The organism is Bacteroides ovatus, assembly GCF_001314995.1.
GTDB classification, from domain to species: Bacteria; Bacteroidota; Bacteroidia; order Bacteroidales; family Bacteroidaceae; genus Bacteroides; species Bacteroides ovatus.
In genome coordinates this window covers 3,802,743-3,860,413 of the sequence record NZ_CP012938.1, presented here as the reverse complement: position 1 = coordinate 3,860,413, position 57,671 = coordinate 3,802,743, and the positions used below count along the sequence as shown (strand labels likewise).

Sequence of the window (57,671 nt, the reverse complement as noted above, 5' to 3'; positions counted from 1 at the left end):
TATAGGAACAATTGGAATAAAGGAATTAATTATGAAGCAATATAAGTTTTTATCTACCGCTTTGTTTTTGGCTGCAATGGCGGCATGGAGCGGTTGCTCGAATGAGGATGAAAGCCTGCCGGCAATGTCCGGCACGGAGGGGCTTGTTATAAATGTGTGTGATAAAGGTATGGAAAATGCGGAATCTTCCGCATCACGGGCTGTAACAGACTTGAATTATAATACGACTTTTGAAGTAGGAGACTGTATCGGACTTTTTGCCGTGAAGGATAATGCTATCTTGAGTGATGTAAATAATCTGAAAGTGCAACTTACGAGGGAAGGCTGGCAGCCGGCTACGGATCTGCAATATGACGGAGCATTGAGAGAGGCTACTTATTATGCCTATTTCCCGTATAGTGAAAACTTGAGTATCAATTCTGTGGAAACCGATTTCTTTGCTTCAACGGCAGCGGGATGGAATATCGGAAAAGATCAGTCGACTAGAAAAAACTTTGCGGATTCCGATCTGATGACTTCTTCGGGAAGTACTATATATAGAGGGGATAAAGGTGAATTTCTCATTCAGTTTAATATGGTTCACCGTATGTCATTGGCGGTAATTTCTTTACCCGGAACGGAGTACAAGTTTACTAACCCGGAATTGAAAGGAACAATTTATGCCATAAAGCCGGGCGGAGACGTTGCGTTCTATACGGAAGAAATTGCAAGTGGCAAGGAGATAAAGCCTTATCGTGCGGACGATGGTTCGTACCGTATGTTGGTGAAACCGGCTGTGGCTCCCGATATTGTAGGTGTGCTGGGTGACAGCAAGTATAATGTTAATTCTGCTATTGCTGCCGGAAAGTATAAAAGATTCATGGTTGACGGTGGAAATGTAGTGAAAGAGTATGAATTGAAAGTAGGTGATTACTATTGTGCGGATGGAAATCTTGTAAGCCGGGATTGCGCGCCGGAAGAAGTGCCGGATGACTGTATTGGTATTGTATATTATGTGGGAAATCCGCAACCGTCCGTATTATATAAAGAAACTCTTGAAGCAGTTGAAGAAAAGGATGCCTTGAAACGTGATTATCCTAACTGTGTGCATGGGTTGGTTTATGCAATAAACCAATCAAATGCCACTGCGACAAGTGTTGCCTCGAATTCAAAATTAGATTATGCTAAGTATTTTACGGATAATGGATTAGATAGCAGATATTTTTGGGGAAACGGGAACAAAGTTCCTGAATATGGTTGTATTTTAGGATATAATAATACGGAGGCATTGAAAGAAATGCATGTGATAAATGGCAATGCAGCAACGAATATGATTAGTAATATATCTACGTACTCGCAATTAATGCCTGCTCCGAGCCTTACTTCCGGATGGTATCTGCCTTCTGTGGAGGAATTGGATATTATCTTCGAGAATAAAGACGACATTAATTCATCATTAGCTAATGTCGGGGGAACGGCTTTGTGGATAGAAGCTTTTGCCGGTACAGGGTATCAGACATCTACGAATACCGGAAGAACAATGTACCGGGTTCTTTATACAAATGAAACTTTTGGTCTGAATTCAGCATCAAATGCCAAAGGAGACTCGGGCTTTTTCCGCTTCTCTTTAGCGTTTTAAAGGTAAAGGTATATGGTGAAAAAGATTGTAATAGGACTTTTGGGGATGGGAATGTTATTCTCCCAGCAGAGTTGTACAGGAAGCGCTCCCGATAAAACGACAAAAGAGCAGGCATGGAAAGAATTTGCCAATCCTCAAGACTCTACCCGCACGAAAGTGTGGTGGTTTCACGGTGAAACGGAAACCACCAGAGAGGGAATTACCGCCGATTTGGAAGCGTATAAACGTGGTGGAGTAGGCGGAGTGGTCTATTATGACCAGGCACACGGAAAGGGAGAAAATGCCATTCCCGCCATGTCGCAGGAATGGTGGGACATGCTCCGGTTTGCGGCTTCGGAAGCGAAGAGAGTCGGCTTGTCCTTTGAGGCCAACATAGCCAACGGCTATGTGGCAGGTGGCCCGTGGATCACTCCCGAATTGGGTATGCAGAGACTTACAGCTACTGAAACAATCATAAAAGGAAAGTCTTCGTTTAAAGGAGTATTACCTAAACCGGACAGCAAGTCCTTTTCGGACGTAGCGGTGCTGGCTTTCCCTATTCATAAAGGATTTTATGAAACAAACCAGACCCGCAACCCGAAGCTGTCGACCAACCTGGCAGGCCTGCCCGTTGAATCCCTGTTTGGCAAAAGCAGGAAATTGACGACAATCCCCCCACAGGAACCGGGGCATTCCGTGTTCGTGAATCTTGACTTCGGAGATGATTTCATAGCACGTAGTATTACCTATCGCGTAGGTACACGGGGTAAAAGCCGTGGCGGCGCCATGAATGTACCGGGAAAACCGACGGAGAAATTCGTTGCTCAAGGATTCATCGAACAACCGGATTTGGGACAACTGGAAGTTTCGGAAGATGGAATAAATTATCAGAAAGTATGTGACTTGAAGCCGGTTTATTCGGCTGCGTCCGGCAACTGGAATCAGAAAACCGTTTCTTTCCCAGCTGTGAAGGGCAGATATTTCCGTCTTAACCTGCATGACTGGTGTCATCCGAAAGATAAGAAACCGCAGATGTATCTGGGGGATGTGGTGCTTTCTTCGCGGGCGAAAGCCGATAAATGGGAAGAAAAGGCCGGACTTTACTCCGAGTATGTTTTGCCGGACGAGACACCCGAATATTCCGGTGAGGAAGTGATAAATCCGGAGCAGGTAATCGACTTGAGTGCCCGGATGAGTAAGGATGGAGAGTTGCAATGGGATGTGCCCGAGGGCGAATGGATGGTTTTGAGATTCGGACATGTGCCGACAGGAGGAGTCACTAAACATTCGCGTGCCAATATGAAAGGACTGGAATGTGACAAACTTTCTGCCGTGGCAGCCAAAGCACAGTTTGACAATTATTTCAAATTGATTCTGGATACTTTGAATGCGGCAGGATGTCCGCTGAAAGGCTTGACTATGGATAGCCAGGAAGCCGGTTCGCAGAACTGGACTGCCGGTTATGAGAAAGAATTCCTTCAGAGAAGAGGATATGACATACATCGCTATCTTCCGGCTCTGATGGGGTATATTGTCGGTTCTCCCGAAGAGACGGACGGTTTCTTCTATGATATGCGTCGCACGATAGCCGATCTGGTTTCAGAGAAATATTACGGTACGCTGGATAGCTTGTGCCGGCAGGCGGGAGTTGATTTTACAGCGCAGGCTTCCGGTAACGGATTGAATCTGGTGGCTGACAACTTTCAGGCTAAAGGACGGGTGCAGAAACCGCAGGGCGAGTTTTGGGGGCATCATGTACATGGAAGCTATGATATAAAGGAAGCTGCATCTGCTGCACATATCTATGGAAAGCGGATTGCTTCGGCAGAGGCTTTCACGGATGTGAGATATGACGAGTCATTTGCTGAAATGAAGAACCTGGCTGATTATGCCTATGCTTTCGGAGTGAATGAGTTTGTGGTGTGTGCATCCGCTTATCAGCCATGGCTTGATAAGATTCCGGGAAGTACGGGAGGTGGCAGACACTATTGCCTGAACCGTAATAATACGTTTTGGGAATATAGCCGCCCGTTCTGGGATTATCAGGCACGGTGCGCGGGATTGATGAGAAAGGGAATACCTGTTGTGGACTTGTGTATCTTTGCAGGTGATAACGCTCCGGTGAAACTGCTCACTTACCGTCTGCCGGAAATGCCGGAAGGATATGACTTTGATGTCTGTACGGCAGACGCGTTGATAAAACGCATGAAGGCCCGTGACGGACGTATTGTATTGCCGGACGGAATGAGTTATCAGATGCTTGTAGTACAGCGCAACGGAGATGTCACTCTGGAAGCGTTGCGACATATTGCTTCACTGGTGGAACAGGGAGTGCCGCTATATGGCCCGAAACCTCTTCGTTCCGGTTCGCTGAAAGATGCCGGAAATGCGGAAGAATATGCAAAACTGGCAGATAGCTTGTGGGGCGGGGAGATGGCTGCTTCCGGTTCTCATGCTTATGGTAAAGGAACGGTTTATTGGGGTATGTCCCTTGAAGAAGCTTTGGCGCAGGCGGGAATCCGTCCGGATATAGCGTTGAAGAGCGGCAATACTCCTAAGGACAAAGTGTATTTCGCTCACCGGCAGTTGGCTGACGCGGAAGTTTACTTCCTGAATAATCATAGTAAGAATGTATTTAACAGTACAGTGACTTTACGTACTGATGCCCGATATGCCGAATTCTGGGATCCTGCTACCGGAAAGCGTTTCAGCTTGCCTGCGACTCCGGGAAAAGATGGCTTGGCGGTAACGATTACTTTGCAAGCTAATGAATCCGGTTTCATCGTAGCGTCCGACCAGTTGACGGAAGGTATCTCCCGACGGATGATTGGAAGCCCTGAAGCGGTTGTTCCTGTCGAAGGAAGTTGGAATGTATATTTTGATCCCAAATGGGGAGGCCCGGGGGAAGTTGTGTTTGAGGAGCTGACGGATTGGGCGCGTAATGCGGACGACCGGATCCGCTATTATTCGGGAACGGCTGTCTATAAAAAGACAATCACACTAGACAAGTTGGATAAAGATGAAGAGCTCGTGCTTCGTATTCCCCAATTGGGAGCCATGGCACAAGTCTTTATCAACGGCAAGGAAGTTTCGACTATCTGGTGTTCGCCTTGGGAGGCTGATCTGACTCCTTACGTGCAGGAAGGTGATAATGCACTGGAATTGCGTGTCGTCAATTCGTTGACGAACCGTATGATCGGTGATGTTTCTCTGCCACAAGAGGAACGTTACACGTATGCTTATCCCGAAATAGTGAAAGCGGGAGACAGGCTGGTTCCTTCGGGCATCATAGGCGAAGTTTTATTGGTAAGGAGATAGTACACAGGAGTTTATACGTGGAATCATTCATTTATTCACGTTCATAGTCTTTCAGGACTTGACAAAGGCTTTTTTATGTTGTATATTTGTAGACGTGAAACATAAAACAACGAATAAAAAACTAAAAACGAATGAAACGATTCTTATCTTTTGCCGTACTCGCTGTGATGTACTTCCCCGGATGTGCAACCAGTAAAAATGCAGTGCGTTGTCTGAGCCGATGGATTAAAGACTGCAACCCGTTGGTCAAAGAACTTATACCAACAGGGTACTTGCCGTATAATCATCGGTATCTGACTGCAAAACAGTATAAGATCATAACAAAACATCTAGGTGATCCTTATGAGGATTAGGGTATAACTGACCCGCCAATGAGCTTGAGGCTGCAAACTTTTAAGAGGTTTGCAGCCTTTTTTGTTGCATATATTTGATTGTTTTCTACGAAAAGAGGAAGATAGAGTTTATAATAAACTTGGATACCGTTTATAATAAACGATGCAAGAATTTATTAGAAACGTTGACGGAGATTTAGAATAAAAGATAAGTTATTTTCGGTGTCACAGGATGTGCCGAATCGAAATTTCGTTATATTACACAGGTGGAGTAGTAAAACTATGCTACATAGATACTCTTCGTTTTATCATATATGCATATTTTCTCAGGAATTTTCTTGTGAAAGCGACCTTGACGCTGGTACAGATGCATGTCTGCCAGTTCAAGACAGCTATATTCTTGTGGGCTATGGCAGGATTTTTAGAATTAATCTTTTATATTTGTGGCATCTTTAAATCGAAAACACATGCGGCAGATATATCCAGTTTTATTTTTCTTATTGTTTTGTAGCAAAGCATTTGCTTTTGATATATTGAATATCAGTACGATAACCGATCGTAACGGTTTGTCACAGAATACCATCCGGTGTATGATGCAGGACAGCCGCGGATTTATGTGGATGGGAACTATCAACGGGCTGAACCGATATAACGGGAAAGAGTTTGTGGTGGTACATCCCGAGTTGCCGGGGTCATCGTTGTTGCCCGACAGCAGGATACGTTATATGGTTGAGGACAAGAACGGTTTTATCTGGATACGTACTTTCTCGAATACCTTGTTTTGCTATGATCCGGGAACTGAAAAGATGATTGACTATGACCCGCAGAATAAGGCGAAGATATTCACGCAGATTGAAGTCTTCTCCAATGGTGACGTGTGGATGTGGGGAAACAGGGGATGCTGCCGTGTCCGGTATGTCAACGGAAAAATGGAAGTATGGAAGCCGGAAGATGAAAAACTGCGCAGCCAGAAAATATCCTTTGTATTTGAGGATTCGGAGCATAAGGTATGGATAGGTGCTCATGAAGAACTGTTCAGGATTGCTGACGGTAAAGTGGACTCGATGCTGAAAGGGGTGACTTTTCTCAATGCGCAGGAGGGAAGTGACTTATACTTTATAGGTGGAGGAGGAATTGTAATATTCGACCGTGCCCGCCTTTCTTTCTCACCGGTTATTTATTACGATAAAGAAAATCCCACGGCTCATTCCCGCTCATATATGCTGAATGAAGGGATTCTGATGATTGCCACCAATGAGAAAACATATACTTTTGACACGAATAAGCGGGTCTGGATTCCGTCGGCAAAGTTCTTTCAAGGGAACGATTTGCGTAATGCTAATTTTAGTGTCGACAACAAAGGGGATGTATGGGTGTACAATATGTCCGGTACGTTATGGCGGCATCGTCCCGGCAATACTTTCGAACCGTTGCATTTGATACCTTCCGATATACTTTCCCTGATCAGTCAGGAACGTTATCAGATTTATCATGATTCGCGGAATATCATCTGGATTACTACTTTCGGTAACGGGCTGTTTGCCATTGACGAGAATAACGGAAAGACTTTTCATTATACGGCTGATAAAGACCTGACGACCAATTATCTGCTTTGTGTAACGGAAGACAGGTCGGGCGAAATATGGGTGGGAACCGAATTAGGGGGGATCAGTAAAATATCGCTGACTAATTATCCGTTTGATATCTTCTATCCCTCTCCGGGAGGAAATGCGGACAGGGACAATGCGGTGCGGCTTATTTATGAAGATGAAGACGGACGGTACTGGTTTGGGACGCGGGATGGAAACCTGCATGTATGCGATTCTACATTGCGTCAGATTTATGATCTCCGGATTGAGGGTGGTCTACCGTTTTCGATTGCGGAAGATACTCTTGGATATAAGTGGCTGGGAACGAAAGGGGGAGGATTGGTGCTTCTTTCTCCCAAAGGAGATGCCATAGTGGAAAAACACACCTTGGATGACTGGGTGTGGCAGTCTTCATCAAGCAACAATATATTTACTATTATGCGTGATAATAAAGATCGCATGTGGATAGCCACTTTTGGGGGAGGATTGCATTTGGGAGAAAGGCATCAGGGGAAGCTGACTTTCCGCCAGTTTGTGACGGAAAACAAGCATCAGTGTATGATGCGGGCGATGATTCAGGATCGGACAGGATTGATATGGGTGGGAACTAACGATGGAGTCATTGTTTTTCATCCGGATGAATTGATTCAGGATAAGAATAAATATATCTCCCTGCATCTTCACAAAGAGGATCAGCAATCGTTGAGCCATAATGAGGTAAAGGTTGTATTTGAGGATAGCAAGGGAAATATCTGGCTGGGCACCACCGGTGGCGGATTGAATCTGCTGGTCAGGGAGAAGCAACTGGAAAAATCATGGTTCAAGCACTATAATGCAGATAATGGTCTGGCTAACGAGACTGTACAGGCCATACTGGAGGATAATGAAGGATATATATGGGTAAGTACGGAGAGCGGTATCTCCAAATTCAACTTGCAGACGGAACGTTTTGAGAATTTTATTTTCTCGAATAACCGTCATGCCGCTATTTTCAACGAATTATCGTGCTGGAAGAAGAAAAACGGAGAGTTGATGTTCGGCAGTTACAATGGTGTCTATATTTTCAATCCTTCAGGGATTAAATTTGATACGTATGCTCCCCGCGTACTTGTAACGGGTTTGTGGATTAACGGAAATCCGATGCGTCCGCAAGGACAGGACTCTCCTTTGATGGAAAGTATTACGAATACGAAGAAGATTGTTTTGGAGCATAATCAGAACTCTTTTAACCTTGAATGTACGATGCTGAATTTTCATGCCGCGGAACTCAACCAATATGCGTATTATCTGGAAGGATTTGAAAAAGACTGGAATCTCGGTTCGCGCAATAACATGGCGACTTATCGGAATGTTCCCCCGGGAAGGTATATGTTCAAAGTAAAAGGTTGTAATAGCTTCGGTGTGTGGAGCAGTGAGGAGACTACTCTGGAAGTCATTATTCTTCCACCTTGGTGGAAATCGTGGATAGCGGTACTTTTATATATTTTGGTGGGAGGAATACTTATTTATTTTGCAGTCAGGCTTGCCTTGAAGATGCACCGGTTGAATATGGCTGTTGAGGTTGAGAAACAACTGACAGAATATAAGCTACGTTTCTTCACCAATATATCTCATGAGTTCCGTACTCCATTGACTATTATCCGTGGCGCGATAGAGGACTTGTCTAACCAGAAGGATTTGCCGCCTGCTGCCAATAAACAGTTGGGATTACTGACAAAAAGTTCTAACCGGCTGTTGCGTCTGATTGACCAGTTGCTGGAATTCCGCCGTTTGCAGAACAACAAGATGGAGTTGAAATTGGAAGAGACGGTGGCCGAACGTTTCTTTTATGACATTTATCTTACTTTCAAAGACATGGCGGCCAAGAAACGGATAGAATATCTTTTTGAATCGAACGATTCTACGGGAAGGATGCTGCTCGACCGGAGCAAGATGGATAAGATTGCATATAATCTTTTGTCCAATGCTTTCAAGAATACTCCGGCAGGCGGAAAGATTGTGATGAGACTTGACTCTTCTGCCGAAAATGATACGTTTACATTAAGTGTATCAGACAGTGGCCCCGGAGTTCCCGCAGAGAAGCGTAAGATGTTGTTTGTCAGATTCGAACAGATTAACTATGCTTCCGACGGCACGGGTGTCGGGTTGCACCTGACTGCCGAACTCGCCAAAGTTCATAAAGGTAATGTAGCTTATTCGGATTCTTCTTTGGGGGGAGCTTGTTTTTCACTGACTATACCATTGTCGGATAAGAATTATGATCCGGCAGATATCGTACAGTCTTCAGCATCCGAACCGGACGTTGCGGTTAAGGAAATAACAACCGGAGCGACTTTGCCTGATGAAAAGGCGGTGGAAATCCTGGGCACTTCTGTCAACAAACCATTCAAAGAATATAAGGTGATGGTGATTGATGACGATGATGATGTCCGCACGCTTATAGAAAGCCAGTTAGGGAAATATTTCACGGTTTCTACAGCTTCCAATGGAGCGGAAGGACTGGAAAAGTTGGCGGAAGACCAGCCGGATATTGTTGTCTGCGATGTGATGATGCCCGAAATGGATGGGTTCGAGTTTACGAAACGGTTGAAAAATGATTTCAATATCAGCCATATTCCTGTCATTCTGTTGACTGCTTATTCTTCGGAAGAACACCAGTTGAAGGGCATCCAGTTGGGGGCTGATTCTTATATCACCAAGCCTTTCAGTGTGCAATATCTCTTGGCTCGTGTAGTAAAGCTTATCGAGCAGCGGGAGAAGTTGCAACGGAAGTTTGCAACGGAACCGGGTAACTTGCAACCGTTGATTAGTACTACCGACAGGGATAAAATATTCCTGGATAAGATAAATGCCATTATTGAAAGAAATATGGGAGATGCGGAGTTCAAACTGGACACTTACGCTCCGGCATTGGGATTGGGACGTACTACTTTCTACAGTAAATTGAAGAGTATTGTCGGCTGCTCTCCCAATGAGTATGTGAGGCTGCTCCGTATGAAGAGGGCGGCGGAACTGTTGATTACTTCCGATATAAATATATCTGAAGCCGGTTATCAGGTCGGTATCAATGATCCTTTCTATTTTAGTAAATGCTTTAAGAATACATTCGGGAAATCGCCTTCGCAATACAGAAAGAGTGCGGGAAAATCCGATATGGAAGAAAGTGCGGGAGAAGAGTAAAAAAATCGGTATCGGTGACGCGGAAGAATTGAAGTTAATTTGCATTGGTGGGGCTTTATCACTTGATTTTGTATAGTTTTACAGTTATACGAACGGGGTTACATGTCTTTTTATCTGAAAGTGGATTCATTTGTAGCATGATTGACAAACTATTAATTATGTTAGATAATGAAAGATGTATATTGTTTTAAAAAAGTATTCGTAAATGGCTGTATAAGTCTGCTCTGTTTATTTGTATTTGTTGGAAATAGCAGTGCACAGAATCAGGTTCCGCCTCCGGTGGAAGATGTATTTCATACCGTTGATAATACGTTGGATAGTATGAAAATTGTTCGCATGGCACGTCCGGTTCCGGGGAAAAGCCGGAAGGGGGATAATCCCGTACTGTTTCTGGTAGGAAACTCTACGATGCGTACCGGAACCAAAGGAAATGGCGGCAATGGTCAGTGGGGATGGGGATATTTTGCCCCTGAATATTTTGATGAGAATAAAATTACAGTCGAGAATCATGCTTTAGGTGGTACGAGTAGCCGTACCTTTTATAATCGTTTTTGGCCGGATGTATTGAAAGGGATACGCAAAGGCGATTGGGTGATTGTTGAACTTGGGCATAATGATAACGGCCCTTATGACAGTATTCGTGCGCGTGCTTCCATACCCGGTATAGGGTATGACAGTTTGAAAGTCACTATCAAGGAAACAGGTGTAAAAGAAACAGTTTATACTTATGGTGAATATATGCGCCGTTTTATTCGTGAAACGAGAGCGAAAGGAGCTCATCCTATCCTTTGTTCTCTAACTCCCCGTAATTCATGGAAAGAAAACGGTACCAAAGTCGGACGTGTAAACAAAACTTTCGGTTTATGGGCGAAACAGGTGGCAGAAGCCGAGAAGGTTCCTTTTATAGACTTGAATGATATAACGGCAGGTAAATATGAGAAGTTCGGGAGGGATAAGGTGAATTATCTGTTCTATCCCCCGCTGAAGGAACGTACTCACACGGGAGCATTGGGAGCCCGCATTAATGCTGAATCTGCTGTGGAAGGCATCCGGAATTGTCCGGGTTTGGAGTTGGCGGAGTATTTGAAGCCTGTCCGGAAAGATGTGAAAACGGGTGCCACACGTAAGGAAGGAAGACCGGTAGTTTTTGTGGTAGGAGATAGTACGGTAAAGAATCAGGATAAAGATGAGGATGGTTTGTGGGGATGGGGAAGTGTTATTGCTAAGTTCTTTGACCCGAAGAAAGTATCAGTGGAGAATTGGGGGAAACCGGGAAGCAGTGCCCGGAGTTTTATGAATACCGGACGTTGGGATAGGATATATAATGCTTTGCAGCCGGGCGACTTTGTGTTGATTCAATTTGGACATAATGACGGCGGGGATATACAAAAAGGAAAGGCGCGTGGTGAACTGAAAGGAACGGGTGACGAAAGCAAAGTTGTCATGGTGGAAAAGACTGGGATTTATGAGGCTGTGTATACTTATGGCTGGTATTTGAAGAAATTTATTATGGATGTACAGGAGAAGGGGGCTGTTCCGGTTATTTTAAGTCCTACTCCACGTAATATCTGGAAGGAAGGGAAGATAGAAAGAAGAACTGATACTTATGCAGGATGGGCGCGTGAAGCGGCTGAAGCAAAGGGGGCCTGTTTTATCGACTTGAATAAATTATCAGCTGATAAAATGGAGAAGGAAGGTAGAAAGAAAGTGAACGGACTCTTCAAAAATGATCATACCCATACTTCTCTGAAAGGTGCGCGCCTGAATGCGGAAAGTATTATTGAGGGATTGAAAGATACGGATTGCCCGTTGAAGGATTGTTTGACGGGGATATAATATAGGTTGTGTATAAAGTTTCTAAAATGAATTGAGTTCTAATTGTTTCTACAAAAATTATATTATGAATCCGCGTATCATCATTTTATTTATTTTACTGTTATCAGGCTTCTGTGTAAATGCTCAAGAGTATATTAGCTTGAACGGTGAATGGCAATTTGCCTTGGCAAAGACTGAACAGGAGGCTAAACGTCTGGAGAATTTCAGCTCTCCGGGATTCAGTAGTCAGAAATTCACAAAGATCCCTGTACCGTCCAATTGGGCTGTTCTGGGATATGAGGAACCTGTATATAGAGGGTTCAAGGAAAACAAGGCTAGTGAGGGCTTTTATTTGCATAAATTCGAGACTCCTGAAGGCTGGGATGGGAAGCGTGTATTGCTTCATTTCGGCGGGGTGTGGTCATCGGCGGAAGTCTGGCTGAACGGGAAGTTTCTGGGCAGGCATGACAGCGGTTATACGTCGTTTGCGTTTGATGTCAGCGGCAAGCTGAAAACAGACGGGGCGAATCTGTTGGCAGTCCGTGTAAGGCAGATAACTAAAGAGTATAAATTTGATGTTTTTGATGACTGGACATTGGGGGGAATTTACAGGGATGTCACTTTGGAAGCTATGCCGCGTAAACGTTGGATAGACAATATGGTCGCACAGACCTTTTTCGATAATCGGTTTGAAGATGCGGATTTGAAACTGCGTGTTATGGTTGGTGACAAACAGAAAAGTACAGTGCCGGGTAATTATCCAAGTCCGGGTGCATCATACGATCTTAGATTTACCCTTACAGATAAAGAAGGGAAGGAAGTTGCCCGGCGGCAGCTGACAGTACCCGCTCATATTTCTACGGATCGGGAAATAGGTCTGACATTCCGTATTCAGTCACCTCATCATTGGAATGCGGAGAATCCTTATCTTTATAATCTGTGTGTTGAGCTTGTTGAAGAAGGGCAAGTGACACATACACGTACGCAACGAATCGGGTTCCGGCAGATTTCAACGGTAGGTGGTGTTTTTAGAATCAACGGGCAGGCCGTCAAATTGCGTGGCGTGAACCGTCATGATGAACATCCGGATGTCGGTCGTGCCACTACCCGTGAACATTGGTTGCAGGATCTGACTCTTATGAAAGCGGCGAATATCAATTATATCCGTCTTTCCCATTATACTCCGGCGAAAGGGTTTATTGAATTGTGTGATGAGATGGGGATGTATGTAGGTAATGAAGTTTCATTAGGAGGCGCCGGAAATTTGATGTATGACCCTTCCTGTTCCGGAGCTGCTCTGCAACGTTCGTATGAAACGGTTGTCCGGGACATTAATCATCCGTCGATTATTTATTGGTCAGTCGGCAATGAGGATCCGTTGACCTCATTACATCTGGCATCTGTGAAGCTGGTGAAAGCGCTTGATCCCACTCGTCCTGTCTTGTTACCTTGGAGAGCGGAGGAATGGTTGCCGGAAGAAATTGATATTCTTGCTCCTCATTATTGGAAGCCGCAGGAATATGACCGGTTGGCAGCTCATTCTGACCGTCCTATAATTTCCACGGAATATACTCATGCTTATGGTAATACAGGATTTGGCGGATTGGAAGCCCGTTGGAAAGCATTGACCAAACATCCGGCAGGAGCAGGGGCGGCAATCTGGATGTGGGCGGATCAGGGTATAAGGACTCCGGTGCGTAATCTTCAGAAAAAGAATGAAGATGTACATGCTGGAGATGATTATCTGCGGATTGATTATGCGGGATGGGACGGTATTGTGGATTCCTATCGTAATTTTACCCGTGATTATTGGGAAACGAAGGCTGTGTATGCACAGGTTTATCCTGCTGTAGAGAAGATTTCATTTACTCCCGGTCAGGATTCCTTGCGAATTCCTATTCAGAATGATTTTGATTTTACGGATCTTACTACTGTAAAGATCGACTGGTCTATCAGGGAAGATGAAAGGGTTTTGGCATCCGGTACTAACTCTATCACTGGGCAACCTCACGCCGAATCTACATTCAAACTGCCGGTGGAAGCTTTGAAAACAGTCCGTGCAGGAAAGACTTACTATGCTTGGTTTATCTTTACGAACGTCAATGGCGAAGAGATTACGCGGGATGCTGTGGAACTTTGCCCGTCGGTAGAACAGATTGGAACAGTGTTGCCTTGCGGGAAAATATCAGTAAACCAAACTGAAACAGTAACGATAGAAACTGGCAATATACGTTATGTTTTTAGTCCTCAAACCGGTCAATTGATTTCGGCAGAGGCCCAGGACAAACAGTTGATTACAGATTTACGCCCTATAATATGGTCTCCGCTTGATCCGTGTGAGAAATCTGCATTTGGAAAAGAGAATGTCCGTAAGGCTGTTGACTTGAATCAGTATACAACATCTGTCAAGGAATGGAGTGTAGAAGATAGACTGGATGAAGTTATTATTCGGGCAAAAGTGGATTGTCATGTAGATTCTGCCAATCATTTTACCACTATCTATCGTTATTCAATAGGTGTGGATGGGCGTTTGGATGTAAATTATGAGATTCTGACTGATGTAGCTATTCCTCAAATACCTATAGTTGGAATGACAATTAAAACAGTCCCAGAGCTTAAAGAGCTGCATTGGTTAGGTCTTGGCCCTTACGATGCCTATCCTAATAAAAAAGCAGCCCCAATACTTGGCGTTTGGGGAGGGGAGGCAGGAAGTACGGACGTAACCGGAATGAAGGCAACCCGTTGGATTGAACGTAGTAACTCTAAATGTGGATTCCGGATAATGAGTAATGGCTATATGAAACATGATGCTTCTCATTCTGAAGTTATGCATATTCTGTCATACGTTTTTGGACGCCCTGAAAAAGGACGTCAGGCGGACGAATCTGTTCCGCAGATGCGGACTGATACAGGAGTACCGTTTGTTGGTGGGTTCAGTATCTTGTTGAACGCTGATTTGCAGAAAAAATAATTAATTCATATAATACGCTTTGTAATAGTGATTTATATTTAAGTAATTGTAAAGCTCTTGTTATTAAAAGGAGACGTAAAGGAGACAAAAGGGGACTGGACGGTTTGTGCCTTGTTATATCTTTGCAGAGTCATTCAAACAAAACGAATGGCAACAGTAAACCTTTATTTTTTTAACCATTTAAACTTTAATAATTATGGCTTTACAGTATGTAGTAACAAAACGTGTGTTCGGTTTTGACAAGGACAAAAACGAAAAGTATGTAGCAAAATCGGTTCGTTCCGGTAAGGTGAATTTTGCAAAGATGTGTCGCAAGGTGAGTCAGCTTTGTGGTGTCCATCGTAAGGTGGTGGATTTGGTGGTCAGTGGTCTGGTAGATAAGATGGCTGAAGATATTGACGACGGAAAGAGTGTTCAGTTGGGTGAATTCGGTATTTTCAGTCCTACTATCCGTGCCAAGAGTGCGGATGATGAGAAAGATGTTTCGTCCAAGTCAATCGTTCAAAGAAAGATTATTTTTTATCCGGGAAAAATCTTTAAGGATACGTTGGAAGATATGAGTATCACCCGTCGTGTGGAGATTGAAACGGATTATACGGATGGAAGTAGTAACGGTGGTAATAATGGTGGCAATCCTGATTCCGGCGATGATGGTAAGGGAGATAACGGGGAAGCACCGGATCCGGCTGCATAATTTAGTTAGTTTTGTCTTAAAAGTGGCTTTAGAGTAGTAGTGATGCACAGAGAATCGATTTATGATCGGTGATCTGTGCATCTTTTATTGTATATATGTCAGTAAAGCATTTCTTAAAAGAATAAATGCGAACATTAAAACAATTTGATTTGTTATTTATGATAGTTACATGCATAGTATAGCTTTATTCTGTCATTATGATATAAAACATCTTTTTAAATAGGCTTATTAAGGCGTTTTGTTGACTATATGTCAAAATAATCCGTTATATTTGTATATGTGAAGTTAACCGAAGAAAAAATCACTTATTATTGGCTATGATGAAAAAGGAAATTAAATTCAGTCTTGTTTATCGGGACATGTGGCAATCTTCCGGTAAATATCAACCTCGGGTTGATCAGCTTGTCCGTATCGCTCCTTTGATTATTGAGATGGGCTGTTTTGCCAGAGTTGAAACGAATGGCGGTGCTTTTGAGCAAGTGAATCTGTTGTACGGCGAAAATCCTAATAAAGCCGTCCGTGCTTTTACTGCGCCTTTTAAAGAAGCGGGTATTCAAACGCATATGCTCGATCGCGGATTGAATGCGTTGCGCATGTACCCGGTTCCGGCAGATGTGCGTAAACTGATGTATAAAGTCAAGCATGCGCAAGGAGTGGATATCACCCGTATCTTCTGTGGACTGAATGAGACGAGAAACATCATTCCTTCTATTAAATATGCTTTGGAAGCAGGTATGATTCCGCAGGCAACTCTTTGTATCACGTATTCTCCGGTGCATACCGTTGAGTATTATGCCCGAATTGCCGATCAGCTGATTGAGGCCGGTGCACCTGAAATTTGTTTGAAAGACATGGCAGGTATCGGTCGCCCGGGTATGTTGGGGCAATTGGTCAGGACTATCAAGGAGAAACATCCGGATATATTGATTCAATATCATGGTCATAGTGGGCCGGGATTGTCTATGGCTTCTATCCTTGAGGTTTGCGAGAATGGTGCGGATATCATTGATGTAGCTATGGAGCCGATGTCTTGGGGCAAAGTGCATCCGGACGTAATCTCGGTACAGGCAATGTTGAAAGATTTAGGTTTTCAGGTTCCGGATATTAATATGAAAGCATATATGAAGGCTCGTGCGATGACGCAGGAATTCATTGATGACTTTCTGGGTTACTTCATGGATCCTACCAACAAATATATGTCTTCGCTTTTATTGAAATGTGGTTTGCCGGGTGGTATGATGGGTTCCATGATGGCAGACTTGAAAGGAGTGCATTCCGGTATCAATATGATATTAAAGAGTAAGAACGAACCAGAACTTAGTCTTGACGATTTGCTGGTAATGCTTTTCGACGAAGTGGAATATGTGTGGCCTAAGTTGGGTTATCCTCCTTTGGTGACTCCTTTCAGCCAGTATGTGAAAAATGTTGCATTAATGAATCTTATGCAGCAGGTAAAAGGGGAAGAACGTTGGACAATGATAGATAACCATACTTGGGATATGATTCTGGGTAAGAGTGGACGTCTGCCGGGTACGCTTGCTCCGGAGATTATAGAATTGGCGAAGTCTAAAGGATATGAGTTTGTCGATACTGATCCGCAGTTGAATTATCCGGATGCTTTGGATGATTATCGCAAGGAAATGGATGAGAATGGTTGGGAGTATGGAGAGGATGACGAAGAACTTTTTGAACTGGCTATGCACGATCGTCAGTATCGCGATTATAAGTCGGGTGTTGCCAAGAAACGTTTTGAGGATGAATTACAACATGCTAAGGATGCATCTATGGCAAAGAGTGGTTATTCCGAGGAAGATATCAAGAAGTTGAAACGCGCCAAGGCAGACCCGGTCATTGCTCCTGATAACGGGCAGGTACTTTGGGAAGTTTCCGTAGAGGGTCCATCCATTGCTCCTTTCATCGGACGTAAATATCAGCATGACGAAGTCTTTTGTTATCTTTCTACTCCATGGGGAGAATATGAAAAGATTCTGACTGGATTTACCGGACGTGTGGTGGAAATATGTGCACAACAAGGCGCTACCGTACGTAAGGGAGATGTTATCGGTTATATTCTGCGGAGCGATATCTTTGCGTGAGACTTCTTATAAGAGTTAGGGTATAGAGGTTACCCAATAAAAAAACGGGCTGCAATCTTTTACGAAGTTGCAGCCTTTTTTTCGTATATATTCAATGCAGAACGTTTATGAGCACCTTTATCTGTTCGAACTCGATGACCGGTATGTTCTGCTATTTTAAACCTTGATGAGATTTCTCTAGGCGTATAATCACTATAAGAGCACTTTATTTTCTAAAAGCTCTATACGTTTATATAACATGTCAAGGAGCCGACTGTTTGCTTTTATTAGCTCACGAAGATCATCTGCCGCTTCGATATGCACGCTACTACAGTCTTTAGCGACTCCAATATTAGTTCCGATAGTACCGGAATTATTGACATACACATTCCCGTCTATTTTATTAAATAGTTCTAATGCAGACATATTTAGTACCTCTGCTATTTTATTCAGCCTGGTTAACGTGAGGTCAGTTTCACCATATTCAATCTTACAATAGGCACTTGTTGATAAGTTCAACTTTTCTCCCATTTGTTCTTGTGTAAGATTCTTTTCCATACGAAGCATTTGCAGCCGATGTCCTACTATCTTCTTTAAATCTGTTTCCATGTATCTTGTTATTGGGAAGCAATTTATTATTGGACAAATGTAACAATTTTAGTGGATATAACAAATGCTATTTTATACTTATTCGAGAGAACTGTGGAAAATGCGATGGTGCAAATAGCTTGGAGACGGGAAAACGACCTCGTTTTATTGAACATACCACTCTTTTCCCTTTTCTCATTGATATTTGGAGATAACTATTCGTTTAACGGATGGTTGTAGTAAATATTGTGTATACAATACACCTTAATGTGTGCTTAACTTTGCAGTCAGAGAAAACACAATCATTCATAACAGTAAATCATTATTGAAAAAAGAACATTCTATATTGTATTAAAAGAGCGAAATATTGCACTAAAAAACAAACATAGCATTAATAATAAATAATAAACAGACATGAAGAAGATTTTACTATTGTTCTCTATTTGCCTAATTCCAATGTTAGGCTATGCACAAACCGATGAAAACGGTAAAGAAAGAGTCTATATTGATTATTTCTCTCGTCCTGGTACTATCAGTAATATTTTGGCGGAAGCATTGCGTAATAAAGTAATAGAAGGTATCCAGAAGATGGATCGTGTAGAACTTATTGATGTTGATTCTAATGAAGCATTGAAGACTGAAGCGAAAAGACGCCAAGAGGCTTCTGCTATGGGAGATGCCGTTTGCAGAAGCGAGGTCATGACGACGTTAGGCGCCCAATATCTTATTCAGGGAAATATTACCAGTATGCAGGGAGTTAAAAAAACAGATAGTAAAGGGAAGACCTATTATCAGGGGAGTGTTTCTTACACGTTGAAAATAGTAGACCCTTCTAACGGTACACTCAAAGGAACCCAGACATTCACTCACGAGGGGCTGACCGGGAATATTGGCGATACTCCTGATGAAGCAATCATTAAGACTTTGGATTATGTAGTAATAAGCATGGACGATTTTGTTGACGAGTATTTCAAAATGAAAGGAACGATTGTACAGATTGAGAGTACCAAAAAAGATAAAGCACAAACTGTATATATCGATCTTGGAACTAAGAGAGGGGTACAAAAAGGCCAGAAATTTATCGTTTACATAGAGATGGATATTGCCGGAGAACTGTCATTGAAAGAAGTCGGACGCTTGAATGTGAAAGAAGTATTGAGCGGAACGCGTTCTTTATGTACCGTGAGCAAAGGCGGTGAGGAGATAATGAAAGCATCGAAAGAAGAAAAGAAATTGATTATTCTTTCTCGAAAAAATACCTTTTTAGGCGGACTTGGACTATGATGAAGTTACGAATACTGCTTTTGAACCTGCTAGTTGTATACACTATTCATTTCATGGCACAGGAGTCATACTCCAATGACGTAACTTGTGTGAAGGCAGATGATAACATAGCCGTTATCACCGCTTCCGGAACAGCCGAAAAAAAGAAAGATGTATATAATATGGCATTGAAGTCGATCTTTAATGCTATATTTCTCAACGGCATTGACGGAGTGGAAAACGGACAGCCGCTCGTCGGGAAAGAAGATTCTTACTATATGAATCAGTTTTTCAGTTCACGTTATATGCTCTTTGTGAAGAACTATGAAACGGTAGGAGATCCGGTACGACAATCTTCCAAGCTATACAATGGTACAGTAACGGCTCAAATCTTATTAGGTGCGCTTAAAAAAGACTTGATACGGAACAAATTGATGACGAGACCCCAGGAAGAAATGTCGATGGAGGAAACCCGGCAACAAATTGCTTTGCCGACAATCATGGTAGTCCCCTATAAAAGCAATGACCGAAGCTCATACGCTGATATTCTGAAGAATGATTTTGATCTTCGTATAGCCGTAAGTACGGTAAAGGAGGGATTTGTTAAGCTTGGCGTGAAGACAGTGGCTGCCGAGGGAAAACAGTCAGGAACTTTGCGTGCTTCCGAATGGGAAAGTAAGAATGCTGATTCCAATGATAAGCAGTTGTTGATGAATTCGGGAGCGGACGTCTATGTGATTGTTGATTTACAAAAAGACATATCTGCAGCTTCGGGAAGTAGAGTCTCATTGATTATGACTGCTCGTGAAACGGCTACCGGAGTAGATTTGGCTAGCCGGAAAAGCTGGACGAACCGCTTTAGGACGACGGACGTGGATAAGTTATGCGCATACGCGGCACAAGATGTTCTGGATGGTTTTCTGAAAGATATCTCGAAAGAGTTTGCCCGGAAAGTTCAACAGGGGAATACGGTTGTTCTTCGGGTTAGTCTCGCAGATAATGCTATCAATACGATGAATAGTCGGATAAACGGTAGTACTACTCTTTCGGCGCATATACGCAATTGGGTACGAAAAAATGCCCAGGGAGGACGCTACCATATTCAAGGTGCTGTGGACGATAGTCTGATATTTGATTCGATACAGATTCCTGCAAAGGACAGCGACGGCTTGCCGATGGATTGCATCACGTTTGCGGATAATCTGGTTAATTATCTGAATGATTCTGGAATAGATAGTGAACATAGAGTGGATGGAAGTACCATCTATTTGACTATTCAATAAATCAAGGACGTATGAAACATTGGCTTTTATTTATTCTTGTGATTTCATGGTTTTGCTTTCCGCTTTCCGGTCAACAAACGAACCGTCCTGACTGGGTGAAACAGCATCCTGTTAGTGGTTTAAGTTACATCGGAATAGGAATGGCTGAAATATCGGGAGGGGATTATCAGCAAAAGGCAAAGCAAAACGCTTTGTCTGACCTTGTATCTGAAATTCAAGTGGTGATTGCCGCCAATTCTTTGTTGAATACGTTGGAGGACGATGGTAATGTGAAACAAACCTTCGCAGAAAGTATTCGTACAGAAGCTCGGGCGGAAATAGAGAACTTTCGTCTGGTGGATTCCTGGCGAAGTGACAATGAGTATTGGGTTTATTATGAACTGAATAAGGATGATTATGCGGCCTTGGTGGAAGCACGTCGTCAGAAGGCAATCCGTAACGGATTCGATTTTTGGTATAAGGGACACATTACTTTACAACAGGGAGATTTAATGACTGCCATTGAATTATTCTCAAATGGGATGGAGGCTATACGCCCGGTGCTTAATCAGGAGTTGTTCTGCTCTTACGAAGGAAAGACAATTAATTTGGCGACTGAACTATATGCGGCTTTGGCTGGAGTATTTGATGGAATAACGATTGTTCTGAATCCCGCAACCGTTTCAGTCACGCCGTTTCAAGGTATAAGGGAGCCTATTGCTATAGGTGTTTACCGTAATGGAAATCCGTTAAGGAATATCCGGTTGAAAGCCGAGTTTGTTTCCGGGTCGGGAGATTTGTCTTCCATGTCTCCCACCGACGAATCGGGAGTTGCCGCTCTTTATGTGCGCAATATTACTTCTAAACAGGCACAGCAGGAAATTGGAATTTCATTAATTGATGATGTGTTCAGCTTGTTCCGGAAGGGAAGTTATGCAGCTTTATTCAAACAAATGCTTTCTTCTCTTCCCGGAGCAACGTTGACTGTCAACACGGCGCAGACACAGACTTCTGCTTATGTTAGAAGTGCGCAGAGCGATGTAGAGGCGGTGGAACGAACTGTGAAGAGTTTGCTGAACAATCATTTCTTTAACGTAGTTGCATCTTCTTCTGAAGCCGACATTATCGTTACATTGGATAATAAGTGTCGTAAAGGCAATACCGTTCCGGGTGAACTGTACAACTTCATCGAATTCTTTTCTACGTTGGGGATTAAAATAGAAAATAACCGGACGGGGCAAACCATGTTGAATTATTCTATTAATGATGAACGGACATTAGTACCTGAAAATAAGTCCGCTTCTCAAGGCAAGAATATGGCGGCGCGTGAATTGATAAAACGGCTGAACCGGGAGTTTGCACGTGAATTGAAGAAAATAACATTCGACAGAACCGGAAAGATTCCGGAAAGACAGAAGATGTTGCCGGATGTTCCTGTTCCGGTAGTCGGTCCTTCCGTACCGGAAAAAGAAGCTGATCCGGTTATATCTGTCCCTGTTGTGGTGCCGGAAGTTATTCCTGCTCCTTTGGTTCCGGTTAAGTCCGCCAAACCAGAGAATCAAAAGGCAATTCGGGTTGAATGGTTGGATGGTGTCTTTGTTGAATTTGACAAACTTGCAACTTTGGGAGACAAATCGAGGATACATCTTAAGATTGTGAATACAAATGCTGACGATTGCGAAGTGGACTTATATAGTGGAAATCTGACGGTTATAAACGAAAAAGGTGAAGAATCTCCGATTGTCAGTCTCAAACTGGGGTCTAAGTTCAATGACCGCAGAGTCACTGCGCTCATTGTGCCTGATCTGCCTACGGAGATGGTTATTGAGGTAAGTAAGTTGCAATCTGTGGCACTGCTGCAATTGAAGGATTTCAAAAATAATATAGTGAAGTTGAGAGGCTTGAAATGAATCATATATTAACATTAAAAAAGACTTGAAATGAAAAGAATTAATTTATTGGGAACAGCATTGCTAACCATTGTTGTTATGACAAGTTGCGGTAGTTCAAAACCTGTAACACAAACAGTGCAGCAACCGGCAGTGCAACAGGACGTAGAAATTAATGTTCCTTGTTCGGGACCGGAATTTCAAACGAACAAAGAGTATTTTAGAGCTAGTTCGATGGGACTTTCTACGGATATGTCTATTGCAAAGAAAAAAGCGATGACGGAGGCCCGGGCTGAAATTGCTACTGCTATCAATGCAAAAGTGAAATCGGTAACCGATAGTTATGTTTCCTCTTATCAGCAAGGTGAAAATGATGAAAGCAAAAGTCGTTATCAATCATTGACCCGTACGGTAGTGGAACAGGAATTGAGCGGTACGCGTGTAATTTGTGAAAAAACCATGAAGACTCCTGATGGTAAATACAAAGTATATGTCTCTCTTGAACTGGCAGGAGAGGAAATCATGAATGCTATGGCAAATCGTATTAAGAATGATGACAAATTGCGCATTGACTTTGAATATGAAAAGTTCAAAAAGGTATTTGAAGAAGAAATGAGTAAAAACGCCCAATAAGCAGCTTGTTTAAAACATTGCGGATAGTAATGATCTCTTTAATAACTACCCAACTATTTGAAGATTGAATGATGAAGCTTAATTTGTCGGATATAAGATATAATTGGGTAGTTATTTTTATTATCCAGTTGCTTTTGTCTCCCGGTATTGATGTGTTTTCACAGGCAATGCCTGTTGATACAGTTTATAACCAATCTTATGACTGGAGACCGGGACAGCGGGAGACTTTGCCGGAATGGGTGTTTGCTTCTCAACGGAAAGGCCGGGTAGTTGGTATATCTGATCCTTGTATGAAATCCGAAGCTGCAAGGATGCTTGCTTTGCAAAGAGCGGCTTATCTGTATTCATTGCAGCAAGGGGTACAATTGAGACTTCTCTCGGACGTTTTTTCCACCATGGAGACTGCCAGTAATACATACGAAGACCAAAGAAACAAAATGCTTGTACTGGGAGTGATCGAACATCCCGTTCAACATGTTTCCTACCGGATTGAGCATGAATATACTTCTATATTTGGAGAGAAATTTCTGGAGGTATCTTTTACTCCATCGAATGATAGTTGCGATTTTTCTTATCATTCCATTAGTGAGTTGATGCTTTTGTTTACGAAAGAAAGGGTTGAGGAAGAAGAGGTGAAATTCAATTTATTGTTGGAATCGGATAGTTGTAGGGAGCAATCAGACCAGTCATGGTTTCAGCTTAAGGGAACACAGTCATCTCCTCAAATAATTTCATATTTGAACGGAGTTGAAATTTGTTCTTCACAAGAAGGCTGTTGGTATGAAGATGCCGGTTCCGGAGGTCAGGACGGATTGGAGAAGATGGATATGAGGAATGCCTTTTGGAATGCCTATATGTCTTCTTTAGTGAAGGCGCTGTTGTTATATCCGTTTTCTGATGTAAATGTCAAGCAGGTGGACGATCGTTTTAATGGTGGCACTGATTCCGGTTGTGGTTTGTATCGGGAGAAGGTTGTCGCCGTCTTGTCCATTTTCCCCTTTATCAAAGATATACGGAATAATAAGCTGTGTGTAGATTGGCAGATAACAGAACAACAAAATATAATAAGGAAATGAGGAAAAATAGGATACGAATACTATCTATGGTAGTTTTTTCATTGTGTTTGCCGTTTAGTCTTTTTGCGCAAATAGATAAAGACATGAAGGAGTTTGACGATTTTGTGAAGCAGCAGCAAAAAGAGTTTGATGATTTTGTGAGCGAACAGAATAAGGAATTTGCCGAATTCCTGAAAGAAACCTGGAAAGAGTATGATTTGCAGAAGCCGGTGGTACGTCCTCAAAAACCAGAGCCTGTAAAACCGGTCAGCTTTGACCATAAGAAGCCGGTAACAAAACCGCAAGAGGTTAAAGTAGGGGAGGTGACCCGACTCCCCATTCCGACAGTGACTCCAAGTGCGACATTTTCTCCTTCAAAAGGGAAAACACCGGTTCCGGTTATACCGGGAGGTAAAGATGTGGCTGTAGAACCGGAAAAGGATTCTGCGGTGCTCCCTGAAATAAAACCGGAAGTGAAGCCTGAAGAAACCGTTCCGGCCAAACGCTCACTTTCCGGTGTAGAGTTTTCGTTCTACAGTAAAGATTGTGTTGTCAATGCTTCATTGAAGAACCGGCTCACTTTAAAAGGGATTGCAGAGAAAGATATTTCTGCCGGATGGGAGACGTTATCGCGTAGCAACTATCAGCCTTTGATAGACGACTGTCTGGCTTTTAAAAAGGATAATGTCCTGAATGACTATGGTTATCTGCTGTTGACGAGGAAAGTTGCTACTGAACTATGTGGAAGTACTCATTCCGATGAAATAGCTCTTATGCAAATGTTTCTCCTTTCTCAATCGGGATATAGGGTTAAGGTGGCGCGTATGGATAACCGCCTTACTTTATTCTATGCTTCGGGTAACATGATTTATGCTACCTGTTTTATTACTTTGAATGGAGTAAACTATTACAGGTTTGATACTACCCCGGATAAAACTAATTCTATTTACACTTACAACCGTGATTTCGCCAATGCGAAGAACCCGGTAAATATGAATATCACTACTCCTCAATCCTTTTCAGGAACTTACGTGGAGAAAACATTGCAAGCGAAAGCTTATCCATCCGTCAAAGTCTGTTCGAAAGTAAATTCGGGACTTATTTCCTTCTATAAGGATTATCCGCAATGTGACTTTTCTGTTTATGTGGGAGCTCCTGTCAGTCAGGAAGTGCAACAGACGGTGCTTCCATCATTGCAAGCTGCCATACAAGGGAAAAAACAATCGGAAGCTGCTAATATACTGATTAATTTCGTGCAGACAGCTTTTGATTATAAGACAGATGGTGACCAGTTTGGTTATGAAAAGCCTTTCTTTGTGGATGAGCTGTTCTACTATCCTTATTCCGATTGCGAAGACCGTGCTGTGTTATACTCTTATTTGGTACGTACTCTTATGGGGCTTGATGTTGTATTGTTGGAATATCCCAATCACATGGCAACAGCGGTCTGTTTTGATGAAAACATTGACGGAGATTATATAACTGTAAGCGGAAAGAAGTACATAATTTGTGATCCGACTTATATTGGAGCTTCTATCGGGCTTGCTATGCCGCAATTTAAGAACGTGGCAGCCAAGGTGTTGAAATATTAATTTTATTATATTATGAAGAATATTAAAAAGTATTTGTGTGCCATTGTAATGATGGTTATTTCGATGACTGCATTTGCGCAGGAAGATGTTTTTAGCGGTGACTGGCTAGGAGCAAATAAAGAAGGCGATTTAAAGGTTGCGTTCACATTGAATTGTGATGGTAATTGGCAATTGAATCCTTATAATGAGAATGCCAGATGCAATGGATTTATGGAAGTGAATATGCTGGAACCCGGTGGAAGGGAATCTTTGATGGCAACTTATGAGTTTTACGTCGAGAGTATGAACGGGAATGAACTGACTCTTTCTTTTGTAGGTGGACGTCCGGAGGTTGATGCCGGGATTTCCGGTCAATGCAAAGTCGTTTATAGGGATGATAAGTTGTCGTTTACCGGACTTGATAAAGGCGGAAAAGATGCTGCCTTTAATGGATTGACACTTGTAAAAAGCGGTAGTGGAGCTGATGCAATAGCTGATGCTGCGGCGGATGACGGAGTTCCTTTGGGAGTAAAGATATTGGCTGTTCTCCAACTGATTTTGTATATTGCCGTTGTTTTATTTATTGTGGGGCATATGTTTTTTGTATGGTATAAGGGCGCACGTTATAAAGAGGTTTTTACGGTAGAAGGAATGTTGAATAAACGCCTTGCAGCCGGAATGCCGGAGAAAATGACGGATGAAGAGATAACGGAGGCGTGGAAGCTGATGGATGAGGCATTTGCTACTTGGACGGTGATTGAAAAAACAGATGATGATGAATTCAGAAAGCCGACAAAGATGAAGCAAATTAAGAAATCTGTTCTTTTGATTGATCAGGTTATCGGTATGTGTCCTACTGATGCTGATGTCATAGAACGCTTAAATTCATTGACTGATGTGATTAATAGTGGTGAAGAACGTCATTTTGATGGTTCCAAGAAATTAATCTGGTTAGGTGTCATTGTGGGTATCTTGATGTATTGGATGATGGGAGTCGGTATGATGTTTTCTACTTTAATAGCTACCGGTTTGTATGTGGTAGCGAGCAGGACGCCTCAATTCTTAATTGATAAGCGGGCACTTCGTGGCGGTGGAAATATTCATAATGGTATTTTTGCCGGAGTGTTCGGGTTATTGGCAGGAGCGCAGACAGTGCGGACAATATACAAGTTTAATGATGGTCATAAAGAATATTCTGATGATCATTCACAACATTGGATTGCTTTGGCAATCGGACTTGTCGTTTTGTTTGTATTGGCAATGATGATGGCGTTCTGGGCACTTCTGAACTATTTACGTAATTATGTTCTGTACTTTTGATGGATAAAACTAACATGGTTGTTAATAATGGATTCGGCAGCATAATTAGGCTATTTATGTTTTGAAGTAGAATTTAGAGTAGTAGGTGTACAGGGGATCGATGAAAATTCGATGACCTGTGCATCTTTTTTTAATTAGTGATACTATAAAATATGATTAAGAACTTGCTAATTCCAATATAAATTTTAACATTTGCATTATAACAATAGTGTCAATTGAAAACAAAAGATGAAATAATCGCTATTCTCCGGAATTTTAAGGAAGAATTTGGGGAGAGATATGGAATTGAAAAGTTGGGACTTTTTGGTTCTGTGGCTCGTGGTGAGCAGAAAGAGGATAGTGATATTGATATTTGTGTAAAGCTTCAAGATCCGGATTATTTTACTCGAATGGAAATAAAAGAGTCATTAGAAGAGCGTTTTAATGCAAAAGTGGATGTCGTGTCTTTAACCGCAATTATGCGTAGTTTATTTCGCAATCATATAGAGAAAGATGCAATCTATATCTAATTTTTATTATGCAAAACGGTAGTCTTTAGGTACCACTCCCATCCGCTTTGTAAACTCCTTATAGAAATGTGATCTATTCATAAACCCACTTTGATACATGATTTCTTTAATGAAATTTTTGGGTGGGGATAAAATATCTCGTAGAAAATTCCTGGCGACTCCCGATCATAGTTATTTTCCGATTTGTATAGAGGCGATGAAGCTTGGTATCCATGTGTATGTGGAAAAGCCGCTTGTCAGAACTTCCTATGAATGTGAACTGTTTGCAGGCGGAACAGAAGTACGGTGTTATCACGCAGATGAGTTACCAAGGACATTTTTTCTGTTTATTATTGACCTTAAACTCTCAAAACTTGCAAAATCGTTTCAATCGTTTCACAGAATCTTTCATGTCTTGATTTTTGTTCTAAAAGTATGATTCGGTTTGTTTTCTAACTTCTATATTTGTCATCAGAAACGAACGACAATGAAACATGGTATCTATATATTGACTATTCTTATGGCTTTATTAAGCCTTCCAGAAAGTGGGTATGCTTCGATTCCATTTTTCGCTGTTGCGAATGATACAATCCGGCGGGTGGTGATATATTTTGATGCGAATGAAGCGAAAGTGGATCTTAGTTATAAAAGTAATAATCAGGTAATTACAATTTTAGATTCTTTGCTTCTCGGAAACTTGAATACGAAATATATAACAGCGCTGAATGTGGAAACTTTTGTTTCTCCTGATGGTGATGAATCTTATAATAGAAGTTTGGCTGCTCGGAGAAATGATTCGATAAAGGAATTCTTACAACGGTATAATTCGGATGTTAGTGTTGATAAGATTCATTTTTTTTCAGAGGGAGAGGATTGGTCGGAGTTTCGTAAGTTGGTGGCATCCGACTCCAACTTGCCAGATCGGGAAGAAGTGCTGATATTGATTGATTATCATAAGAATGATGTCAATAAACGAAAGCAACTGTTGCGAAAATTGAATCGGGGAATTGCTTACCGATACATTGTTCACAATATCTTTCCAGAGCTGCGGCGATCGGTCATTACGATTGTTGGAGAAACTTCGAAATTAGGTAAAGAGGCTTTTGAACCGGTATCTTCTGTCTCCGGGTTGTTTGTTTCAAAGCAGGAAGAGGCGCTTCCGAAAGATCAACCTGATAAGCCTGTGGGAGAAAGTGAAAAAAAACAGGCCTGTGAGGTCGATATATCGGAGGCAGAAGGGCCGGTGAAAAGCCAAACTGTACTTGCAGTGAAGAATAATCTGTTATATGATTTGGCATTGGCGCCAAATATAGAAGTGGAAATTCCGATAGGCAAGAGGTGGTCTTTGAATACTGAATATAAATGTCCGTGGTGGCTGAATGGCAAACATGATTTCTGCTATCAGCTTCTTTCGGGAGGGATGGAAGGACGTTGTTGGCTGGGAAACCGTCAGAAACGTGACCGATTGACCGGACATTTTATCGGACTTTATGCTGAAGGTGGGATATATGACTTCCAGCTGCGTGGAGACGGCTATCAAGGTAAGTATTACGGAGTTGCGGGAGTGACTTATGGATATGCACGGCAGTTGGCACGGCATTTTTCTCTTGAATTCAGTCTTGGCATAGGGTATTTGACAACAGAATATAAAAAATATACTCCTTATGAGGGAGATATTATATGGACAAATAGTGGACGTTATAACTTTATTGGCCCTACCAAGGCGAAAGTTTCTTTGGTATGGTTGATAACAACAAAGAAATAGGAGGGCGTAATGCGAAATACAAGATATGGGTTTCTTGTGCTTTTGTCCTCGCTGCTGATGCTAACTGGATGTAGCCGTCGCGATATATTGGATGATTATCCCGTAAGTGGGGTAGATATAAAGCTGGATTGGGATGGAGTGACAGATCAACTGCCGGAGGGAGTTCGGGTGATTTTTTATCCGAAGAACGGGGATGGCAGGAAAGTAGATAAGTACCTTTCGGTACGAGGCGGAGAAATGAAAGTTCCTCCGGGACGGTATTCGGTAGTAGTCTACAACTATAACACGGAATCTATACGAATCAGGGGTGAAGAGTCCTATGAAACGATAGAAGCCTACACGGGAAACTGCAATGGTTTAGGGATTGAAGGAACGGAAAAGATGGTTTGGTCACCGGATTCATTGTATGTGTTGAATATAGATGAGCTGAAAATAGAGAAGAGTGAAGAAGTGCTTCGCTTAGACTGGAAGTTGGAATCTGTGGTGAAAAAATATTCTTTTGCAGTAGAGGCTAAAGGTTTGGAGTATGTTGCAACAGTGGTAGGAAGCATTGATGGATTATCCGATTGTTACTGTATAGGCAAAGGTCGTGGAGTGTGTAGCTCACAACCTATCTACTTTGAGGTAAAGAAGGGAGATAATAAGGTAACGGCATTTTTCACCGCTTTCAAACAAGTAAAGGAAATGACAATGCCGACGCGAATGTCAACATCAGAGAGAGAAACTTCTAGTGAGAAAGGTGCTATAATATTAATATTGAAATTTATCAAAACAGATAATACAGTTCAGGAAGCAACAATTGATGTTACTGAAATAATAGGTACACTTGAAAATGCTGGAACAGGGGAAGATGGAAAGCCAACCCCACCACCGGAGATTGAGTTACCGCCTGATGATAAGATTGAGGTTGATAAGCCGGAAACACCACCGAATCCTGATGGAGGTGGAGGAATGGGCGGCAATGTTGATGGATGGGGACCCGAAGATAATGTTGAGTTACCCGTGAATTGAAATAGATGCTATAAACAAAATATAACAATATTATAAACTTAAAAAAATACAGTTATGAAGAAGATTTTATTGGCAGTTACAACTGCTTTAGCAATTACAGGTTGCTCACAGAATGAAGAATTTGATGCTCCGAATCAACAAACAAAGATTGATTTTACTTCAGTAGTAAAGAAAGCTACAAGAGCTGCAGATACAACTGGTGATAATTTTTTAGGATTTACAGTGAACTCTTATGTCACAGCTGCAGCCTATGATGGATTAGCTGCTTTAGGAGGAGATGTATACATGGATGGAATCTCATATACAAGAGATAATGCTGCTGCACCTTGGACTACTACCGATAAGGGAATATATTATTGGCCATCGATAAGTTCAGGAAAGAAAGTACAATTTTTTGCATACCCGACAACGGATCCTACGTCTTACTCTCTTCCATCTACTGGCTATCCTACAATTTCTTTTGCTGTTGATGATACTCCTGCAGCTCAAAAAGATTTAGTTGTTGCACACGCGACTGATGTAACTTCAGAGACACAGGGGGTAACTGATGGTAGATTGACCTTAGATTTTAAACATGTTCTAACTCGTATTAATTTTGCATTTATTCCTGGAGACCCAAATCTTACTTATAAAGTGACTGGTATTAGTGTAGCTAATGTTAAAGGTGGAACAGGTATATATAGTTTTAATAACGCTGATGGTGAATGGAATTTGACTAATGCTTCTGATGCTTCTTATATTTATAATGTGAAGCAATCATCAACTAAGGTTGAAAATAAGGAGTATTATTCATTAGCTGGTGCTAATGCTTCTTGGATGTTATTTCCTCAAGAAGTTGGTGGAAAAATTATATCAATAACATATTCTACAGAACAAGGTAGTATGGAGGTGTTTAAGGGGACTAAAACAGTAACTCTTCCTGATAATGCGAAGTGGACATTAGGCCAGAATGTATTGTATGTATTGACACTGCCTGCTGGTGCGTCTAATGTTGGTATTGATACAAATGTTAGTAATTGGAATTCTACATCAGAAGATGCAGAAACTGCTAAATGAGTTAGTATAAGTATTCTTACACTGAAAAATTAAGTTGCTATTTTCGGATTCCCAGCTTTTCCAAAGAACAAGCTGGGAATTCTTGTTTAAAAAAGCTAAATTGAATGTTGGTTTAGATTGAAATTATGTTTTTTCTTTTTTTCCTCCTCCTCTCTTCAACCTCTTTTTCACTTTTCTCTCTTTTTTTATGGCAATATGAAAGATTTCATATATTTTTGCTGGCAGCATAAACAAAAACAAACACAGTCAGCGTATGCCATCTATTTGTCAAGGAATCTGGGATTGTCAAATATGTCCAAAAGCGGTGAGTAATGCTATTACTCATGTGATTTATCAGCGTGGTTTTCATAAACCGGCTCAAAAGTGTGAAGAAAATCTTATCCTTTTTTTGATGAAGGGAGAAATACTGGTCAATAGTAAGGAATATGCAGGGACAATGCTTAAGGGAGGTGAATTTATCCTTCAGGCTATTGGTTCTATGTTTGAGATGCTTGCTATGACTGAATGTGAGTGTATTTATTATCGTTTTATCCAGCCCGAACTGTTTTGTGATTTCCGTTTCAATCATATCATGAAGGAAATATCTCCTCCACTTATTTATACTCCATTAAAAATAATTCCAGAACTGCAATATTTCCTCAATGGGTCTATTACTTATTTGAAAGGAGATAAAGTCTGTCGGGATTTGCTATCTCTGAAACGAAAAGAATTAGCGTTCGTGTTGGGATACTATTATTCCGATTATGATCTTTCGAGCTTGGTGCATCCACTCTCTAAATATGTAAACAGTTTCCAATATTTCGTTATTCAAAACTATAAGAAAGTAAAGACTGTGGAAGAACTGGCACAATTGGGTGGATATACTCTTAGTACATTCCGTCGTATCTTCAATAACGTCTTTCATGAACCTGTTTATGAATGGATGCTGGCGAGACGTAAAGAGGGCATTCTGGACGACTTGAACAACTCTGAATATAGCATCTCGGAGATATGCTATAAATATGGTTTTGAATCTTTACCCCATTTTTCTAATTTCTGCAAGAAATCTTTTGGTGCCTCTCCACGTAATTTACGTAGGCAAGACATTTCATAAATGCAACTATGTAAGATAACTGCGGTTCACCGGTTTCATCCAATTCTCTAAATGCCGATGAATAAGGTAACAGCGGGTGAAAGCAAGGGAGAAATTCAGGTGAAACTGAACCTTCCCGGTTTCACCTATTGAGTTTATTCATACCGACTGTTGGACATATAGATCCAAAGTGTTGGATATATAGCTTCAAGGTGTTGGATATATAGCTCCAAGATGCTGGATATATAGATGCAACAACTCAAGTATTAACACATGAGAACTAAGGTGTTAAGACCTGTCGGCCAAAGTATTACATCCGCACAGTTCACTCATTAACACCTGAAAGCGGATTTGCTATAAGCATATCCGGATTAGCTATAATGATAATTGTTTTAGCTCAAGGGATATTTTAATAAGACAGGTGAAAGCGGTAATGAATGATTTTACCTTATTTCAATCCTCGCTTTCACCCGTAATTCTCTCATTCATAACAGTTCTGGCTATAAGGTGAAATCGGTGAAACTTATGAATTAAAAGTTCATGTTACTGATCCGTATTAATAATAATTGTGATCTACTCATACATAAAGAAATCCCCTGTCGGACTAGCCGGCAGGGGATTCTGTCATTAATCAAATTAAGCTCTCGCTATTGAAATCTAGCAATTTCTAGTCTTTTAATTTTGCGATGATGAAGTCGCGGTTCAAGCGAGCGATGTTGCTGATAGAAATATTTTTCGGACATTCAGCTTCACAAGCACGAGTGTTTGTACAGTTACCGAATCCCAGTTCATCCATCTTTGACAACATAGCTTTTGCACGACGCAAAGCTTCCGGTTTACCTTGCGGCAGCAAGTTCAACTGGCTGACTTTTGCAGAAACGAACAACATAGCAGAACCATTCTTACATGCAGCTACACAAGCACCGCAACCGATACAAGAAGCAGCATCCATAGCTTCGTCAGCGATAGGTTTCGCGATCAGGATAGCGTTAGCATCCTGCGGAGCACCTGTGCGTACGCTTACATAACCACCAGCTTGCATAATCTTGTCGTATGCAGTACGGTCTACCATCAAGTCTTTGATGACAGGGAAACCAGCCGAACGCCAAGGTTCAACAGTGATGGTATCACCGTCGTTGAAACGACGCATATAGATCTGGCAAGTAGTAGCACCTGTTGCAGGACCGTGCGGGTGTCCGTTGATGTAAAGAGAACACATACCGCAGATACCTTCGCGGCAGTCATGATCGAATACTACCGGTTCTTTTCTTTCGCTGATGAGCTGTTCGTTCAGAATATCCAGCATTTCGAGGAAGGAAGTATCACCGGGGATATCTTTCATTTGGTAGGTTTCAAAAGCACCTTTAGCTTTCGGACCAGCTTGGCGCCATACCTTCAGTGTAAATGATATATTTTTATCCATTTTCTTCTAATTCTTTTAAATGTTTAACTTCACCGATTAGCTCTTGTAGTTACGAGTCTGAACCTTGATAGCTTCGTATACCAGCGGTTCTTTGTGCAATACCGGAGCCTTTTCATCATCACCTTGATATTCCCAGCATGCTACATAGAAGAAGTTTTCGTCATCACGTTTTGCTTCTCCTTCTTCAGTCTGGTATTCTTCACGGAAGTGACCACCACAACTTTCGTTACGGTTCAATGCATCGTAAGCAACAAGCTCACCCATAGTGATGAAGTCGTACAGACGGATTGCTTTGTCAAGCTCTACGTTCATACCTTCCTTAGAACCGGGGATAAACAAGTTCGTTTCGAATTCCTTGCGGATTTCTTTCAGTTCGGCGATACCTTTCTTCAGGCCTTCTGCCGTACGTCCCATACCTACATATTCCCACATGACATGACCCAGTTTCTTGTGGATAGAATCAACAGATTCTTTACCCTGGATGCTCATGAACTTGTCGATCTTAGCTTGAACTGCTTTTTCAGCTTCAGCAAATTCAGGAAGATCGGTAGAGAAACGAGGAACAGTGATCTGGTCTGCCAGATAGTTTTGGATAGTGTAAGGCAATACGAAGTAACCGTCAGCCAAACCTTGCATCAATGCAGAAGCACCGAGGCGGTTTGCACCGTGGTCGGAGAAGTTACATTCACCGATAGCGAACAGACCCTTGATAGTGGTTTGCAGTTCGTAGTCTACCCAGATACCACCCATTGTATAGTGGATAGCCGGATAAATCATCATCGGGTTATAATATTTCACACCACTGATTTCTTTAGCCAGTTCGCCCGGATTAACGTCAGTGATTTCTTCGTACATATCGAAGAGGTTACCATAACGTTGAAGAACAACGTCGATACCCAAACGGTTGATAGCTTCAGAGAAGTCGAGGAATACGGCCAAACCTGTGTTGTTTACACCGAAACCAGCGTCGCAACGTTCTTTAGCGGCACGGCTGGCAACGTCACGCGGAACCAGGTTACCGAATGCCGGATAGCGGCGTTCCAAGTAATAGTCGCGGTCTTCTTCAGGAATATCACTTCCTTTGATTTCGCCTTTCTGAAGTTTCACAGCATCTTCTTTTTTCTTCGGAACCCAGATACGACCGTCGTTACGGAGAGATTCAGACATCAAAGTCAGCTTAGACTGCTTGTCGCCATGTACCGGAATACAAGTCGGGTGAATCTGAACGTAAGCAGGGTTAGCGAATACAGCACCCTTGCGGTAGCAAGAGATAGCAGCTGTACAGTTACAACCCATAGCGTTAGTAGACAGGAAGTAAGCGTTACCATAGCCACCAGTAGCGATTACTACAGCGTGAGCAGCGAAACGTTCCAATTCGCCTGTTACAAGATTTTTTGCGATGATACCGCGGGCACGTCCGTCAACGATGACAACATCCTGCATTTCATAGCGGGTATACAGTTTAACAGTACCTACGTTTACCTGACGGCTCAATGCAGAGTAAGCACCCAGCAGCAACTGCTGACCAGTCTGGCCTTTAGCGTAGAAAGTACGGGATACCTGTGCGCCACCGAAAGAACGGTTGTCCAGTGTACCACCGTATTCGCGAGCGAAAGGAACACCTTGTGCTACACATTGGTCGATGATAGCGTTAGACACTTCAGCCAAACGATATACGTTTGCTTCACGGGCACGATAGTCGCCACCTTTTACAGTATCGTAGAACAGACGGTAAACCGAGTCACCATCATTTTGATAGTTCTTTGCAGCGTTGATACCACCCTGTGCAGCGATAGAGTGTGCACGACGGGGAGAATCCTGAATACAGAAATTGAATACTCTGAAACCCATTTCACCAAGTGAAGCAGCGGCAGAAGCACCTGCCAGACCCGTACCCACAACGATGATGTCCAAACGACGTTTATTAGCGGGGTTCACCAATTTCTGGTGAGCTTTATAGTTGGTCCATTTCTCAGCCACCGGGCCTTCTGGAATTTTTGAATCTATCTTGATCATAATATTATTTACAATTTAATCATTTACAATTTACTATTTAGCAAGCACCGCCACAAATCAGTGTTTTCACGAAGAATACCACTACTACCAGTGCGAAACCGAGTACAACAATCGTAGAATAGATGTTAGAAATGCATTTCCAACGATTGATCCATACTTTGTTGTTCCATCCCAGTGATTGCATAGAGCTCCAGAAACCGTGAGTCAGGTGGAACCACAAAGCAAACAGCCAAACGAGGTAAAGAACTACGTAAACCGGGCTAGAGAAAGTCTGCTGGATGTGATAAGCACCGTTAGCGGCATAAGCCAGCGTCAGTGTATCAGCGTGCATGCCCATGTTGTGCATCAGTTCCGGCAACTGCATTTTTGCCCAGAAGTTGAAGAGGTGCAAACCAAGACCTACGATAACGATCAGACCCAGCACCAACATGTTTTGAGATGCCCATTCTACAGTTTTTGGTTTGTCAACCACTGCATAGCGTTCGCTACCACGCGCTTTGCGATTCTGCATTGTCAGCCAGAATGCGTAGATGATGTGAATCACAAAAAGAGCGGCTAGTCCTGCGGTAGCCACTAACGCATACCAGTTTGCTCCCAGGAACTCACAAATCATGTTGTAACCATCAGCCGAGATGATTGCAACCAAGTTCATCGCCATGTGAAATGTTAGAAACAGGACAAGGGCGATACCGGTAACGCTCATCACCACTTTCCTTCCTACAGATGAATTACTTAACCACATAAATGATTGAATTTAAATTATTTAATTGTTAGAACTAAAATTTCGACGTTTTACACCTCTTACAGACTGCAAAAATAGGGGAAATAGATTGATTGAGCAAGGAATTAAAGAAATAATTCTTTAATAATGAATCAATGCGCTAATGTATCAATATGCCAGCCAGTATGTACGCATGGTGCAACTGATTGGCACATTCGTAGGATGAGGCTGTTTATTGTACTTTCCCGATTTTCTCACCGCCGGCTGCTTTCTTGCGTAAAGCGCGTGGGGTATCTCCGAAAGAGTCTTTACAAAAGTGGGCGAAATGCGACAGGGAGTCGAATCCGTATCTGTTACAAATTTCAGTGATTCGCATTTTGGTGTGCTGTAGGTCTTCCAGGATTCCTTCCCGTTTCTTTTCCAGTATCCATTCGTATACGGGCACACCATAGAGGTTTTTGAAAAGTCGGCGGAAAGTAGTGGTCGTATATCCTCCCAGATGCGCAAATTCTTCCACGTTCTTCACGTTGCTGTAATTCTGCATGACGAAATAGTGGAAACTTTCCGTATAAGTGCTGATCGGATAGAAGAATGAACCCAGTTGGGGCAGCGGATAGAAGTTGGTAATCAAGAAAACCAGTTCTTTGCATTTTAAGTCGATATACTTGCTGCAAGGGTTTTCTTCAGCGAGGAATTCGGGCATACTGGTGACAAGGTGGTAAAGCCTTTCACTCATAATCAGTGGAGTGTAGGTCAAAGGAGCTTCCGCCTGTTCCATCATTTCCTTATATCGGTCTTCGCAGAGCAAAGGTAGTTCGTTGAACCAGTAGACAACGTATTCAACATCTGTCAGTGCCAGTATTTCGACCTTGGAGCCAATAGCCTGCAAAACAATTTGTCTCTCGCGTAACGTTATTCCGGGATGCTCTTCGCTATTGATAAGTAATTCGCCCTTTATCATAAAAAGCATACAATTCTGTGTACACTTATCCTTGGGGATATGCTCTCCTTTAGGTAAGTTTCTATATACAAGGATATTCTCAACATTTTTTGGACATCCCGTACAGTTGGTATATTGTATGCAAAATGAATCTCCTGGCATGAGTTTTATGCGTGATTTATTATCTTAACGGAACAAAGATAGACTTTTTTTGCGGAAAATGGAATTCTTTCTTTTATTTATGTTTTAGTAGAAACCTGCAAATATTATTCTTATCCCTTTGGATGATGTTAGAGAATTCAATATTTATCTGTTTTAAATTTCTGAATAGAAAACTTTATGTTGATTTTTGGAAGTATTATAGTTGTTTTTGAACATCTGTTTGCTTTTGATATGCGTATTTTTGCGATCTAAACGTTTTAATTATCAATCATTATGCTAATGCTAAGAAAAATTGTATTCTTCCTTTTTGTGTTTGTTGGATTATCATTGTTTGCACAACAAGACTATATGGTCAGTTCTTATGTGCGGGGTAATTTTTACAACCGTGGTCGTATTTCTACAGAAAGCTTGCGGGCAAGTGACGACCTTATTTTCTTGAATGTTCATCCTAATAAAGACGGATCATTGTCATTCGAGAATCCGCGTGTATTTCAGGGAAAAGGGATGACCACTTGGGCAGGTTTGATTAAATCGGTTCGTGCAAAAGTAAAAGGTACAAAAGTGAAAATACGTTTGGGAGCTTCCAGTGGCGAATGGAAAGCGATGGTGGCCGATGAGGCCGCTCGTACGACGTTTGCAAAGAACATAAAGACTGTACTGGAAAAGAATAAACTGGATGGCATTGATCTTGATTTTGAGTGGGCAGAAAATGAGAAAGAATATAAAGATTATAGTTTGGCTATTCTGAAGATGCGGGAAGTGTTGGGAAACAAGTATCTTTTCAGTGTATCTCTGCATCCTGTTTGTTATAAGATTAGTAAGGAAGCTATTGAAGCAGTTGATTTTATTTCACTTCAGTGCTATGGTCCTTCACCGGTTCGTTTTCCAATAGAAAAATATTGTTCGGATATACAGATGGTATTGGAGTATGGCATTCCGAAGGAAAAACTGGTGGCAGGAGTTCCTTTCTATGGTGTGACAAAGGATAATTCGAAGAAGACAGAGGCTTATTTCAGTTTTGTACAAGAGGGACTGATTACGGAACCTGCACAAAATGAAGTAATATATAAGGGAGAGAAATATGTGTTTGACGGACAGGACAATATCCGCACTAAGACCCGTTATGCGATGGAGCAAGGACTGAAAGGCATGATGAGTTGGGATTTAGCCACAGATTTGCCGCTGGATGATTCTAAATCATTGCTCAAAGCGATGGTTGAGGAATTAAGAAAATGACCTCCCCTACAGGTCGCAGAGTTTCCTATTGGGAGGTATCAGAAGGGATTTTTCATTATTGTTCTGAATGATAGAGCAACATGAAAGTAAATTCTACTTCTGATACATCTTCCTTTCTCAAGATTGTATAATCTGCTTCAGGTAATCCGAAGGCGAGACGCCAAATTCCTCTTTAAAGCATTGACGGAAATACCCCGTACTGTTCATTCCTACTTTATAGGCGATTTCAGAGATGTTGAACTTCCCTTCAAGCAATAAACGTTCTGCATTCTGCATTTTCACTTTCCGGATATATTCGTTGGTCGATAATCCTGTCAGTGCTTTCATTTTCCGGTAGAGGGTGGAACCGCTCATACACATCTTGTCTGAAAGATAGGTAATATCAATCTTCTCCGAAGAGAGGTTTTCTTCGATTAAAAGGGTGATTTTTTCAATAAATTCATTATCCAGCTTGCTTAGAGCTTCAGCGATTACGATATGTTTTTCTTTTAAATCTGCCTGATTGCCCGGAACGGATTGTGTCTGGAATTGAGCTATCAGTTTCTTTCTTGATTCCAGCAGATTATTGATACGGCTGCGTAGCAGAGAAGCACTGAAAGGCTTTGTCAGATAAGAATCGGCTCCTACCTCGTATCCTTCTTCTTTATCTTGCAGAGAATCTTTGGCTGTCAATAGGATGACAGGGATATGACTGGTCCGTACGTCTTCTTTCAATTGCCGGCAGAGAGTGATACCGTCCATGACAGGCATCATAATATCGCTGACTACAATATCTGGGATGCGGCTAAGAGCTTGTTGCTTCCCTTCTTCTCCATTGTAGGCGGTGAGTACTTCGAACGAATCTGCGAAGGACTCGGCGATATATTTCTGTATCTCTTCATTGTCTTCTACAATCAACAGGATCGGTTTACCGGTATCCAGTGTGGTTTCTTGTGGATATTCAAGGCTTGCTTCCTGATTCGTATCTTCTTGAATCGGTTCTGTAGAATCTGCGTGTAAGGCATTGGGATAGATATTATCCGTCAATAGGCTGATATAGAAAGTACTTCCTTCGTTTTGCATACTTTCTGCCCGGATTTCTCCTTCATGCAGGGTGACCAGATTCTTCACTAGGGCCAAGCCAATGCCTGTTCCGGATGCCTGATGCTTGCCGCTTTCCTGATAATAACGGTCAAAAATATGTGGCAGGGCTTCAGCAGAAATTCCATATCCTGTATCACTGACTTTTATCTCTGTATAAGCAACTTCATTGCGCATTGTCTGATACAAACTTAGAGTGACGCGTCCCTGTTCCGTATATTTGATCGCATTGGAAATCAGGTTGTCCAAAACGATGGTAATGATTTCCTTATCAAAGAAAAGGAGCATTTCTTCTTTCTCTATCTGAATCTGGAAATCAATCTTGGTCTTTTGATTTAGTTCTTTGTATTTAAGCCCTATCTCATAGATCAGAGGAGCGATATTGCCTTTGCTGACACATAATTTCTTGTTTTGTGTCTCTGTCTTCCGGAATTCCAGTATTTGATTAATCAAGTTGAGCAGCCGTAGTGCACTCTGATGGATGACAGATAACTTTTGGGCTTGTTTTACCGGAAGTGAGGTCTCTTTTTGCATATCTTCCAGAGGACCGAGGATTAAGGTCAACGGCGTACGCAGCTCATGGGTGATATTGGTATAGAATCGCAGACGTTCTTGATTCAATTCCTGTTCTTGCTCATGGTTTTTCTTTTCCAGCGTATAGAGGCTTTCCAAATCCAGCTTCTTTTTATATGCATGCAGGATAAGATAAATGATGCTGATAGATACCAAAATATAGATAAGCTTTGCCCACCATGTCAACCAAAGAGGGGGATTGACACGGATGGTAAGTGAAGTAGCTTCTTCGGGCCATTCCTGATTATGTACCCTTGCTTTGATGAGGAATTCATATTTTCCCGGAGGAATGTTTCGGAAAGTGACGCTGTTGTTCTCATTGACGGTGTACCATGAGTTTTCAAGCCCTTTCAGCATATAAACATATTCCACTTGGTTGACTAGTGAGTAGTTTTGTACGTTAAATGTAAGTCCAAAGCTATTTTGCGCATGACTTAATTCTACATTCTGTCCTTTGGATAAATTGATAATCATGTCATTGTTTTCCAGATTGCTCAATCGTCCGAGTATTTTCATTTCTGTGATAACTGCTGCCGGAGCTGGTTGTTCGTTCATGGTGATATCGGGATTGAAACAGCATACTCCATTGATAGAACCGAAATAAATCCATCCGTTCTTGTTTTGTGTAACACAACTGCTTGAGAAACTTCCTGCCGGTACATCATCAGAGTGACTATAATTGTAAAAACAGTCTTTGCTTGTAACATAACAGCTGATACCTTTGTTGTTACTAAACCAGATATTTCCTTTTTTGTCTTCTGCTATAGCGCAGATATTTGTATTGATCAGGCCGTCTTTCCGTTGATAAGTCTTATAATTCAGTTCATCGGTAGACAGGAAACAAACCAATCCCTCTCCTGTTCCTATCCACATTCTTTTTTGTTTATCTTGTATGATCTGGTTGACAGTATTGGAACAGAAACCATCCCTTTGAGTGAACGTTTTGATTTTTTGTAAGTCCGGGGTGTATATACCAAGTCCGTCTCCGAAACTCCCAATCCAGAAACGTCCTTTCTCATCTTGAGCTATGGAGCGTATAAAGTCACTTTGTAGTTCGCTGTTTTCTGTATTGTAATGTCGGATAATCTCCATTGTAAGAGGGTTCAATATAACAATCCCTCCACTGTATCCTACCCAAATGTTGTGCTGGGTGTCTTCATAGATCGTACGGACATCCAGATTAGATTGCCCCATAAGAGAGATGGAACGGAATTTTTTATTCCGGTTATCATAATAGCTGATTCCCCCTTGGTAGGAACCAAACCATAAATTACCTTTTGAATCCTGCAAAGAGGCTAATATAAAATTCGAAGGAATATTTCCACTCTCTTTTTTATGGATAGCGATACGTTTCTCTCCTTCAAATACATTGATTCCTCCACCGTCTGTTCCGATCCAAACCCGTCCTTGTCTGTCCATACAGAGGCTACTGGCTACTTTGTTGTTCAAACCGTTCTCATTGTTTGGAATAGGGGAATAGCTCAATGTGGTGAACAAAGGTGGTTTACTACTGATAAAGTTGATCCCTCCTCCCCATGTCCCTATCCAAATATTATCAAAAGAATCCTGGAATATACATCGGGCACTTGCATTAGAAAGACTTCGGTTATCAGCACCCTCCTGTATATATTCAAGAGAAATCTCCTCTGGCGAGAGGAACATACTCTGTTTAAGGTTTAATATGGCAATGCCATTGAGTTCTGAAGCAATCCAAAGCCTATTATCTTTCAGTTGGCGGATAGATAATATACGGCTGCATAAAGTAGCATACTTGTCATTCTTGTTGTTTTTGAACGTTATGAAGTTTTCATTAGCATCATCATATAGAGCCAATCCGTTATTTGTACCTAACCAGATATTTCCATTTGCGTCTTTTATAATACAAAACACATCATTACCAGGCAAACTCATTGGGTTTCCGGCTTCGTTCCGGAAGTTTTTTACACTTTTATCTTTTGGAGAGAAAATACTGAACCCGCTTCCGACATGCCCGATATACAAATTTCCATCACCTCCGTCCAATACTGTCCATGTCTGGTCGCAAGGCAGACTGGGAACTGTACTTTTATTATAATGAGTGAATTGTCCGCTGGTGATATCAAGATATTCTATACCTCTATAATAGGTACTAATCCATAAACCATCATCATGTTGAGTGGAAGGAGAAATGTCTGTTACGTCATTCGTAATCAAACTATGTGGATTTTTCGGGCTATGCTGATAAGCGGTAAATGTTTGCTCATTATAATTATATGCATTTAGTCCGTCTCGTTGAGTGGCTATCCAAATAATAGGACGTTTCGTGTCAGCATACACCCGGTTAAGCTTGTTGCCGGTGATTCCCTGATTGTTATGTGCCAAATCATTTTTATAGTAAGTAATAAAACGGGTACCGTCAAACTTATTAAGTCCTTCTTCTGTGGCAAACCATAAGAACCCTTGTTTATCTTGTGTAATGCTGACTACATAATTATTTGATAATCCTTGCTCTATCCCCAATCTTTTTACGGAATGAGACTGGGCTATCAACTGAAAAGTTGATAACAAGAATAAAAATAGAATAGAAGCAATGTGTTTTTTCATAACTCGTGCTTATTTGTTTCAATTACAAGTCCAAAAATAGGAATAAATATTTTATTTAGAGTATACAAATCGTTCATTGCATGATTTGTGTAGTTCTTCTGCATGATTTTTGTTTATTCAGTCTATATCAATGACGTATATTTGTGTTCGAAAAAACAACAAAAAATGTTTAATCTTTAAATTCTAATTTATGAGGTATTTAAGAATCTTATGCATATGTATCATACAGCTGTTTCTGTCTGCTGTTGCATTTGCACAAACACAAGTTACAGGACATGTAGCTGATGTAAGGGGAGAGGATATCATTGGTGCCAATGTAACTGTAAAGGGAACTTCTAATGGGACAATTACAGACATCGATGGTAATTTTACAATCAATGTAGATGATAAGAATGGAACACTGGCAGTCTCGTTTATTGGTTATAAGACTAAAGAAGTGAAGATTGGCGAAAAGGCACGTCTTCAGATTGTTCTTGAAGAAGATACCGAAACTTTGGATGAAGTTGTAGTGGTAGGTTATGGTACACAAACCAAGAAAAGTTTGACCGGAGCAATCAGTGATGTCAAGTCTGATGCGTTGACACGTTCTGTTTCTACCACCACTGCCGGAGCGTTGTCCGGTAAAATAGCAGGTGTATCTACACGTGCTGTGGATGCTCGTCCGGGTAGGGGAATTAATCTCGAAATTCGTAATATGGGTAGTCCGCTGTTTGTAATTGATGGTATTCCTTATGGAGGTATGAATAGTCGTGACTGGTTGCAGGTATCGGATGTTTCCGGTAGTGATGTCTTTAATGCTCTAAACATTGAAGATATTGAAAGTATCACAGTCTTGAAGGATGCTTCTGCTGCTATCTACGGTTTGCGTGCATCAAATGGTGTGGTTTTGGTAACCACCAAGAAAGGTAAAAAGAATGATAAGGTAAGTATCAATGTAAATGGATATTATGGCTGGCAAAACCTGACCCGTTTCCCGAAACTGGCAAATGCAGGACAATATGTAAGAGGGTTGGCTGAAGCAGCGCAGAACAGAGGCGAAGATCCAAGCAAGCTATATAGCCCCGAAGAACTGGCGAAATGGGAAGCCGGTACGGAACCGGGATATAAGAGTTATGACTATTATGATATGGTGATGAGAAAAAATGTGCCACAGTACCACATTAACGCTAACGTGACGGGTGGTTCTGAAAGGACCAATTACTACCTTTCTGTAGCCCATACCGGACAGGATGCCATGATGCGCGACTTCAAATACGAACGTACCAACCTTCAGTTGAATATTGATACAAAGATTACAGATCGTTTTACGATCGGTGCACAGATCAGCGGTAAATACGAAAAGACCGAAGATGTAGGTTTGCCTGGCGGTGATGGATATTATTCGGCTATTTTGTCTATGTTCAAAATGCAACCGATTGAAAGTCCTTATGCTAATGATAATCCGGAGTATATCAATAATGTACATGAGAATGGTTACAATCCGGCAGCTTTCAGCCGTGATATTGCCGGCTATAAAGATAATCTGACTCGTAATGCCAATATCAATGCTTATGCGCAGTATGATTTCTCATTTGGTTTGACTGCAAAGGCTACTTTCTCGTACAATTATACTAACAGTCGTTTTGACGGTTATCAATATGCTTATCAGATTTATACCTACGATAAAGAGAAAGATACTTATAATGGAACTCCTGCCGTAGGACGTTGGAGAAGTCAAATTGATCGTAGCGTTCCTGCGCGTTATATGCAGTTACAATTGAATTATGCCAAACAGATTAAGAACCACAATATTTCGGCTGTTTTGGGTTATGAAGCCTCCGATTACGATTGGACTAAGAAGACTTATGGAACAGAACCTTCTACCGACTATTTGCCGCTATTGCAGTTCGATGAACTTAACAGTTTCGGTGATGAATGGAGTTACGAGGCACGTGCCGGATGGATTGGTCGTATCAATTACGATTTTGCTCACAAATATCTGATTGAATTATTGGCTCGCTATGATGGCTCTTATCTTTATGCAGCGAATAATCGTTGGGGATTCTTCCCGGGTGTATCTATCGGTTGGAGAATCTCGGAAGAGAAATTCTTTGAAAAGTTGAGACCAGTTGTAGATGATTTAAAGATTCGTGCTTCTATCGGTCAGACAGGTACAGAAAAAGATGTAAAGTTGTTCGATTACTTGAGTGGTTATACTTGGAATAATGGTAATGCTGTATTGGATGGCGAGCTGGTTACCGGATTGAACCAAAGAGGATTACCTATTACAAACTTATCCTGGACTAAGAATACGACATCGAATATCGGTTTTGACCTGACCATGTTCAATAATCGTTTGAAGATCACAGCCGATGCTTTCCGTAAGGATATTACTGGTGTGCCGGCTGCCCGCTATGATGTATTGCTTCCGAGCGAAGTAGGCTATTCGTTACCTAATGAAAACTTGAATAAACAAGCTTATATCGGTGCGGAGGGTATGGTTACATGGACCGACCATATCGGTGATTTGAATTATACCGTAAGCGGTAATTTTACTTTCTCACGTTACAAAAGTATTGAGACTTACAAACCACGTTTTAATAACTCCTGGGATGAATATCGCAATTCTGCAGAAGGTCGTTGGGGAGGTATTTATTGGGGATATCAGGTAATCGGCCAGTTCCAGTCGGAAGAAGAAATTCGTAATTATCCGGTAAACCTGGATGGAAATAATAACCGCACCCTGCTTCCTGGTGACTTTATCTATAAAGATGTGAATGGTGATGGCATCATCAATGGTATGGATGAGCGTCCTATCGGTTATCCTGAAGGCTGGGCACCTATCATGTCATTTGGTGGTAATATCGGTTTGCAGTGGAAGGGCATTGACTTGAATATCGACCTTTCCGGTGGTGCTATGCAAGGATGGAGACAGAACTATGAGTTGGCCAATGCATATCATGGCAACGGAAACTCTCCGGTTTATTTGTTGGAAGACCGTTGGCATCGTGCCGACTTGTATGATCCGGATAGTGAATGGATACCGGGACGTTATCCGGCCATCCGTAAAGGTGAATTCAGCTATAACAATAAGAATAGTGACTTTTGGTTGCACAATGTACGCTATCTGCGTATCAAGAACTTGGAAGTGGGTTACAGCTTGCCGGCTCAACTGTTGAGACCGATCCGTGCACAGAAGGTACGTGTTTATGCGAATGTTTCTAACTTGTGTTCGTTCGACAATGTGGGTAAGTTTGGAGTCGATCCTGAAATTACTGCCGCAGCTGCAGTGGTATATCCGCAACAACGTACATTCCTCCTTGGATTTAATATTACATACTAAAAACGAAAGTGATCATGAAAAGCAAATCTATAAAAATACTTCTGATGGGAGCTGCCATCACCTCCATGTTGTCGAGTTGTGGTGACAGTTGGTTCGAAAGAGAACCCAAAAACATTCTTACTAATGAGTTGGTATGGAATGATCCGAACATGATTAAATCGCAGTTGGCCAATCTTTATAATCGTATTCCGCAGTTGCACGGTGATTTCAATACCGGTGGTATGTGTGAAACAGACGATGCGATGTATTGTGGTACATTAGATCAGAATTATCGTAACGAACTGCGTTATGGAAACGACTACGGACGCTGGTGGGATTACGGACTGATACGTGACATCAATATGTCTATTGAGAATATCGATAAGTATGGGACCGATATTTCGGCAGATGAGAAACTTCAGTTCAAAGCAGAGTTCCGTTTTATCCGCGCCTACGTTTATTTTGAGCTTGTAAGACGTATGGGTGGTGTACCATTGATTACAACGACTTTGGAGTATGACTTTAGCGGAGATCCTTCTTATTTACGCAATCCGCGTGCAAAGGAACACGAAATATATGATTTTGTATATAGTGAATGTGAAGCGATTAAGTCGCAATTGGGTAATAAAGGCAGTCAGACTCGTGCCAACTATTACACAGCGTTAGCGTTGGAAAGTCGCGCTATGTTGTATGCCGGTTCTATCGCTAAGTACAACGCGCTGAAAACTCCTAATATTGTGACTTCCGGTGGAGAAGTGGGCATTCCGTCCGATATGGCAGATGATTACTATCGCAAATCATTGACAGCTTCGCAAGAGATTATCACAAAAGGTGGATATGAACTTTATGAGAAGGAGTCAGATAAAGGGGTGAACTTCTACAAGATGCTTATGGACAAGACCCTGAATAAGGAAGCAATTTGGGTGAAAGATTATAAGAATCCTCTGAAGGTGCATAGCTTCGGTTATGATAATGTAGTTCATCATTTAAGAGAGGATAACGACAACTCTTCTTGCATCGGCCCGTCACTAGGATTGGTAGAGGCTTTCGATTATCTGGATGGAACTCCGGGAACGTTACATTATAAAAATGGTAATGATTATGTAGTATATGACACTCCAAGCGATATTTTTGCTAATAAGGATGCACGTTTGTATGGTACGATTATCTATCCGGGTTCCAAGTTCAGAAATCAAGATGTGGATATTCAGGCAGGAGTAGCAGTTTGGAACGATAAGACCGGTTCTTATGATTTACTGACAGACTCGAAATTGGGAAGTTTTTATGAAGATAATAAAACTTTTGTCGGGCAGGACGGACCTCAAACCAACAGTCCTAATGTGAGCAACACCGGATTCTACATCCGTAAGTTTATCAGTGAGGCATCCGGTTACACTCTCCGTAACTACGCTGAAAACTGGTGGCCTTGGTTCCGTTTGGGTGAAATCTATTTGAATGCCGCCGAAGCTGCTTTCGAATTGAATGACGAACCGACAGCTTTACCCTACATCAACCGTTTGCGTCAGCGTGCCGGTTTCCCGGCCAACAGCTTAACAAGCCTGACAATAGAAAAGATTCAGAACGAACGTCGTGTGGAACTGGCTTTCGAAGATCACCGTTATTTTGATATGAAACGATGGAGAATAGCTGATATTACCTGGAACGGAAATACTGATAATGATAAAGCTATCGTATATGGTTTATATCCTTATCGTATTGCAGTGGCAAAACCGGGAACACAGGATCAGGACAAGTACATTTTCGTAAAGACCAGATCCGAACGTTTCAAGGTGGCAAGAACCTTCCAGCAGTCCAACTATTATTCATTCATTGCTGATGATGTAATTAATAACAATCCGACGATTGTTAAAAATCCATTCCAATAAAAAATAAGAGATTATGAAAAAGATTATACCTTTCTTTATTATGATATGTTGTTTGTTGGCAGTAAGCAGTTGCAGCTACGACAACTTTGAGGAACCTAAAGCCACATTAACCGGAAAAGCTATTTATGACGGTGAGGCAGTAGGGGTTAGAAGCGGAAGTTCCGAATTTGCTTTGTTTCAGGATGGTTATGCTCTGAAAGGTTCTATTCCGGTGTATATTGCCCAAGATGGAAGTTATTCCGTGTCCCTTTTCAATGGTGATTACAAATTGGTGCGTATGGGCAATGCACCTTGGGAAAGACCTTCTAATGATACGATCTATATTACCGTAAGAGGAAACACAGTGCAGGATATTCCTGTGACGCCGTATTTCTTTGTCAGAAACGTGTCATTTGCCAAAAACGGTAATAAGATTACAGCACGTTTCACCATTAACAAAGTGGTTGCCAATGCCAATATGGAAAATGTAGGTATTTATCTGGGTACAGGTATCCTGACGGATGAGAAGCAGAAAGAAGCAGAGTTGAAGTTGGGTAATACTGTTTCACTCGATCAAGAAAACACAGCTGAAATTGAAATCCCGAGTGGTTTGGTAAACGAATCGTATCTTTACGCCCGTGTGGGAGTCAAATCGGACAAATCATCAGAATATTGCTATAGTCAGTCTATTAAGGTAGCATTGAAATAAATAGTATCAAGAATATAATACTTGAGGGGGAAGTATCGCAACCTGATATTTCCCCCTTTATCTAATGAATGAAAATAATGATAGTAACGATTAAACAAACTCTAATTGCGTTCGGTCTGATGTTAGCAGTAACGTTCCCTGCTTTTTCACAATCCAATAATCCTATATTGCCGGGTTTTCATGCCGATCCTGAAATTTTGTATTCCAATAAGACAAAGAAGTACTACATTTATTCTACCACAGACGGTCAGCCTGGATGGGGTGGTTGGTATTTTACTGTTTTTTCGTCTGTCGATCTGAAGAACTGGAAGGACGAAGGAGTGATGCTGGATTTAAAATCAGATCAGGTACCTTGGGCGGATGGTAATGCGTGGGCGCCATGTATAGAGGAAAAGTTAGTAGGAGATCAATATAAATATTTCTTTTATTACAGTGGAAATCCTAAAGCAGGAGGAGGAAAGCAGATCGGAGTGGCTATAAGTGATTCGCCTGCCGGACCGTTTGTTGACTTGGGACATCCTATTATAACAGATTCACCTACAGGACACGGGCAACAGATTGATGTGGACGTGTTCACCGATCCGGCTTCGGGGAAGTCATATTTGTATTGGGGAAACGGTTATATGGCAGGTGCAGAGCTTAATGATGATATGATTTCAATTAAGAAAGAGACTATCACGGTGATGACTCCCGAAGGAGGAACGCTACAGGATTATGCTTACCGTGAGGCTGCTTATGTGTTTTATCGTAACGGGCTTTACTATTTCATGTGGTCGGTAGACGATACCGGCTCTCCTAATTATCATGTAGCTTATGGCACTTCGACATCACCTTTGGGACCGATTAAAGTAGCTAAGAACCCTGTCGTATTGATCCAAAACCCGGAAAAGGAAATATATGGCCCTGCTCATAATTCCATCTTGCAAGTTCCCGGTACTGATAAGTGGTATATTGTTTATCATCGCATTAATAAGAATTATCTGAAGAGTGATCCCGGTGTTCATCGTGAAGTATGCATAGATCGCATGGAATTTAATGAAGATGGGAGCATTAAACAAGTAATACCCACCCGTTAGTTATATCTTTTCGGATTTCAATAGATTGTTTGTATGTTTTTAGAACCGTATTGTGTGATTTGAATAATTAAAGATTTTAGATGAATAGGATGAAAGGTAAAAAGATTTTAGCCGCTTTAGGCTTCTTCTCAATAGCCGGTGCGGCAGGTGGATGTTCCCAACCTGCCCCCAATATACGTTATCAGATAGAAACAGACCAACCCTGTCAGACGATGGCATACTTTAGTGCTTCCGATGCCTGGAGTATGCAATTCATCGGGCTTTGGCCGCAGGAGAAACAAAACCAAATAGCCGACTGGCTGTTCAGCACGGAGAATGACGCCAACGGACAACCGAAAGGTATCGGACTGTCACTCTGGCGTTTCAATGTCGGAGCAGGTAGCACGGAGCAAGGAGAGGACAGTCAAATTGCTTCCCCCTGGATGCGTGCCGAATGTTTCCTGAATCCCGACGGAACATACGACTGGAACAAGCAACAAGGTCAACGCAACTTTCTGAAACTGGCTAAAGAACGGGGAGTCAGCAAATTTCTGGCTTTCCTGAACTCTCCTCCCGTATATTACACACAGAACGGATTGGCTACCAACACCGGCCGTGGAGGTACGGCGAACCTGAAACCGGATTGTTATGAAAAGTACGCTCGTTTTCTGGCTGATGTAGTGCAGGGAGTAGAACAACACGATGGCATCAAGTTCAACTATATCTGTCCTTTCAATGAGCCGGACGGACACTGGAACTGGGTCGGTCCGAAGCAGGAAGGCTGTCCGGCAACGAACAGGGAAATAGCCCGCACCGTTCGTCTGTTGAGCAAAGAGTTTGTAGACCGGAACATGGATACACAGATTATGGTCAATGAGTCTTCCGATTATCGTTGTATGTTCCGCACTCACGAAACGGATTGGCAACGGGGGTATCAGATTCAGGCTTTCTTCTGTCCGGATAGTGTGGATACGTATTTGGGAGATACTCCGAATGTTCCCCGCCTGATGCTCGGTCATAGTTATTGGACAACGACTCCGTTAAGTGAATTACGTAATATCCGCTGCCAGCTACGGGATACATTAGATAAACATCAAGTTGGTTTCTGGCAAACAGAAACCTGCATCATGGGCAATGATGAAGAAATTGGTGGTGGAAATGGTTTCGACCATACGATGAAAACAGCACTCTATGTGGCACGTATCATTCATCACGATATTGTGTATGCCAAAGCTGAAAGCTGGCAATGGTGGCGTGCTATTGGTGGTGATTATAAGGATGGATTGATTCGCGAATATACTACGGATGATAACTTCCTGGATGGCAGAGTGGAAGACTCCAAACTGATGTGGGCTTTAGGTAATTATAGTCGTTTTATTCGTCCGGGGGCAGTCCGGTTGTCCGTTTCGGCTTTCGATCAAACAGACGCTTTGATTCCTGATGGCGACACCGATCAGCAGGGATTGATGTGTTCTGCTTATAAGAATGTAGACGGAACGTATGTGATGGTAGTGATTAATTATGCCAATGAAGAAAAAGAGTTTTCTATTCATAAAAGAAAAGTAGGAAATGCACAATGGCAGATTTATTGTACTTCAGATAAAGAAGGGGAAGATTTGCTTCCGGTGGGGACAGTGAAAAGTGGAAAGATTGTTCAGATTCCGGCACGTTCTATTATAACGCTTCAGAGCAAATAATTAAAAACGGCTTTGTATTTTTATTTCTTTTTGAAAGTTGTACATTTGTGTGTCCGTCCATTACTACGAAGGTAATGGACGGACGCAATGCATAAACAAGGAGGTCTTTTATGGACAATAGAGGAAATATTGTCATTTATCAGACAAAGGATGGGAAAACTTCCATTGATGTAAAGTTGGAGAATGAGACGGTGTGGCTGACGCAGGCGCAAATGGCAGACTTATTCCAGAAGGATAGAACTGTCATCGGTAGACATATAAATAATGTATATCGGGAAGGAGAGTTGGAGCGTGATATCACGTGTGCAAAATTCGCACATGTGGGTAGCGATAATGACCAACAATACGTTTGTAGCACTTACGTTAATGATTGCCGAAAGCCGGACGGAAGAAAAGGACGTGATGGTGAAGGTAGTAATCAATTTGATTAATAAGAATAATTGAATTTAGGTCTTATTGATGGATGATATAGGCAATGAGAGATACCTCGTCGCAGGGTATCTCTCATTTATTGTCAGGAATACCATTTTGCTGATGTCAGCAAAATGATAGGTGATAGAGGAATGTGTATTTTTATATGAGAAGAAGATCCTATATGAAGATGTTTATATAGAAATATATAAAAAGAGGTTTATTTGTGGAGCGTATTCTTATTCGGAGTATTCCATACTTTTGTCTGATCGCATACAATATCCATCCATTGGTCACCGCATTTAATCTTGAAATCTCCTTTTTCCAGTCTCCACTTACCGTCATATCCCACAAATGCCAAGTCGCTTCCTTTCAGTTTCAGCGTAACCGTCTTTGTTTCTCCCGGTTCCAGAGAAACCTTTTCGAAGTTTCGTAAACGGATATTGTCCGGTGTGCTGCTTGCCACTAAGTCCTTAGAGAACAATAACACACTCTCTTTTCCGGCAACTTTGCCCGTGTTGGTTACGTCAACCGTGAATATCAGTTCGTCGTCAGCATTAAAAGTCGGTTTATTTACTTTTAAATTGCTGTACTTATAATTCGTATAGCTTAATCCGAAACCGAACGGCCATTGAATATCCATCACCGAATCATAATTGTAGTTACCTCCCATTTGCCCCATGTTTTCGCAAGGCTTGTAGTCATAAGTTGCCAAAGCGTTGATAAGTCGGGGATAGGTGAACGGCATTTTTCCACTGAAGTTGGCATCACCGGCCAATAAGTTAGCAAGTGCATCACCACCGTAATTGCTTGGCAACATGATGTTGACAACCGCTTTAGCTAAAGGCACTATATCGTTGATAATACGTGGACGTCCCTGATTCAGAACCAGGACAATAGGTTTGCCCGTAGCGGCCAGAGCTTTTACCAGATTGCGCTGGTTTTCTGATAAGGTAAGATCCGTCAGGTTGCCCGGAGTTTCGCAATAAGAGTTTTCACCGATGCAGGTGATGATAATATCCGCTTGTGCTGCCGCTGCCACAGGTTTTTCAGTTTCCGGTTTGTTTTCTTCCCACCAATTATCGTTTTTGTAAGAAGCATAGGTCACTCCCGGTTCATAGATAATATTCTCTTTTCCGTATTTCTCACACAAAGCCTCGTAGATGGTATGATATGCCTGCGCATACTCATCAGCAACGTGTCCCTGCCAGCTATACGACCATCCGCCGTTCAGACAACGCATCGAGTTTGCGTTCGGACCGGTCAGCAGAATCTTTTTGCCTTTCGCTATCGGCAGGATATTTCCGTCATTCTTTAGCAACACTTCCGATTCCTCGGCAGCCTGCAGGGCAACAGCTGCAAATTCCTTAGAACCGAACTTGTCATACTTCTTAATGTCCCAATATGGATGGTCAAATAATCCCAGACGATATTTCAGACGCAACACACGGGCTACTGCATCATCGATACGCTCCATAGATACCTCTCCTTCTTCAACCAACTCTTTCAGATAATCGCAGAAACTCACTTCATAAGGAACCATCGACATGTCGATACCAGCATTGATGACAATCTTGACAGCCTCTTTCTTGGTGGCAGCGATGTGATCCCGGGTACAGAGATTGTTAATGTCCGCCCAGTCTGTAACAATCAGTCCGTCCCAGTTCAAGTCTTCTTTCAGCCATTCGGTCAGCAACTCACGGTTGGCGTGAAAAGGCAGTCCGTTGTCAACGCCGGAGTTTACCATTACGCTCAATGCACCCTGACGTACAGCGGCAAGGAAAGGAGCGAAATGTTTTTCACGCATATCACTGCGTGAGATGGAAGATGGAGTACGGTCTTTACCGGAAACAGGTACACCGTAACCCATATAATGCTTCATGCACGCAGCTACATTGTATTCTCCGATACGGTTCGGGTCTTCTCCCTGAAAACCTTTCACGGCCGATACACCCATTTCTGCGTTTACATAACAATCTTCACCATAGTTCTCCCACATACGTGCCCAGCGCGGGTCGCGGCCTAAGTCGACTACCGGGGCGAACGTCCAGGGGATGCAGCCTGCTTTCGTTTCATAAGCGGAGATTTTGGCACCTCTTCTCGTTAGCTCGCGGTTGAAGGTGGCTCCCATGTTGATGCCTTGCGGAAACATCGTTCCGTCCAATGTGTAAGTCGTTCCATGAATCTGATCTACCCCATAGATGCAGGGAATACCGATCTCCTTCATCGATTTCTCCTGTATCTGTTTGATGGCTTCCGCCCACTTCTCCTTTTTCTGTGCTACCCCTAAAGGAACATTCAACAGTGAACCTACTTTATATTTACCGATAACCGTGTCGAGCATTGCCTCGCTAAGGCAGAATCCTTTCTTACGACTGGTTTCAAGATCGGATACCACATCAATCGTGATTTCACACATCTGACCGATTTTTTGTTCGAGAGTCATTTTCTGAAGCCATTCCCGGATATGAGTTTCAATAGCCGGATCGGTCGGGATGACAGGAGAGGCAGTCTGTGCATGAGGCGTAAGACAAGTACCGGCAAAGGCTGATACTAATACCATTTTCTTAATGTTTTTCATGAGTTGATATTTTTAGAGTGAGACTTTAATTCTATTACAAATGTAGGAAGAATTGCACTCACCCGAAAGGGCGAAATGCAATTGAATACAAATCATGCCCCAATAAAATACATTCTATTCTCTTCTATGCCTTGCGAGACTTTCCGAATGTAACATTATTGCCTTATATTTGAAACGAAAAACGCTATCCTGAAAGAAAACGTTCCGCACCTTGAAACATAACGAACCTTGTTTCTGCCGGATTATGGTGAACTTTGCCATCAGTACAAACTTTAAAAATAAGAATGATGAAGAACAGTTGCAGACTTTTATTAATCTTAATCGGATTATGGATGGCTAATGTCTCCCTCGCACAAAAGACATTCAGGAACCCCATTATCACAGGAATGAATCCCGACCCGAGCATTTGCAGGGTGGGAGATGATTTTTACTTGGTTACTTCTACCTTTGAATATTTTCCCGGTCTGCCGGTTTATCATAGTAAAGACCTTGTTCATTGGAAACTGATCGGTCATGCCCTGTCCCGCCCGGAAAATAATCCGTTGATGGGATGCAATGCCTCCACCGGCGGACAGTATGCTCCGACGTTACGATACCATGACGGTACATTCTATGTGATTGGCACGAACTATGGAGGAAAAGGTTCGCAAGGAGTATTCTATGTGACGGCAAAGAATCCTGCAGGTCCCTGGTCTGATCCGGTATGGGTGGGGAACTGGTATGTAGATCCGTCTATTGAGTTTATCGACGGAAAGATGTACTTTTTGAGTCCGGATAATCAAGGCAGCTTCCTGTTGGGAGTGATGGACCCCGAAACCGGAACGTTTGTGGAAGCTTTGAGAAAAGTAGCTTCCGGTCTGGGAGGCTCTTCACCGGAAGGACCTCATTTCTATAAGATAGGCGATTATTACTATATCATGTCTGCCGAAGGAGGAACGGGCTACGAGCATCGGGAAGTCATACAACGGAGTAAATCCCCTTGGGGACCGTATGAGCCCAGTCCTGTAAATCCTGTCCTTTCGAATATGAACTGTCCCGATCATCCTTTCCAGGCGATAGGTCATGCCGACCTCGTCCAACTGAAAGATGGAAGCTGGTGGGCAGTTTGTCTGGGAATAAGACCAGTGAACGGCAAGTACCAGCATTTAGGGCGTGAAACGTTCCTAGCACCTGTGACGTGGGATGCCGACGGCTGGCCTAAGGTGGGTAAAGATGGTGTCGTACAGGAAACATATCTCTTCCCCAACCTGCCGTCACACGTTTGGATGGAACAACCGGTTCGTGATGATTTCGATCAGGAAACACTGGGGTTGGACTGGACTTTTATCCGCAATCCTGCTCATTCGTTCTGGTCATTGACGGAGAAGCCGGGTTCGCTGCGTCTGAAAGGAACAGCAATCAACTTCACAACGAATGATTCTCCTTCTTTTATCGGCCGCCGGCAGGCTGCTTTCAATCTGACTGCATCTGCAAAAGTCAACTTTATTCCGAAAGTGGAAAATGAAGAGGCGGGACTGGTAGTAAGAGCGGATGATAAGAATCATTATGACCTGCTGATAACGGAGCGGAACGGACAGCGGGTTGCCATGATCCGTAAAACTTTGAAGGATAAAGTGGTCGATACCACCTGCAAAGAACTTCCTGCTACCGGAGAGGTGATCTTATCCATCACCGCCACCGAGACGACCTATACGTTTGAGATAAAGGCAGCCCACGTTTCTGCTATATTGGGAACAGCTTCCACGCGTGATGTCTCCAATGAAGTGGTAGGTGGATTTACCGGTGTATTTATAGGTATGTATGCATCCGGTAATGGGCAGGCAAATACAAATCCGGCCGACTTTGACTGGTTCGATTTTCGCTGCTTGGACTAAGCTGAAGAGGGTTGAAAACAAATCATACGCAAAAGGGAAACATTCTGTGCGTATGGGTAAAACATTTGGCAGACCGGGTGTGAACGAAATACCATATTTCCTTTGGGAAAAACATCTACTTTTGTATCGTCGGCTGGCAAAAGATGTTTAACTCTTAAATTATATAATATGCGAAACGCTTTATTCCTTATTTTTATTTCGCTTTGTTCCGTATGCAAGTCATCAGCTCAAGGTTACAGTAATCCTGTAATCCCCGGTTTCCATCCCGATCCGAGTGTTTGCAAGGCAGGGGATGATTATTATTTAGTCAACAGCAGCTTTCAATATTTCCCCGGAGTGCCTTTGTTTCACAGTAAAGACCTTGTGCATTGGGAGCAGATAGGAAACTGTCTGACCCGTCCGTCCCAGCTTGATCTGACTAATGCTAATTCGGGAAGCGGTATTTTCGCTCCTACCATTCGTTACAATGATGGAGTGTTTTACATGATTACGACTAATGTCTCCGGTAAGGGGAATTTCCTGGTACATACTACTGATCCCCGTAGTGAATGGTCGGAACCAGTCTGGCTCGAGCAAGGAGGCATCGATCCTTCGCTTTATTTTGAGGATGGCAAATGTTTTATGGTCAGTAATCCGGATGGATACATCAACCTGTGTGAGATTGACCCCATGACAGGCAAACAGCTTTCTTCTTCCAAACGAATATGGAACGGCACTGGAGGCAGATATGCCGAGGGTCCGCACATTTATAAGAAAGACGGCTGGTACTATCTGCTGATTTCGGAGGGCGGTACGGAATTGGGACATAAAGTAACCATTGCCCGCAGCCGTTACATTGACGGGCCTTATCAGGGAAATCCGGCAAATCCTATTCTGACCCATGCCAATGAATCGGGACAA

37 protein-coding genes (1 of these 37 only partly in view) are annotated in these 57,671 nt (G+C 42.2%); 29 read left to right on the top strand and 8 right to left on the bottom strand.

Features of this window, described 5'->3' with window-relative positions:
• Positions 1–31 precede the first annotated feature (31 nt).
• The 8 genes from Bovatus_RS15100 (at position 32) to Bovatus_RS15065 (ending at position 17,592) form a co-directional block, all read left to right on the top strand.
• Positions 32–1,618 (top strand): fimbrillin family protein, encoded by a 1,587-nt coding sequence (locus Bovatus_RS15100; RefSeq protein ID WP_004298516.1) that lies wholly within the window; start codon positions 32–34, stop codon positions 1,616–1,618.
• Positions 1,619–1,630: 12 nt separating this feature from the next.
• Positions 1,631–4,915 carry a glycosyl hydrolase gene (locus tag Bovatus_RS15095; protein WP_004298515.1) on the top strand — a complete coding sequence of 1,095 codons (3,285 nt, stop codon included), beginning with the start codon at positions 1,631–1,633 and terminating at the stop codon, positions 4,913–4,915.
• Positions 4,916–5,046: 131 nt separating this feature from the next.
• The gene (locus Bovatus_RS15090; protein WP_004298513.1) at positions 5,047–5,268 is read left to right on the top strand and encodes a DUF4248 domain-containing protein; all 222 of its coding nucleotides are present in this window, start codon (positions 5,047–5,049) and stop codon (positions 5,266–5,268) included.
• Between the two features lie 569 nt (positions 5,269–5,837).
• Positions 5,838–10,016 carry a two-component regulator propeller domain-containing protein gene (locus Bovatus_RS15085; RefSeq protein WP_004298510.1) on the top strand — a complete coding sequence of 1,393 codons (4,179 nt, stop codon included), beginning with the start codon at positions 5,838–5,840 and terminating at the stop codon, positions 10,014–10,016.
• 168 nt (positions 10,017–10,184) lie between these two features.
• Positions 10,185–11,852, top strand: coding sequence for a rhamnogalacturonan acetylesterase (locus tag Bovatus_RS15080; RefSeq protein WP_004298509.1), 1,668 nt, complete (start codon positions 10,185–10,187; stop codon positions 11,850–11,852).
• Between the two features lie 64 nt (positions 11,853–11,916).
• Positions 11,917–14,802, top strand: coding sequence for a glycoside hydrolase family 2 (locus tag Bovatus_RS15075; RefSeq protein WP_004298508.1), 2,886 nt, complete (start codon positions 11,917–11,919; stop codon positions 14,800–14,802).
• Positions 14,803–14,998: 196 nt separating this feature from the next.
• A complete protein-coding gene (locus Bovatus_RS15070; protein WP_004298507.1) occupies positions 14,999–15,496 on the top strand; it encodes an HU family DNA-binding protein in 498 nt (165 codons plus the stop codon).
• Positions 15,497–15,816: 320 nt separating this feature from the next.
• Positions 15,817–17,592, top strand: coding sequence for an oxaloacetate decarboxylase (locus Bovatus_RS15065; RefSeq protein ID WP_052587937.1), 1,776 nt, complete (start codon positions 15,817–15,819; stop codon positions 17,590–17,592).
• Positions 17,593–17,784: 192 nt separating this feature from the next.
• Here Bovatus_RS15065 and Bovatus_RS15060 read toward each other — a convergent pair whose 3' ends face one another.
• On the bottom strand, positions 17,785–18,180 hold the full coding sequence (locus tag Bovatus_RS15060) for a helix-turn-helix domain-containing protein (protein WP_004298505.1): 396 nt from the start codon (positions 18,178–18,180) through the stop codon (positions 17,785–17,787).
• Positions 18,181–18,573: 393 nt separating this feature from the next.
• Here Bovatus_RS15060 and Bovatus_RS15055 point away from each other — a divergent pair, with 393 nt between their 5' ends.
• The 8 genes from Bovatus_RS15055 (at position 18,574) to Bovatus_RS15020 (ending at position 27,661) form a co-directional block, all read left to right on the top strand.
• Positions 18,574–19,443, top strand: coding sequence for a hypothetical protein (locus Bovatus_RS15055; RefSeq protein WP_004298503.1), 870 nt, complete (start codon positions 18,574–18,576; stop codon positions 19,441–19,443).
• The gene (locus Bovatus_RS15050; RefSeq protein WP_004298502.1) at positions 19,440–20,705 is read left to right on the top strand and encodes a DUF6175 family protein; all 1,266 of its coding nucleotides are present in this window, start codon (positions 19,440–19,442) and stop codon (positions 20,703–20,705) included. Before Bovatus_RS15055 ends, Bovatus_RS15050 begins: the two co-directional genes overlap by 4 nt.
• Before the next feature lie 11 nt (positions 20,706–20,716).
• On the top strand, positions 20,717–22,594 hold the full coding sequence (locus Bovatus_RS15045; RefSeq protein WP_004298501.1) for an LPP20 family lipoprotein: 1,878 nt from the start codon (positions 20,717–20,719) through the stop codon (positions 22,592–22,594).
• Between the two features lie 30 nt (positions 22,595–22,624).
• Positions 22,625–23,206 (top strand): LPP20 family lipoprotein, encoded by a 582-nt coding sequence (locus Bovatus_RS15040; RefSeq protein WP_004298500.1) that lies wholly within the window; start codon positions 22,625–22,627, stop codon positions 23,204–23,206.
• A gap of 68 nt (positions 23,207–23,274) precedes the next feature.
• Positions 23,275–24,282, top strand: a complete 1,008-nt coding sequence (locus tag Bovatus_RS15035) for a hypothetical protein (protein ID WP_004298499.1) — start codon at positions 23,275–23,277, stop codon at positions 24,280–24,282.
• Positions 24,279–25,853, top strand: coding sequence for a hypothetical protein (locus Bovatus_RS15030; RefSeq protein ID WP_004298498.1), 1,575 nt, complete (start codon positions 24,279–24,281; stop codon positions 25,851–25,853). Before Bovatus_RS15035 ends, Bovatus_RS15030 begins: the two co-directional genes overlap by 4 nt.
• 12 nt (positions 25,854–25,865) lie before the next feature.
• Complete coding sequence (locus Bovatus_RS15025) at positions 25,866–27,152, top strand: hypothetical protein (protein ID WP_004298497.1); 1,287 nt, start codon at positions 25,866–25,868, stop codon at positions 27,150–27,152.
• Positions 27,153–27,367: 215 nt separating this feature from the next.
• Positions 27,368–27,661 carry a nucleotidyltransferase family protein gene (locus Bovatus_RS15020; protein ID WP_004298496.1) on the top strand — a complete coding sequence of 98 codons (294 nt, stop codon included), beginning with the start codon at positions 27,368–27,370 and terminating at the stop codon, positions 27,659–27,661.
• Positions 27,662–27,667: 6 nt separating this feature from the next.
• On the opposite strand, the gene Bovatus_RS25895 is transcribed toward Bovatus_RS15020, so the two are convergent.
• Positions 27,668–27,742, bottom strand: coding sequence for a hypothetical protein (locus Bovatus_RS25895; protein WP_373166616.1), 75 nt, complete (start codon positions 27,740–27,742; stop codon positions 27,668–27,670).
• A 385-nt stretch (positions 27,743–28,127) separates the two neighbouring features.
• Between Bovatus_RS25895 and Bovatus_RS15010 the strand changes: the two genes are divergently transcribed.
• From Bovatus_RS15010 to Bovatus_RS14995, 4 genes are all read left to right on the top strand, one after another.
• The gene (locus Bovatus_RS15010) at positions 28,128–29,405 is read left to right on the top strand and encodes a DUF3575 domain-containing protein (protein WP_004298494.1); all 1,278 of its coding nucleotides are present in this window, start codon (positions 28,128–28,130) and stop codon (positions 29,403–29,405) included.
• Between the two features lie 9 nt (positions 29,406–29,414).
• Positions 29,415–30,416, top strand: a complete 1,002-nt coding sequence (locus Bovatus_RS15005) for a DUF5119 domain-containing protein (RefSeq protein ID WP_224440835.1) — start codon at positions 29,415–29,417, stop codon at positions 30,414–30,416.
• A 54-nt stretch (positions 30,417–30,470) separates the two neighbouring features.
• On the top strand, positions 30,471–31,472 hold the full coding sequence (locus Bovatus_RS15000) for a fimbrillin family protein (protein WP_004298491.1): 1,002 nt from the start codon (positions 30,471–30,473) through the stop codon (positions 31,470–31,472).
• Between the two features lie 253 nt (positions 31,473–31,725).
• Positions 31,726–32,565, top strand: coding sequence for a helix-turn-helix domain-containing protein (locus tag Bovatus_RS14995; RefSeq protein WP_004298487.1), 840 nt, complete (start codon positions 31,726–31,728; stop codon positions 32,563–32,565).
• A 646-nt stretch (positions 32,566–33,211) separates the two neighbouring features.
• Here Bovatus_RS14995 and Bovatus_RS14990 read toward each other — a convergent pair.
• From Bovatus_RS14990 to Bovatus_RS14975, 4 genes are all read right to left on the bottom strand, one after another.
• Positions 33,212–33,967, bottom strand: coding sequence for a succinate dehydrogenase/fumarate reductase iron-sulfur subunit (locus Bovatus_RS14990; protein ID WP_004298485.1), 756 nt, complete (start codon positions 33,965–33,967; stop codon positions 33,212–33,214).
• A 36-nt stretch (positions 33,968–34,003) separates the two neighbouring features.
• Positions 34,004–35,983, bottom strand: a complete 1,980-nt coding sequence (locus Bovatus_RS14985) for a fumarate reductase/succinate dehydrogenase flavoprotein subunit (RefSeq protein ID WP_004298483.1) — start codon at positions 35,981–35,983, stop codon at positions 34,004–34,006.
• Positions 35,984–36,020: 37 nt separating this feature from the next.
• On the bottom strand, positions 36,021–36,725 hold the full coding sequence (locus Bovatus_RS14980) for a succinate dehydrogenase/fumarate reductase cytochrome b subunit (RefSeq protein WP_004298481.1): 705 nt from the start codon (positions 36,723–36,725) through the stop codon (positions 36,021–36,023).
• A 211-nt stretch (positions 36,726–36,936) separates the two neighbouring features.
• Positions 36,937–37,806, bottom strand: a complete 870-nt coding sequence (locus tag Bovatus_RS14975) for a helix-turn-helix domain-containing protein (RefSeq protein ID WP_004298479.1) — start codon at positions 37,804–37,806, stop codon at positions 36,937–36,939.
• Between the two features lie 273 nt (positions 37,807–38,079).
• On the opposite strand from Bovatus_RS14975, the gene Bovatus_RS14970 reads away from it, so the two are divergent.
• Positions 38,080–39,042 carry a glycoside hydrolase family 18 protein gene (locus Bovatus_RS14970; RefSeq protein WP_004298476.1) on the top strand — a complete coding sequence of 321 codons (963 nt, stop codon included), beginning with the start codon at positions 38,080–38,082 and terminating at the stop codon, positions 39,040–39,042.
• 117 nt (positions 39,043–39,159) lie between these two features.
• Here Bovatus_RS14970 and Bovatus_RS14965 read toward each other — a convergent pair whose 3' ends face one another.
• On the bottom strand, positions 39,160–43,278 hold the full coding sequence (locus Bovatus_RS14965) for a hybrid sensor histidine kinase/response regulator transcription factor (protein ID WP_004298474.1): 4,119 nt from the start codon (positions 43,276–43,278) through the stop codon (positions 39,160–39,162).
• A 190-nt stretch (positions 43,279–43,468) separates the two neighbouring features.
• Between Bovatus_RS14965 and Bovatus_RS14960 the strand changes: the two genes are divergently transcribed.
• The 6 genes from Bovatus_RS14960 to Bovatus_RS14935 all read left to right on the top strand — a co-directional run bounded on the left by Bovatus_RS14960 (position 43,469) and on the right by Bovatus_RS14935 (position 52,336).
• Positions 43,469–46,600 carry a SusC/RagA family TonB-linked outer membrane protein gene (locus tag Bovatus_RS14960; protein ID WP_004298469.1) on the top strand — a complete coding sequence of 1,044 codons (3,132 nt, stop codon included), beginning with the start codon at positions 43,469–43,471 and terminating at the stop codon, positions 46,598–46,600.
• A 14-nt stretch (positions 46,601–46,614) separates the two neighbouring features.
• Positions 46,615–48,465 (top strand): RagB/SusD family nutrient uptake outer membrane protein, encoded by a 1,851-nt coding sequence (locus Bovatus_RS14955; protein ID WP_004298468.1) that lies wholly within the window; start codon positions 46,615–46,617, stop codon positions 48,463–48,465.
• 13 nt (positions 48,466–48,478) lie between these two features.
• Positions 48,479–49,153, top strand: coding sequence for a DUF3823 domain-containing protein (locus Bovatus_RS14950; protein ID WP_004298466.1), 675 nt, complete (start codon positions 48,479–48,481; stop codon positions 49,151–49,153).
• A 68-nt stretch (positions 49,154–49,221) separates the two neighbouring features.
• Complete coding sequence (locus Bovatus_RS14945) at positions 49,222–50,229, top strand: family 43 glycosylhydrolase (RefSeq protein ID WP_004298463.1); 1,008 nt, start codon at positions 49,222–49,224, stop codon at positions 50,227–50,229.
• Between the two features lie 80 nt (positions 50,230–50,309).
• The gene (locus tag Bovatus_RS14940; protein WP_004298461.1) at positions 50,310–51,905 is read left to right on the top strand and encodes a glycoside hydrolase family 30 protein; all 1,596 of its coding nucleotides are present in this window, start codon (positions 50,310–50,312) and stop codon (positions 51,903–51,905) included.
• Between the two features lie 110 nt (positions 51,906–52,015).
• On the top strand, positions 52,016–52,336 hold the full coding sequence (locus Bovatus_RS14935) for a hypothetical protein (protein WP_004298459.1): 321 nt from the start codon (positions 52,016–52,018) through the stop codon (positions 52,334–52,336).
• A 200-nt stretch (positions 52,337–52,536) separates the two neighbouring features.
• Here the strand turns inward: Bovatus_RS14935 and Bovatus_RS14930 are convergent, their stop codons facing one another.
• The gene (locus tag Bovatus_RS14930; RefSeq protein WP_004298458.1) at positions 52,537–54,897 is read right to left on the bottom strand and encodes a glycoside hydrolase family 3 protein; all 2,361 of its coding nucleotides are present in this window, start codon (positions 54,895–54,897) and stop codon (positions 52,537–52,539) included.
• A gap of 284 nt (positions 54,898–55,181) precedes the next feature.
• Between Bovatus_RS14930 and Bovatus_RS14925 the strand changes: the two genes are divergently transcribed.
• Entirely contained in the window at positions 55,182–56,771 is a 1,590-nt protein-coding gene (locus Bovatus_RS14925) for a glycoside hydrolase family 43 protein (protein ID WP_052587925.1), read from the top strand.
• Between the two features lie 168 nt (positions 56,772–56,939).
• Positions 56,940–57,671: the 5' end (the start) of a glycoside hydrolase family 43 protein gene (locus Bovatus_RS14920; RefSeq protein ID WP_004298447.1), read on the top strand. Its footprint extends 849 nt past the window's final position; the window shows 732 of its 1,581 coding nt (coding positions 1–732); it begins with the start codon at positions 56,940–56,942; its stop codon lies off the right edge, out of view.

Bases quoted from the DNA above. Each gene is read 5' to 3' on its own strand.
- Bovatus_RS15070 (WP_004298507.1), top strand. From the start codon at position 14,999: ATGGCTTTACAGTATGTAGTAACAAAACGTGTGTTCGGTTTTGACAAG.
- Bovatus_RS15035 (WP_004298499.1), top strand. From the start codon at position 23,275: ATGATGAAGCTTAATTTGTCGGATATAAGATATAATTGGGTAGTTATT.
- Bovatus_RS15075 (WP_004298508.1), top strand. From the start codon at position 11,917: ATGAATCCGCGTATCATCATTTTATTTATTTTACTGTTATCAGGCTTC.
- Bovatus_RS14925 (WP_052587925.1), top strand. From the start codon at position 55,182: ATGATGAAGAACAGTTGCAGACTTTTATTAATCTTAATCGGATTATGG.
- Bovatus_RS14985 (WP_004298483.1), bottom strand. From the start codon at position 35,983: ATGATCAAGATAGATTCAAAAATTCCAGAAGGCCCGGTGGCTGAGAAA.
- Bovatus_RS14930 (WP_004298458.1), bottom strand. From the start codon at position 54,897: ATGAAAAACATTAAGAAAATGGTATTAGTATCAGCCTTTGCCGGTACT.
- Bovatus_RS15060 (WP_004298505.1), bottom strand. From the start codon at position 18,180: ATGGAAACAGATTTAAAGAAGATAGTAGGACATCGGCTGCAAATGCTT.
- Bovatus_RS14975 (WP_004298479.1), bottom strand. From the start codon at position 37,806: ATGCCAGGAGATTCATTTTGCATACAATATACCAACTGTACGGGATGT.
- Bovatus_RS15100 (WP_004298516.1), top strand. From the start codon at position 32: ATGAAGCAATATAAGTTTTTATCTACCGCTTTGTTTTTGGCTGCAATG.
- Bovatus_RS15080 (WP_004298509.1), top strand. From the start codon at position 10,185: ATGAAAGATGTATATTGTTTTAAAAAAGTATTCGTAAATGGCTGTATA.
- Bovatus_RS15005 (WP_224440835.1), top strand. From the start codon at position 29,415: ATGCGAAATACAAGATATGGGTTTCTTGTGCTTTTGTCCTCGCTGCTG.
- Bovatus_RS14995 (WP_004298487.1), top strand. From the start codon at position 31,726: ATGCCATCTATTTGTCAAGGAATCTGGGATTGTCAAATATGTCCAAAA.
- Bovatus_RS14955 (WP_004298468.1), top strand. From the start codon at position 46,615: ATGAAAAGCAAATCTATAAAAATACTTCTGATGGGAGCTGCCATCACC.
- Bovatus_RS14950 (WP_004298466.1), top strand. From the start codon at position 48,479: ATGAAAAAGATTATACCTTTCTTTATTATGATATGTTGTTTGTTGGCA.
- Bovatus_RS15040 (WP_004298500.1), top strand. From the start codon at position 22,625: ATGAAAAGAATTAATTTATTGGGAACAGCATTGCTAACCATTGTTGTT.
- Bovatus_RS14935 (WP_004298459.1), top strand. From the start codon at position 52,016: ATGGACAATAGAGGAAATATTGTCATTTATCAGACAAAGGATGGGAAA.
- Bovatus_RS15055 (WP_004298503.1), top strand. From the start codon at position 18,574: ATGAAGAAGATTTTACTATTGTTCTCTATTTGCCTAATTCCAATGTTA.
- Bovatus_RS14940 (WP_004298461.1), top strand. From the start codon at position 50,310: ATGAATAGGATGAAAGGTAAAAAGATTTTAGCCGCTTTAGGCTTCTTC.
- Bovatus_RS15030 (WP_004298498.1), top strand. From the start codon at position 24,279: ATGAGGAAAAATAGGATACGAATACTATCTATGGTAGTTTTTTCATTG.
- Bovatus_RS14970 (WP_004298476.1), top strand. From the start codon at position 38,080: ATGCTAATGCTAAGAAAAATTGTATTCTTCCTTTTTGTGTTTGTTGGA.
- Bovatus_RS15090 (WP_004298513.1), top strand. From the start codon at position 5,047: ATGAAACGATTCTTATCTTTTGCCGTACTCGCTGTGATGTACTTCCCC.
- Bovatus_RS15025 (WP_004298497.1), top strand. From the start codon at position 25,866: ATGAAGAATATTAAAAAGTATTTGTGTGCCATTGTAATGATGGTTATT.
- Bovatus_RS15085 (WP_004298510.1), top strand. From the start codon at position 5,838: ATGATGCAGGACAGCCGCGGATTTATGTGGATGGGAACTATCAACGGG.
- Bovatus_RS14980 (WP_004298481.1), bottom strand. From the start codon at position 36,725: ATGTGGTTAAGTAATTCATCTGTAGGAAGGAAAGTGGTGATGAGCGTT.
- Bovatus_RS14965 (WP_004298474.1), bottom strand. From the start codon at position 43,278: ATGAAAAAACACATTGCTTCTATTCTATTTTTATTCTTGTTATCAACT.
- Bovatus_RS14990 (WP_004298485.1), bottom strand. From the start codon at position 33,967: ATGGATAAAAATATATCATTTACACTGAAGGTATGGCGCCAAGCTGGT.
- Bovatus_RS15000 (WP_004298491.1), top strand. From the start codon at position 30,471: ATGAAGAAGATTTTATTGGCAGTTACAACTGCTTTAGCAATTACAGGT.
- Bovatus_RS14945 (WP_004298463.1), top strand. From the start codon at position 49,222: ATGAAAATAATGATAGTAACGATTAAACAAACTCTAATTGCGTTCGGT.
- Bovatus_RS15010 (WP_004298494.1), top strand. From the start codon at position 28,128: ATGAAACATGGTATCTATATATTGACTATTCTTATGGCTTTATTAAGC.
- Bovatus_RS15045 (WP_004298501.1), top strand. From the start codon at position 20,717: ATGAAACATTGGCTTTTATTTATTCTTGTGATTTCATGGTTTTGCTTT.
- Bovatus_RS15050 (WP_004298502.1), top strand. From the start codon at position 19,440: ATGATGAAGTTACGAATACTGCTTTTGAACCTGCTAGTTGTATACACT.
- Bovatus_RS15065 (WP_052587937.1), top strand. From the start codon at position 15,817: ATGAAAAAGGAAATTAAATTCAGTCTTGTTTATCGGGACATGTGGCAA.
- Bovatus_RS14960 (WP_004298469.1), top strand. From the start codon at position 43,469: ATGAGGTATTTAAGAATCTTATGCATATGTATCATACAGCTGTTTCTG.
- Bovatus_RS15095 (WP_004298515.1), top strand. From the start codon at position 1,631: ATGGTGAAAAAGATTGTAATAGGACTTTTGGGGATGGGAATGTTATTC.